The organism is Falseniella ignava (assembly GCF_002847645.1).
GTDB classification, from domain to species: Bacteria; Bacillota; Bacilli; order Lactobacillales; family Aerococcaceae; genus Falseniella; species Falseniella ignava.
This window is the reverse complement of the sequence record NZ_PKHE01000001.1, coordinates 1-57,671: the sequence shown is the minus strand read 5'-3', so window position 1 is coordinate 57,671 and position 57,671 is coordinate 1. Positions and strand designations below refer to the sequence as shown.

Below are 57,671 nucleotides of genomic sequence, written 5' to 3'. Positions count from 1 at the left end.
CTTAATTCATGGACAACTTTTTGCGTATCATGGTACGCTCCACCATCTTTCATACTCAAGAATTCAGCTGAGATGACACGACATCCTTGATCTCGCAAAGCTTGGAAATCATGTTTCACTTGCAATAAATATTCTTCATTGGGCTGGTTCATAATATAGTCTTCGGGAACTTTTGCAGTGTTTACAAGTACGGTATCAATCAGTGGTTTTCCTAGATGATGATTTAATACTTCCACATGATTTGCATCAGTAAAGTTCTCCGTTTCTCCAAGTTGAGTCATAATATTGCAAATATAAACAATCTCCGCAGATGTCTCCATCATCGCATGACGGATTTGCTCAATCATCAAGTTCGGTAAAATACTTGTATAAAGACTTCCTGGACCCAACACCACCATATCAGCTTCTAAAATAGCCTGTACAACTCGTGGCGATGCGTCTACCGCAGGCTCTCCGTTGTGACGCGTTACCGTGACATAATCAATCGGCTTACGATGTAGCGCAATTTTCGATTCACCTTTCGCCATCGTCCCATCTTTAAAGTAAGCATTTAAGATTAAAGCTTCTTGAGCTGCAGGGAGGATTTGGCCTTTCACACTCATCCATTTTGATAAGGTATCAATCGCTTGTTGCAATGAGCCGTTCATTTCTTTAAGGGCTGCAATTAATAAATTTCCAATCGCATGTCCAGCTAAAAAGGCATCATCCGTATTAAAGCGGTATTGAAACATTTCAATGACTTCTTCCGGACTTTCTGATAGCGCACAAATACAGTTACGAATATCGCCTGGTGGCACCACATTCACATAGTCACGAATAATCCCACTACTACCACCATCGTCCGCTACCGTGACCACGGCCGTAATTTGAGCGTTAATGCCCTTAAGTCCTCGTAAAATAACAGGAAGCCCCGTTCCTCCTCCGATGACTGCTACTTTTTTATTAGGTTTTACTTCACTCATAATTTTCCTCGTCTCTATTTCTTCTGGCTATCACGATGAGTTATATTGACTCGATAATCATCGTTGGCCAAATCTTTAGCAATGCGTCGCGCTAAAGAAACCGAGCGGTGTTTCCCACCTGTACATCCAATACCAATCGTAACTACTGCCTTGCCTTCTTTCTTATAACCCGGCATACAATAGCGAATCAACTCCATAAAACGTTTATAAAACTGTTCAGTCTCAGGTTGTTGCATCACATAATCATATACCCGGCTATCTTCCCCCGTTAGCGGACGTAACTCTTCAATGTAATAAGGATTAGGTAAGAATCTTACATCCATAATAATATCCGGATCAATGGGTGCACCATATTTAAAACCAAAAGACATTACTTCAATATGAAATGTTTCTTGATTCAGCGTGTCAAAATGTTCATTAATTTTTGCTCGTAATTGTTTGGGTTTTAATCCAGTTGTATCAATAATAATTTGAGCCCGTGCTTTTAAGGTTTCAAGCAAGGCGCGCTCTCGTTGAATTCCCACCAAAATACGATCATCTTCTGCTAATGGGTGCTTGCGACGGGTTTCTTTGTATCTTGAGACCAGTGTCGTATCTGATGCATCTAAAAATAAAATTCGGGTGGTAACATGTTGTGTATCAATCATATTGGATAATACGCGCTCTAAATCATCAAAAAATTCCCGCGTTCTTAAGTCTACCACGAGCGCGACTCGGTTAATTTTACCTGATTCTTTAATCAATTCCCAAAAAGTTGGCAGAATTGACGGTGGCATGTTATCAATACAATAAAACCCTAGATCTTCAAAGCTTCGCATCGCAACCGTTTTACCTGCTCCACTCATTCCTGTAATGACAACTAATTCCAATGATTCAGCCATGGATACCACTCCTTCTTTATTAATCATCTTATTATACCAATTCCAAGGATAACTGCCAATCTTCACCGAATTAGTTAGGTTATACGTAGCTTTTCCTTAATAAAAAACGTTGAATTGATCGTAAATCATCAATCCAACGCTTTACTATAATTCATAATTAGTAAACAATCACTGGCATGCCAATATCAATCGCTGCATATACCTCGCCCATAATCCATGGTGGTGTATTGACACATCCTAGGGAGCCTCTTTCTAAATAAGTCGTTCCACCAAAGTTCGCTTGCCAATCTGCATCATGAATTCCTTGACCGGTATCATCAAATGGAATCCAGTAGCTTACTGGGACATCATATTCCTTTTCCGTTCGTGGGTTATAGCCTTTCAGATTTTCATTTTCAGCTTTATTCCAAACAGAGTAAGCTCCAGGAATCGTATCTGTTCCTACTTGTCCTGTAACGATTGGGGTTTCTACCACCAACTGTCCATCGCGATAAATCCACATATGTTGATGGGTAATTGATACTTCAACATAGCTATTGCCAATATCATCGGCTTGATTATATCCAGTCCCAACAATAACAGGTTCTCGCGTAACGGATTGCCCCGATTGTAGATCATTGACGATAGCCTGCGTTTCACTTTCACGGTCGATAGACCAACCTAACGTGCCGGGCTGAACCGTTACGGGGCCGTCATAAGTTGAATTGAATTGGCGTGATTTATTATATGTCGCATATTGATCATTTAATTCACCTAAATAATCGTAAATTGCTTCTTCATCAAAGACTAATTGATTGCTTTGGTCAAATTGGATCCAACTTTGAATTTTCTCCTCTGGAATCACAACGTCTTCTCCTGCAATTTGTAAGGTGATTTTTGTTGCGATAACTTGATTGATGCGCTCCATCGCCTTTTCAGCTTTTTCCTTAATTTCGCTGTCATCTTCTACTTCACGATAAGCTTGATTTAATTCTACTGTATGCTCATCGTTCGCTATTGTCTTCCCAATAAGTGTCGCTAGCTTATCGTAATCAATCATATCGCCTTGCGTCGCTTCCGTTAAGTAGTACCCTTGATGATCTGAATAGGCAATACTAACGGGCTGACCTACAGAACGTTGTTCATTATTAATACCCATATCAGCAAGTCGCTGGCGCAACGATTCATCATCAAAAGTGACGCCCTGGTTTGAAGAGTATGCGTGATGATTAGAATTAAAAAAGTTCATAATCCAATAATTCGGATTTTGATTTTGATAAGTATTATTTAACGCTGTTTCAAACTTAAACTCACTCTTTAAATCTTTAAGCTGTAATTGACCCAATTCCTTACCATTTTCCTTGATGTCGACCACTTGTTGATCTAAGTGATTTTGGACTTTCTCTCGAGCTTGAGCTAACGTTAAATTGCTCACATCAACTGAATCGAATGTTGTATTTACTTGAAATCGATCAGCGTAGTAGCCAATACCTGCGCCGTATCCTATCAACAAAATAAGAAACAATGACAATAACCCTATAAGAAATTTCTTCATCGACATACTACCTCTCTTCTTTGTCCATTTCTCTTCACAGTATAGCAAAGAGATGTGAATTTTTTGCTAAATTTGCTTGACCTTTTCGTTTTATAAAACTATTCTTCAATTATTTCTTTACGAATCAACAACAACCCATCCCCTAACGGAATCAAAGAAGCGCGGTGAGGCGATGCATAGACTACTTCAAATAACTCGTTCAATTTTCGATGAATTTTTCGAACTCGTTTTGGAATGGTTGATTCATCATCCAAGACGGTTCCTCCTTGAAGCACATCATCGATTAATAATACGCCTCCAACCTTCAGAAGTCGCATGCATTCTGGGAAAAATTCGACATATTTTGCTTTGGCACTATCCATAAAAATAACATCATACGGCCCATTTAGTGTTGGTAATATGTCAGCCGCATCTCCTTCTAATAAGGTGATCCGCTCCTCCAAGGCTAGGTGTTTGAAATTTTCTTTCGCTCGTTCATACATTAAGGGATAACGGTCAATAGTTGTTAAATGGCCTTGAGAGGTCAAATGTTGCGCCATCAAACTAGCTGAAAAACCGATGGCAGTGCCAATTTCTAATATTTGTTCAGGTTGAATAATACTCATGAATAGATCAATAAACTTTGCGGTTTCATGAGGAATAATTGGAATCCCTCTTTCATTGGCATAAGCTTGAATTTGATTAACACCTTCACTATCAAATCCACCCTGAGCCGTCCGCATAAATTCGACTACTTTCTCCATCACAACAGGACGATGCATCATTTCATTTAACATTCTTTATTTCTCCTTTATTAAAATAAATAACGAACCTACCCCTCATTCGAGGATACTGTAGGCTCGTTCATCATTAATCCTTGAGTGTTTCTAATTCATTTATCTCACGAGTCAACTCTTGATGGACGCGTTCTTGATCCACATCACTATATAAATTATAGTCTGTATCAATCGTGGCAAGCGGATCGAGCTCGACGCGAATGCCACGAATTCGACCATTTTCGATGGTATCGGTAGTAAGAACATATCGATTGGCACGAAATGTCAATTGCTCGTCATTTTCAGGAACATAGCCGAGGTGGTAAATCATTAATCCTGCAATCGTATCTACTTCATCGGATTCTAACGTCTCTTCAAAATAATTATTGAATTTATCTAATGGTACTATTCCATTGATATAAAAGTGCGTCTCATCGATTTGTTCAATATCCCCTAAAGAGATTTCATCCGTTTCATCTTCGATATCTCCCACAATTTCCTCTAAGACATCTTCCATCGTCACAATTCCTTCAACACCACCATACTCATCGCGTAAAATCGCCATATGATTCTCCGCTCGGCGAAACTCTACCAATAAATCATCGATGTAAATCGTTGAGGGAACAAACAACGGTGGGCTCGCCAATTCATGCAACTGAATATGTTCAAACCCATGTTCTGCGGCTGCTTTAAGTACGTGTTTAATATGCAAGACCCCTACCACATTATCTTTATCATCTTCATAAATTGGAATCCGTGAAAAAGGTGAGCTCAAAATTTCCGCAATATTCTCACTGTAGTCATCTTCAATATCGATCATAAAGGTATCTGTTCGAGGCACCATAATCTCCCGTGCCATTTTGTCATCTAATGACAATACACCTTGCAACATGGTAAATTCCTCTAAGTCAATCGAACCTTCATCGCGACTTTCAGAGAGAATGGCTTTCATCTCATCTCGTGTGAAACGTTCATCTCCCTTATGGAAATCGATTGGCGTAATTTTTCGCAAACCACTTGAGGCTGCTTGAATTAACCAAACGAAGGGTTTAAATAAACGATAAGTTCCCATAATAATGAAACTCGTTGACAGTGCTACTTGTTCCGGCGCTTGCAACGCCACTTGCTTAGGATAAACTTCACCTAATACGATAATTAATAAGGCTAATCCTAAAAATCCTAGTCCAATCGCTACATACTGCAAAACATTCCATGTCGCCATGGTTCCATTGGAAGACATATACGATAAATAATACAATGTCATTCGTGATCCGATGACCAACGTGATTAAGGTGGTAATCACTTGCATCGTAGCTAAGAAAGTTTCAGGTAATTCAATCAATTGAAGCACACGACGTGCATTACGTAAGCCGTCATCCGCCATGGCACGAATTTTGGATTGATTCAATGACACATAAGCCGTCTCATTTGCCGCATAAAATGCATTTAGCATAATTAATATTAGTAGTACCAACAACTGCGGCCACAAGGAACCCGGGGAATCCATGTTTATTCTCTCCTTTTTGATAAAAAAAATTTCAGTTTTCTTCTATTTTTTCATAATGTTTTCTCTACAATAATATAAGCAATTTCAGTTAAAAAATCAATCTTTGCCCTAAGTGATACAACGTTAACACGCGACTCAATGGTATTTTATTAAATATTTATGATTTTTATCAGATTAATGTTAAAATACTATGAGAGAAAGATAGCTATTATAATGGGTAAATGATATAATCTAGTAGTTAATACATACGAAAGGCAGGTTAAGCATGCTAGAGCACTTAATGGTACCCGCATCACAAGTTATTACAATTGCAGAATCATTTAATCTTCAATCAGCCTTAGAAGTATTGGAAAAACACCAACTCCGCTGTGCACCAGTGATTGATAACAGCGGGCAATTATATCGCGGGAATATTTATCGATATCATATCTACAAGTATGCATATGAGCATCCTGACACACAACTCGAAACGATTCCAGTAACACATTTATTAAAGAATTCAAGTCATGTCATCCAAGAACCTAATTCTATTTTGCATTTATTTTTCGCCATTCGTGACTTACCCTATATTGCTGTATTAAATGAACAACGTTCTTTTATTGGTATTGTTTACCATAAAACGATGCGTGATTATATCGTACAGGGATGGGATCTAAAAAATGCGAGCTACTTTATACAGATTGATCTTCAACATACTCCCTTTGAAGAAATCAAATTATGGTGGTTAATGAGGCGCCATCTCAATGTTACCGGCCAATTAACTTTTGAGGAAACAACATATGATACACCCAACTGTTTATGCCTCTTAATTCCAAATCATATCTCGGATATTAAAGTTAATCAGTTTATCCATCATTTAACAAAACGAGATTATCGCGTCAATTCTTATCCAATCTAAGACTCAATAAGAAACCTAGTGTAACTGTCTCATTCAGTGCACTAGGATTTTTTGAGCGCATCACTGCCAAACAAAAATTATTGATCGCTAAAGTTATGCATGTCTTTACGACGGAATACTTCAAAGAAAGGATTAGTTTTTAATTCTTCACCAATGGTTGTAGTACCACCATGGCCTGGATATAGCCGGTAATTTTCTGGTAATGGAATAATTTCTTGACCAATATAATAGATGAGATCAAAGTAACTTCCTCCTGGAAGGTCTGTACGACCAATCGTCCCTTTGAAAATCGTATCTCCATTGAATATTAGAGCTTGATCATGGAACACATACACGACATGCGCAGGGCTGTGACCGGGAACAAAGCGGACTTCAAATTCAAAATTCCCAATTTGATACGTTCCCTTATGCTGCCAATAATGTTCAGGTGCTCGGTAATGCCCCATTTGATCTGCAGTATATTCAATAAATAAATCTTCTTCTGCTTCAGGAATATATACTTCAACTTGATAGTGTTCTCTAATGTCATTGACTGCCCCTACATGGTCAAAATGACAGTGGGTAATTAAGATTGCTATAGGGCGTACTTTCAATGAATCAATCCACTCAATCAATCGATCACTTTGAGCACCAGGATCAATAATAATCGCTTCTTTTTGTTCATTGATTAAGAGGTAGGTATTTTCTTGCAAACGACCTACTTCCATTTGCTCTACTTGATACATTTTACATAACTCCTTATTTACTCATTCAAATAAACTCTAGGAACACGTTCCCCGATTGAGGTGACAATTTCGTAACCAATCGTTCCAACTTGTTTCGCAATATTCGACGCACTATTATTCGACTGCGTCTCCGGACTAATCAAAATGACTGACGTGCCTACGGGATAATTTTCTGGGAGTCGAATCATTAATTGATCCATATTGATCACCCCTAATACTGGGCATGGTTGACCCTTAACACTTAAAGTGACCTCCCGATAGTGTCTCAACCAGCCATCAGCATAACCAATCGGAATGGTGCCAATCCACTCGTCACTCTCGGTTGTATAAGTCGCACCATAACTGATAGATTGTCCAGCAGGAACTTGTTTGACGTATACTAACTCCGATACTAGTTCTAACGCGGGTTGCAAAGTGTATTGCGTGCCATTATCTAATTGATCTTTCGGATCAATTCCGTACATTCCAATTCCAAAACGGATAATGTCACTTTTTTGCGTCTGGTGCGCTGCTAACCAAGCTGAATCATTGTGCCAAATTCCCATCGCAGTATTAGCAAAGTGACGTTCTTTTACCGAACTAGGGACCGATTCAAGCAACGAATTCCACTGATTTAATTGATGTTCAATATAATCAGCAGGTCCTCCCCCCGCCGTTGAAAAATGGGTGAAAACCCCTTGCCAATCTACCCAATCTAACTGGGATACCGCTTGATGGAACATCTCAATCTCGTCACACGTGCGAAGTCCAATCCGTCCCATTCCTGTATCAAGCGGGAGATGACAAATTAAACGGTGATGCTTCAACAAGTCTAATTGATCCGTTTGTTCTAATTGGCGGTATGCTTGATCAAACCAACTTGGATGCGCAACTGTAACGGTAATTTGATAATGCAAAATTTCTGCAATCCCTCTTGGGTCGGTGAGACCCAGAACAATAATCGGTACCGAGGTGATGTTAGCTTCTCTCAGTTCAATCGCTTCATCAACTGTTGCTACCAACAATCCCGTTGCTCCTGCTTCAAGAGCTGCCTTGGATACTGGCACACTGCCATGGCCGTACGCATTGGCTTTAACCGTTGCGTATAGCTTCTGATCTGCCGACAACGTCTCAAGTACATGCTGAACATTGTGACGGATCGCTGCTAAATCTACAATAGCCATTGTTGGACGATGATCCGTAAATTGCATAAAATTGCTCCTTTCGTAGAACCTTATTTTAATTATTCTTCAATAATAACTGTAGCCATCGCATAATCTCGACTATGACTAATCGATACAACCACTTCCGGGTACAAGACTGGACCTGCTATCATCCTAGGTTCACCGTCAGCGGTATTTATTACTGATAAACGATGAAATGGAATTCGCTTCGCTTCAGCCGAAGCAAGTGCTTTAATAAAAGCTTCTTTCGCAGCAAATCTTCCAGCTAAATAGGCTAGACGACGGCCTGGGTGTTGGTAGGAAAAAAATTGTGTTTGTTCTTCAACACTTAGGATACGTTCGACAAACTGTGGATGTTTTGCCAAAACATGTTGAATTCGATCGATTTCAATAATATCTGTTCCTAGCCGCATTCCCTCACCTCTTAGAGACCTTATTAACGTTGACGTTGTCGTATTTTAAATCCTTTATTATTCTTTCTCACTTGGCTATTTCTTTTAGTGCTAGAGCGTTTGGATGTTTCCTTAAAATTTCTTGATCTTTTGCCCGAGTATCTTGATTGTTCTTCCTTATTTTTTCGTTCATGTTTTGAACGTTTGGAATATTTTTTCTTTCTTATATCTTTAGTATCATACTGCTTATTTTCTGGTTTAATCCGTTCTGAACGGTTCGATGAGGTGTGCTTCCGGCGCTGTTGATGATGTTTCGACTTTGAATCTCGTTGACGGGAATGACTGTTATGCCGCTTGCTTTTACGCTTTGGTAATGGTTTTTGGGGCGAAATCACAACATCAATTTGCGTCGAATCACTGATGACTTCCGTCAATAAGGCCGTTACTAAGTCATTCACTTCATAGTGTTCTAATAACATCTTCGCTGTATTACGTAATGCATCCGCTTCTTCAGATTGTAATGTTAGATTCATTCGATCAATCAACTGTTGTATTTGACCGTGTTGGGCTTCTTTCGAAGTTGGTGGACGCATTGGCATCATCTGAATACGAGTTAATTGCTCAATCGTCTTTAAATATGCCATCTCGTTATGGGGCACAAAGGTAATAGACATCCCCTCTTTGCCCGCTCTACCCGTTCGCCCGATGCGGTGAACATAGCTTTCAGGGTCTTGAGGAATATCATAGTTATAGACATGAGTTACACCCGATATATCCAGTCCGCGAGCGGCTACATCGGTAGCCACTAATATTTCTAAGACGCCGTCTTTTAATTCTTTGATCACACTCGTTCGTTTCTGTTGGGTAATATCTCCGTGAATCATCTCCGCATTATAGCCACGCAATGCGAGCCCACGACCTACTTCATCCACCCTTTTTTTCGTGCGACAAAAGATAATCGCTTGTTTCGGGTTATGAATATCAATAAAACGTGTTAAAATATCAAATTTTTCACCGTCACTACACTTGGTAAAATATTGATCAATTAAATCCGCCGTCATCTGTTGCGCTTCAATTTGAACATGTTGAGGATGACGTAAAAACTCCTCTGCCAATGCCTTAATTTCTGATGGCATCGTAGCTGAAAATAACAACGTCTGGCGTGAATCGGGAGTAGCTTGAATAATCGCACGAATATCTTCAATAAATCCCATATTCAACATTTCGTCTGCTTCGTCAAGCACCAATTGTCTCAACTGACTAAAATCAAGCACATGACGGTTTATCAAATCTAAAATTCGACCCGGTGTTCCGACAATAATTTGCGGATTATAACGTTTAAGTCGTTCAATTTGTTTACCAATCGGTGTTCCGCCATAGACTGAGTAAACTTTGGCTTTTAATAATTTGCCATAGCGGTATAATTCTTCCTGAACTTGAATTGCTAATTCACGCGTCGGTGCGATAATGAGTCCTTGGATCGTTCGATTCGATAAATCGAGATGTTCTAGCATCGGGATGCCAAAAGCTGCGGTCTTTCCAGTCCCTGTTTGTGCTTGACCGATAAGGTCGTCACCCGTTAAAGCAATAGGAATCGCATCGCGCTGTATCGGTGTTAATTCCTCAAAGCCTAATTCATCAAAAATTTGTATTAATTCTGGTTTTATATTAAGTTGGTTAAATTCCACTCAGTACATTCCTCTTTCTCTATCGGTTATTCTTTTCGTAAAAAATTGTGTGTTTCATGATTGGTTAACGCGGTAACGACTTGTAACAAATCGACACCTAAGCTGGATTTTACGAGCACGATGTCTTCAGGGCGAATCGATGCTTGGATTCGTTCAATCAAACGATCGTGATCTTTGCGAATATAATGAATCTGATCGGAAGGATAATTTGGGTGGGTTTCTTCATATAGCGCACCCATTTCATCACCAAAGAGATAGACTAGATCTATGGTTTCCGGATCAATCACCTCTGCGATACTACGATGATAGGCTTCACTCTTCTCGCCGAGCTCGCGAATATCCCCTAAAACAGCAATCCGTCGGCCACCTTTTGGACGTTGCAGTCGTGCAAAAGCTTGAAGTACCGCCTTCATCGATGTTGGACTCGCATTATACGCATCGTTCAATACTTGCAGACCATTATCAGCTTGAATCCATTCTAGGCGACTCGCGGTCAATTTAAATTGTGCGAGCTGGAAAATCGCTTGTTCGATTGGAACATTTAATCGCTTCGCAACACTTAATGCAACGAGCGCATTATTCACATTATAGGCGCCCATTACTGGAATTTTACATATGACATTTGAATCTAAATTAGTTTTAAAATAAGTTTGGTCTTTTTCCTCAATAATGTCATAAGCATAGACATCGTTGTCCTCTTCCAAACCAAAACTAATACACTCAACCGAAGAAACCCAGTCTTCGAGAAAATCGGTAATTAGCGGTTCCGCCCCAGGATAAATAAAGACTCCCTCTGGATTTAAGCCTGATAGTATCTCTAACTTAGCTTGCGCAATTCCAGCCCGGCTTCCTAAAAACTCCAAATGACTTTCGCCAATTAAAGTAATTACGGCGATATCGGGCTCCGCAATATGACTTAATAATGCTATCTCACCAAAGCCACTCATGCCCATCTCCAACACTGCCACTTCTGTTTCTTTCGGCATCGAAAGAATCGTGTAAGGCAAGCCGATTTCATTATTATAGTTGCCTTCAGTCTTGTGGATATGATATTTGGCGGTTAAGGCATTTGCCATCATATCTTTAGTCGTTGTTTTCCCGTTGCTACCGGTAATCCCAATAACAATCGGATCAATCATATGACGGTAATAATTTGCTAAAGACTGCATCGCCCGCAATGTATCATCCACATAAATTACCGCAAGTTGATCGATCGGAGCGCTATCCGCTTCACGCGACCAAAAAGTTGCGACAGCTCCTTGCTCAATTGCATTTACTACATAATCATGTCCGTCCGAAGCACCACCCGTTAATGGTACAAATAAATCTCCCGGCTTAATTTTTCGTGAGTCAAACTCGACACCTGTTATATTAATTTCATGATCCGGTCCAGGCGCCGTAAATTCACTCGCACCAACCGCCTGAACGATATCAAGGATGTTTATTGTCTCCACAGTACTCTCCTTACATAATGCGCAAAGACACGAATAAGCTCTGTTCAATCCACAGAGTAGATTCGTGCCCAGCATCTTTTTCTAATATTCAACCCGCTTTTGTGCTAATTGCTCGTGGCGGCGTATAGCTAGCTGAAGTAACTCTTCAACTAAATCAACTTGCGATAAGCCTGTTCGTTCCCACAAAACAGGATACATACTAAACTGCGTAAATCCTGGCATGGTATTAATCTCATTAATATACACATCATCATTGGATGTTAAGAAGAAATCGACACGCGCTAAGCCACTACCGTCAATCGCTCGATAAGCTTTCAATGCATACTCACGAATCGTATCTGAAAGAGACTCCTCAATATTCGCCGGAATTTCCATTTCTACTGTATTATTAATGTACTTCTCTTCATAGTCGTAGAAAGAAGCCCCTTTTACTAAACGGCCCACTACGCTTACATGGGCATCATCGTTTCCAAGAACGGCAACTTCAATTTCATCGGCATTAATTCCTTGTTCTACAACAATTCGGTGGTCATACTCTAAAGCTAAATTAATTGCTTGAACGAGTGCTTCACTGTCTTCAACACGTGAAATCCCAACTGATGAACCCATATTTGCTGGTTTGACAAATAACGGATACAACAAACTACCCTCAGCTTTATTAATAAGAGCATCTTGGTCTTCATTCCATTCTCTACGATCAAATGCAATATATGGCACTTGGGGAATTCCAACATGATCGAATAATTGTTTGGTAATAATTTTGTCCATCCCACACGCGCTGGCACAAACACCGGCGCCAACATATGGCAGACCTAATGTTTCTAGAAACCCTTGGATCGTTCCATCTTCGCCATTGGGGCCATGTAACACTGGAAATACAATCGCATCTTCTCGGTAAATCTCACAAGGTGAAATTTCAACACCGTAAGACGTATCTGAGGCATTTTCTCCCCATCTCGCTTCTTCAGATTTTATCAGATGAAGTTGACCTTCATAAGCCGGAGGAGAAGATAGTTTTGGCCCTTGCAACCATCTACCATCACGCGTAATCATCACAGGTTGTACAGAATACACTTCGTAAGTAATCATTTGTGCAATATTGTGCGCGGATAATATTGAAATGTCATGTTCCGCACTTTGTCCACCATATAGTAAAATGATATTCATCTTGATAAGTCCTCCGTATCTGTACTCAACTGCTCTTCATTCAATTCGAACAACCATGTTTTAGTCGCATCATCATAAGTTATAAAACCAACATGTTCTTTCGGAAGTTGATGTTGGGTTAATAAAGTTAATTCATCTTCAATAATATTAATTGGAATACGCCAACTCTCACCAATCGGGACTGCTTGGGAAAAATTAATTTTCAACCCATCTACAAAGAGCGGGGCCATCTGCTCAGCAATTTCCAAAGGCATTTTCGCTACTTCTTTTTTGCGGAACAATGAAAATCGATTGGATTCCTCAACCAACAATTGGGTCTGTTGACATATCATCCGTTGAAATCTCGGTAGAAAATGTGCTACATGTCGATAATAAACCTTTATCAATCCGTTCGGTAAGGTCAAAAACACATAGTTATTTTGTAATTTATAGAAAAAAGCGGATTTTAACGGACGATTCGCATGAAATAAATATAGCATTTCAGATATTTCATTCGGTGTTAGTTGATGCATCGCCTCGACACTCTCAAAGTCAATCCAGGCACACAGACGTGTTTTATAATCTTCAACCGCTCTGAAATAGTTAATCACTTCACCGCGTGTTCGCAAAATTTTAAAGTTTGTTTGCACATCGAAACGCCCAAAATCTAACGTGGCATCCGATAGAATCATCGCTTTCGGAATAAAGCTCGGATCAAAATCTATTAATTTTAAATCCATACCGCGAGTCATCACATGGTTCGTTACCGAATCATAATGGATATATAAATTTTTACGCATCACCGAGCTCCTTTCTACAATGGTTCATACCGAATTATTTTAACATTTTTTGAGATGATTTGAAATCATTCTTTGTCACAAAAATACCCGAATAGTTCGTTGAAGTCAAAGTTCAAGCAACTATTCGGATATACCTAAGCATTTTTAAAGAGTGAGTCCTCTTAGAATTGAACTTCTGGGACTTTTCGATCTTCTTCAGGTGTTTCTAACAAGTTGGAAGGTTCAAAGTTATGAATGCCTGCGATTAAATTCGTTGGAAAACTTTGGATGGCTGTATTGTATTGGGTAGCACTAGAGTTAAATAATTGACGTGCTGTCGCGATTTGTTTTTCCAATTCTTCAAGGGTTGATTGCAATTGTAAGAAATTCGTATTCGCTTTTAAATCTGGATATTGTTCTGCCACTGCTAATAATCTTGATAATGCCCCTGACAATTGGTTGGAAGCCGCATTAATTTGTTCAGGCGTTGCATTCGCTGGCAAATTAATTAATTGTTGACGTGCTTTTGTGACGGACTCAAGCGTTTCTGATTCATGCGTCGCATAACCTTTAACAGTATTGACCAAGTTCGGAATTAAATCATTTCGTCTTTGTAATTGAACATCAATTTGAGAGAACGCTTCTTTGACCCAGTTACGTAACTTGATTAATCGGTTATAAGTACTAACCCATACAAGTCCAACAATAACCACGATTCCTAAAATAATCCATAACATATTAACAACTCCCTTGATTATGATAATTAATTCTTACTAAAGTATAACATATTCAACGTCTGCGCACACGTAATATCCTCGAATTGGTGCAATGACTTTATCATTGTATATGATATAATACCTTTGAATTAATGACGTATGATATGCGTTAAGAACATAAAGATAGGAGATCACTTATGCCCCCTACAAAATCACGTCAATTTAATCCTTATATATTTCTCAGCTTGATGATTTTATCCATCGGCGTACTGATTGGATGGCAAGGTTGGTATATTGGAAATATTGCCCCTGTAACGAGTCAATTGCTCGCATTATTTTTAGCAAGTCTTATTTTATGGCTCAAGGTAGCCATTGACTGGCCGAGCTTAATTACACTTATCGGTCTAGGTTTGCTACCGGGACTGACATATAGCGAAGTCTTTACATTATCCTTTGGCAATACGACCTTTGTTTTCTTATTCTTTACGTTTATTGTGACCTATGCCCTCGAACAAACTTATGCCCTGAAACGCGTGATTGCGTGGGCGATGAATAGCCGTTTTGCACAAGTATCTGCTGAGCGATTTATCTTCGCGTTTTTGTCTGTTATTTTGCTATTAGCATCCTTTATTTCTCCAACCATTTTATTTATGATTATCTTTCCACTTTACGAAGAAATCATGCATCAATTTGACTTAAAAAAGGGAGATCGACGAGCATCTCAACTGTTAATTGCCCTATTTTCAACGATTGCGATTGGGACAGCGATGACACCCATTAATCATGTGTTTGCGATTACTGCAATGGGAATCTATTCGAGTGCATCAGGCGTCACCATTAGTAACGCGCAATATATGTCTTTCGCGGTCCCTGCGGGGTTGATTATTTTTCTATTACTACTCTTTTCACTCAAATATTTATGGCGTTTTGATTTGTCAGACATTCAAATTCAAACCGTCCATTCTCTGAAAGATTTGCCTCCGGTAGACACTCAGGAGCGGTGGACGATTGCAGTTTTTATCGCAATGGTATTAATGTGGATTGTTCCGGAACTGCTGGGGGGGCTCTGGCCGAATGTGGCACTCTTTTTCAAAACCGCGGGCATTGCCTTTCCCCCAATGCTCTGCTGCTTACTACTTGCCGGCATCCATCTTCAAGGCAAACCTTTAATCCATTTGCCTGAAGCCATTCAGCGTGGTGTCTACTGGCCGAGCCTACTGATTGTTGCAGCCACATTAAGTTTAGGAAATGTGCTAACAAATCCGGAATTTGGCGTGACTCAATTGATTGAGTCTCATCTCGGGACCGTTCTTGTTGGTTTAACACCCCTTATGATGTGCTTATTATTTATCACTTGGGCTGGAGTGCAAACCAACTTTGCTTCCAACCTCGTCACCACGACAATGGTCACAACCATTTTAACAACGGTTGCTGCTACTCAAATGACACAGAACTTTAACGTCGGTGTGGTCGCGTGCTTAATTGGTTTTATTGCCTCCATCGCATTAATGACCCCGCCAGCCATGCCATATGTCGCCCTATCTATCGGTTCTAATTGGACCTCTTCCCGCGACTGCCTTAAATATGGAGGATGGATTCTCGTCATTAGCATTTTAATCGCTACATTTATAGGCTATCCATTAGGCCATTATCTGATTCCTCTTCCATAGAAATAGAAAGGATGATTCAAATGTTAGAACAACAACGTCAGCAAATTGATCAAATCGACCGTGAACTCGTCCGACTTTTTGAAGCGCGCATGCATGTCGTTGAAGAAGTTGCTCAAATAAAATTAAAACATCAACTGCCGATTTTAGATGCTCAACGCGAAAAACAAGTCATTATGAAAGTGCAAGGATACCTTGCCAATTCAGAATTTGAAGATGCACTGGCTGATTTTTATACAGAGCTTATGCGCATTTCGCGCCAACACCAACAACAGTGGATCGATCAAAATTAAGTTTATAGAATCTCTACGCTAAAAAGACAGCGCTATGGCTGTCTTTTCTCTCTTCTAATCTAAATCTGCTTTTCGAATCATATCATGTGGTTTAAGTGGGTGTTTTACCCGAATTTTAAAGATGTCCATTGGATTTGGTGCTTCCGTAACAAGCACACCCTCTTCATCCCATATCTCATCAATCACATCATATTGATGACGTAAGCCAGGTCCGTAAAATTCAACTTCGTCCCCTTTTTCAAACTTATAACGTTGTTGGACGGTCGCAATTTGTGTGGCTTCATCATAATCTAGAACTTCTGCTACAAATCGATATTGACGTATTTCACGGGGTTGTCCAAAAATTTGTTCCTTCTCTGTCGGTTGACCGTAGAAGAAACCTGTCGCTAACTCACGGTGAGCGGTCTTCCATAATTCATCCACCCACTCTTGCTTGAGCTCGTAATTCTCTGGGTCTTCTAAGTAAGAATCGATTGCTTTACGATAAACGTTGCAAACCGTAGAGACATAGTGAATCGACTTCATGCGACCTTCAATTTTTAATGAGTCTACCCCCGAATTTACAATATCCGGAATGTGCTCAATCATCGATAGGTCAACCGCACTCATTGCAAAGGCTGACTCTAACTCTTCATGCTCACTCTCTACGGTTAAGCGTTCATCTAACGTAATCATATCGGACAGCCCATATTTCCAGCGGCAAGATTGACAACAGCCACCACGGTTCGCATCACGATGTGCCATATGGTTTGATAAAGTACAACGACCTGAATAAGAAATACACATCGCACCATGAATAAAGACTTCGATTTCTACATCGGTATTAGCTCGAATTTCTTCAATTTCTTGCATTGAAACTTCACGACCTAATACACAGCGAGTTAATCCTGCATCTTGCCAGAAGTTCAATGTTTCATAGTTTACCGCAGATTGTTGTGTAGAAAGATGCATCTCTAAACCAGGCGCTTCAGTTGCGCAAATGTGCATTAAGGCAGGGTCTGATATAATAACCGCATCAATCCCAATATCTCGAATTGTCCGGAAAAATTCTCCCGCTCCTTTTTCGTCCCCCATATGGGTGACCATATTAGTCGCACAATAGACTTTAGCACCTCGGGCGTGTGCGAATTCTACTCCTTCACGCATCTGATCGTAGTCAAAGTTACGTGCACGGCTTCTTAAGCCATACGCAGGAGCACCAATATAGACCGCATCGGCTCCATAATGAATCGCGATTTTTAATTTTTCTAAGCTACCTGCAGGCGCTAATAATTCTGGACGTTTTAACCCATTCTCCATCGCAGGTCTTGGTTGTTTTACTATTTCTGTCATCATTTACTCCTTATTATTTAACAGTTCCTGGTTCATGTAAGAAGAATCCAGTATCTAAATCTCGATAAGCCGGTTGAAATTGATGCAATTGTTCATCAAGAGCTTGCATCACTTCTTCGTTCCACTGATTACTTTCAATCCGTCGTTTTGCCTCTAAATATACACTGATAATGCGATTATAATGTTCCTTAGGGCATAAAATACCATCTAAAAACCAGTGATTCACGCCACATTCTACCAAATCATTTAAGTAAGGTAGTAGATCTAAGTCATTATCTGCAAAAATATGGGTACCATGCGAATCTTCAAAGATTGCATAATGCGAGTCCGGATTATTTGGGGTCGATAACGCTAAGTGTCGATCTTCAAATCGACTGGGTTCCGCTTGAATATAGTTAAAATAATTCTCCAATAATTGACGGCGGCTATGATGAATACACGTCGCTCCATATACTTGATAGTACAATGGAATTACCGCTTCTTTTGCCATCTCAACTAATTCATAATAAGGAACTTCTCTAGCTACAAACGAAGCTACCGCACCATATCGACTCCAAAAATTCACTTGCCCCGCACTAGCAACTAAGGTTGCCGCATCATAAATATAAGGCATCGAACAATCCGGCTCTTTTAAGATTTGAATCAGACCGGTATCACCAACTAATAATTTATCCGCGCCTAACGCTTTAATCCGTCTTAAAAAAGGACGTGCCTGCTCTATCTTATCATTATGCAAGATGGCATTGGCTGCCACAATTACTTCGACATTATGTTGATGCGCATAGTCAATCATCTCCGCCATCGCTTCTTCCGAAAAATGTCCTGGAATGCGCAAACCGAAAACAGCTTCTCCAATCAGTAATTGATCAACGCCAAGGTCGACCAATTCGCGTCCTTGCTCTAAGGATTCTGCTGTTGCTAGAACTTTTATCATATTTATTTCCTCTTTCATTATGCACACTTCATTTAGTACGTAATAATTCGCATGTCATATCATATCATAGCGACTCTATTTGTAAAAGTCATCTTACTTTAATTTCTCAATCGACAGACGATTAAAGCGATTACTTGAAATAATTATGTTATAATAAAATCATTAAAAAGCAAAGGAGTTTTGGGATGAAATTTTTCTTAGACACAGCAAATATCGAAGAGATTAAACGCATCAACGCACTCGGCTTAGTCGATGGAGTCACCACTAACCCTACGTTGATTGCTAAGGAGAACTTACCATTCAAAGAAGTGATCGTAGACATCTGTCGTGAAGTTAAAGGTCCTGTCAGCGCAGAAGTTGTCGGGTTAACTTACGAAGAGATGGTTAATGAAGCTCGCGAAGTCGCGGCTTGGGCTGATAATGTTGTCGTTAAAATTCCGATGACCGAAGCAGGTCTAAAAGCCGTCCATACACTTTCACAAGAAGGTATTAAGACCAATGTAACCTTAATCTTCACCGTCGCCCAAGGACTGATGGCAGCAAAAGCTGGTGCTACTTATATTAGTCCATTTTTAGGTCGCCTTGATGATATTGGTGCAGACGGTCTCCAACTCGTTGCAGATTTAAAAGAAGTGATGGATATTTATGGCTTCTCAACCGAAATTATTGCAGCAAGTATCCGCCACTTACCTCACTTAGAAGGTTCCGCTTTAGCAGGTGCTGATATTGCGACTGTACCTGGATCCATTTTCCCTAAATTATGGTCTCACCCATTAACCGATCGCGGGATTGATTCATTCTTAGCAGACTGGGAAAAATACCAATCCGAACAAAAATAAATAATAATCTTTAACACAAAAGACTGCCATTATGAGGTGTCCCTCAATAATGGCAGTCTTTATTAACAATTATGCGCGTTTTTGGTACGATCCGTCAGTTGTATTAATAATTAATTTTTCGCCAACTTCAATAAAGTCTGGAACGTTAACCACTAATCCCGTTTCCATTGTCGCAGGTTTTCCTGATCCTGTTACCGTCGCACCTTTAATTGACGGTTGTGTTTCAGTTACCGTTAGAACTACTGTTTGTGGTAAAGATACCCCAATCACTTCTGAGCCGTAAAATTGGATGCTAGTTTGTTCATTTTCCAATAAGTATTTTAACTCATCTTCGATCGTATTCATTGGAATTTCATATTGTTCAAATGTTTCCATATCCATAAAGACCGCATTATTGTCTGCGTTATATAGATATTGAACATCTTTATCTTCTAAATAAGCACGCTCAAATTTTTCATCTGGGCGGAAAGTCGTCTCAACCGTTGATCCCGCTCTAACATCACGTAATTTCATACGCATTACGGTATTTCCTTTACCTGGTTTGTGGTGACTTGCTTCCAATACTTTAATTAATTTACCATCAACAATAATGGTCATTCCCGCTTTTAAATCTACTGCAGAAATCATCTTCTCATCTCCTTTTTGAATCAAATCCGTTCACATTATAGCATAATTCAGTCTACTTACGCTATGAAACTTTTTATTCTACCGGCATCATTACTGCCAATGCATTCAAGCCAAATTGTGGTGAATCTCTCCGGCAAGAATGAAGTGATGGTGTCGTGTAGGTTGATTGGCTCGCAACTTCAATTTGCTCTTGCGAGAAGCCTAATTCCGTCAAAATCGATTGATTCGCATCGATCATACTGAGCCGATAACGTCCTTCATCATCCGGAACGATAAAAGTGTCACGTTCTGAAAAAACATCAAATGCTTCATAGACTTCACGACCAACTTGGTAATTCGCTTGATCAATTGAAGGTCCAATATAGGCAATCATATCTTTCAACTGACATCCAAATTCATTCACCATCTGGTCATATGCTTGCTGGGCAATTCGTTGTACCGTCCCTCGCCAACCTGAATGAACAATGGACAATACTTTGCGCTGCGTATCATATAACACTACCGGTGTACAGTCGGCAAATTTTACCAGTAAGGCAATGCCAGGTCGGTCCGTGATCAATCCATCGGCATCTCCTGCCAATCTTCCCCAAGGCATTTGCTCCCCATTATTGCCATCGCAATAGATGACCCGATTTCCGTGAACTTGCCGTGCGGTATAAAGCGCCTGCGGGGTTGATTCAAGTTGCTTTTCAATCCATTGATAAGATGGGATAAGCTGGTCCCCTGCCGTCTCAGCCTTAAAGTTCGCTTCGCCTCGACCTGCCAAATAATGACTAATGCCATTGGCTGTTAATAACTTCGACTTCACTTTATTCTCCTTTAAAGACAACACCATTTTTTCGAAGACACTTGATCGTCCCCTCAGCAATTCCAGGCTGACTCACTAATTCCTCTACGGTCACATTCCGGTAGGACTCAACGGTTGTCAGTCCCATTTCCGTTAGCTTAGAATGAGCTCGTCCTCGGACCCCTTTAAGTGGCGAATCAACTTCTGTCTTAGAGGAATTATTTTTCGCTTGAGTTTTCACTGAAGTATTTGCCGATGCTTTTTTGGACACTGCTTTTATTTTAGGCTTTGCTTTTGATTTGTTTTTTGTCTTACTCTTTGGAAAAGCTACAATCGTTGCCTTTTCCTGTTTCGCCGTATTGCCTTGTCTTTCTTCACGGATTAGCGACGCATCGATTAATTGGGCTACTTCATCCCATGGTTTCATATGAACGAAATATTCAAACAATCTTTCCAACTCTTGATCTGTCACTCTAAACTGTTGTATGAACCCTTCAATAATTTGATCGAATGCAACATACGGTCCGCGATGATTTCGCAAAAACATTAAAAATTTGTGAATTACATCTGGTTTTATATTACCCATATGCTCCCTCCTCTGATACACTAAGTATACCGATTATTTTGTGATTTGAATAGTAGATTGGAGATATTCTTAATGGATTCATGGATGAAACGATTAAAATCATATCAACCTCAGCCCCTAGGCGTCCAGCGCATCTATGCGATTTTAATGCCGCTCGTCCAAATTCAGGACGAATGGCACCTTCTTTTTGAAATACGCAGCGCAACCATCTCCCAACCTGGGGAGACCTCATTCCCTGGCGGACGCGTTGACAACGATGAAACTCCAGGGCAAGCCGCAATTCGCGAGACTTGCGAAGAGCTGCTAATCGAGCCTGAAACCATCAAAATCCTTGGGGAATTGGATTCAATCATCGATTTTGGAAGATGGATTCACTGCTTTGTCGGTGTATTAACCGAATTTGATATCGAAAATTTTACAGCAAATTCAGAAGTGGAACGAATCTTTACCGTACCCATCGAATTCTTTAAAACCCATCCCCCTGAAATACACGCTTTAACAAGAACTTACGACGTCAAACGTGATCGCTTTCCATTCGACCTTATCCCCGAAGGACAGCGTTATCCTTTTGATGCATTGAGTGATTATCCGATCCTATTTTATTCGCTACCCGATGAACGTCTGTGGGGAATCACCGCAACGTTTGTTAATCGTTTGATTCAATTTATTTACGAAAATTAATTATATTAAAGGAGATTAAATCTCATGAAAATGGCCATCGTTGGCGCTGGATTAAGCGGTGCGACATTAGTCAATGAATTCGTCCACCATCCAACTATCAATAAACTACAAATAGATGTTTGTGAACCCCGTAACTTACTATGTGTGGGACAAGCCTATCAACCTGATACTGACGAAGCAATTCTTAACTTACATGCCCAAGACGTATCTGTTAAACCCGGTGATCCTTCCGATACGCTCAAATGGTTAGACGAACATTACCCAAGTTACGCTGATCCCCATGCTTTTTTACCTCGGTCGATTTATGGTGAATATTTAATTGATCGCTTGGGAGGGGCTTTTGAACACCCTCACGTCCACGTAATTCAGCGTGGTATTAAAGATTTGAAAATCGATAGCGCCAAATATTATCTTCAGTCTGATAATGAGCTCTGGAGTGATGCTTATGACGCTGTATTCTTAAGTATCGGACATCCTCCATATGCCGATTATTATGATTTAGCTGGGCAACCAAACTTTATTCAAAATCCATTTCCGATTCAGGAAAAGCTCCAACATATTCACCCAACCCAGCGTGTTGGAATTATCGGTACGTCGCTTTCGGCAATGGACGCTTTAAAGTTTCTCGTTCATCACATCCAATTCGATGAACCCATTCAATTACTCAGCCACATTGATACCCCCTTTAACTCTGTAAAAAAATCAAGAGATTTAGGAAAGATTTATAGTGCCATTAATCATAACTGGATTGATTCACAAGTTAAGAAATGGGGCCACTTACCGCTTAATCAATTCATCAAAACCCTAAAAAGTGATTTAAAAGAAAATCAAATTGATCTCGAGCAACTCAAAATATCCGAGTCAATGGGGTCTCTTAAATCCGTTGAAGCTGCGCTTAAGCATGATGAACCAGAAATCAACAAATTACAATCCTATATTGTTTATTTAAACCAATTTTTCCCTGATCTCTATCAAGCTCTGACACCAAGCGACCGAGACCGCTATGAACAAGATTACGCACCGAAATTTAATCGCTATCTCAGTCAAATTCCAGCTGAATCTTTTGATGTATTTTTTAAAGCGTACCATCAAGGCCAAGTTGATCTTGTCTCTAATATTCAGTCCATTGATATTCAAGATGATGAAAGCTTTCTCGTTACAACGCAAGAAAATAAACAAATTGCAGTAGATCTATTAATTAATACTGCAGGATTTGAATTCGATGTGACTCGAGCCGCCCACCATGATCCTTTCGTCAAAAATCTTTATGATCGCGAAATCATTACCCCTTACTACCGAGGTGGAATCCATGTCAGTTGGCCTAATTGTGAAGTTATCCGGCCGAGAAGTGGTCACCAACCAAATCTTTATCTATTAGGACATTGGATTTCAAAGATTCAATATGCCAATAATAATATTTTATTGATCCAACAAAAAGCGCGTGAATTGGCCCGAAACTTGATCAATCAACTATAAGTATTATTAAAAATACGTGCGGAAGATGCTTTATCGATACATCTCTCGCACGTATTTATATCTATAGATAATGTTGAATTTGTTGAAGCGCCTGACTGGCTTTTTGATGAAGAACAACATCTGCATAAGAGTCTAACGGCGTGGGTTCTAAATTGATAATAATCAAATGTTTGACCAGGCTAGGCAAATATGCCACCGGCATGACTTCTAAGGATGATCCGATAACAATCATCGTATCCGCACGTGCAACGGCAGTCATCGCTTGATCAAACGCTGTCGGCATTGAATCGCCAAATAAAACGACATTGGTTCGCAATATTCCGCCGCACTCAGGGCAGCGCGGAGGAATCTCTCCGCGTTGAATCCGTTGATCAAAAGTCATCGCACCTTCTGAATACCCGCAATCTTCACAATGATTCTTTGAGGCATCGCCGTGTACTTGCAATACCGATTGGCTTCCTGCTTTTTGATGCAAATCATCGATATTTTGCGTAATAATCTCCTGCAAATAACCTCTTTGTTGCCAATCTACTAATATTTGATGTGACACGTTCGGTTCTTTATCGAGCACATCTTGAATAATGGTATAGCCCTCTCGATAATATCGTTCAGGATTTTGATACAAAATACTCACAGATAAAGCTTCCTGCGGCAGGATCGTTTGATAATACCCTCCGGTCCCTCTAAAATCTGGAATTCCCGATTCGGTCGATATCCCTGCGCCTGTCAAAGCGACCAAATGCTTGGCATCCTTAATTAATTGAGCTGCTTTTTGATAATGATCCACGTTTTAACCTCTCCTTTACGAATATTATTCCCCCAATGAATCTCTGCTCTAAGTGTAGCGTTGATACATAAAAAAAGCTACTCCCCGAAGAGAGTAGCTTTCACCTTGGAAATATTCCAGTGGCATATCAAAATGATTATTCTGCGTTTTCGTCTTTGAAGCCGTATTTCTTGTTGAAACGGTCCACACGACCATCGGCTTGCGTGAATTTCTGACGTCCAGTGTAGAATGGATGAGAGTCTGATGAAATTTCAACACGAATTAATGGATACGTATTGCCATCTTCCCATTCAACTGTCTCGTTAGAAGTTCTTGTAGAACCAGATAGAAATTCATAACCTGTCGTAGTATCACGGAATACGACTGGATGGTATTCTGGATGGATATCTTTCTTCATTCTATTACTTCCTTTCTGCCGTGATCTATAGGCTAGACCACAGTTATTCGTACCTATATTGTGTAACATACGAATTGTAACACATACCATTATAGAACTCAATCAGAATTCGATTTAAAATCGATTAAATTTCGTAATATTCTCGAATATAATCTAAACGAGCTTGTCCTAAGGAAGTTAATTGATAAATTTTCCGGTCTGCATCAACATAAATTAAATCCGCTTTAAATAACTCTTTCAAAGTCGTGTTAATGATATTTTGATTCCACTTAAAGTGTTCTGACAGCGTATCGACTGCCAATTCTTCTTGTTCTTGATTTTGCTGAGTATGACTTTGAATATGTAATAAAATCAAATCTTGCTTCAATTGATGTTTACGACGTCTTTGAATAATTAGCGAAGTAATTAAGCCTTGACGATGGAATAAAAATACTAGGATAAATGTTAAGCCTGTAATGACGGAAGCCATCCCCCCAATCGATACATTCAGAACAATGCCGATAATATAACCCAAAGTGGCATTCCAAAAAGCGTAACAAGCCGATAACGTGAGCATACCACTTAAGGTTTTGCTCGTTAAATAAGCTGTTGCTCCAGGCCCCACTAAAAAAGCAACCACTAAAATCGCCCCTACAGCATCGAAGGATACGACCGTCGTAATTGAGACCAATGTCATCAATAAGTAAAAGAGCACGGTCATATTATAACCTGCCATGTAACCAAAATCACGGTCAAAGGTAGTAACTTTTAATTCTTTAAAGCATAGCGTAATAAATAAAAGGTTAACCCCGAATAAAACAACCATCTCAACCACCGCGCGTGGTAAATCCCACCCGAATAATTCGATTCGAGCAAATGGAGCGAATAATACTTCCCCAGTTAACACCACATCCATATCCAAATGAACATTGCTAGCAAAGCGTGTAATTAAAATGACTGCTAGCGCAAAGAAAAATGGGTAAACAATTCCAACCGCATCATCATTTTCTACCAGACCCGTTTGAGTCAATCCTTCAGTCGCCCAAACCGTTAAAATACCAAAAGTTGCTGCACCAATAATCAGCAAAGGCGAGTCTAAATTTCCTGCTAAAAAGAAACCTAAGACAATCCCAAGCAAAACAGAATGTGAAATGGCATCGGCAATCATTGATAATTTACGTAGTACCAAAAAGGCGCCAATCAAAGCACAGGTCACCGCAGTTAAAATTAACAAGACATAAGATTCAAATGACGTTATAAATAACTTTAATATTTCATCCCATACTAACACTTTGATGACCTCCTTTGTCGCCAACGATGGATGACACCACGCCGTCCGATGACTAGAGAGATTAGGGCTAAGGTTGTCATTACGACAATAATGGTGGGGCCTGTACTAAATCCGAGATGGACAGTTGAAATATAAGTTCCAATCACTGCCGAGATACCTCCAACACCTGCAGCAATAAAACAGACTTTATGATATTGATTACTCCATTGTAAGGCTGTAACCGCTGGAACGATTAACAATGAAGCAATAAGGATTGTTCCGACTAATTTAAGACCTACCCCAATGATAAACATTGTCATTAAGACGAGTAAGGTATACATTGTTTTTGCATGAAATCCTGTAGCTTGACTATACCCTTCATCAAAAATAAAAATTTTAAATTCTTTAAAGAACAGAGCGAAAATGGATAATGAAATAATCGAAACAATCAATATCAAACGGACATCTTGTTCCATAATATACGCTGCTTGACCAAAGATATAATTATTTAATCCTGCTTGCGATTGTTGTGAATAAATGGGGTGTCCTTGAATCCAAGTTTTTAATACCATCCCCATCCCAAAGAACATCGATAACACAATGGCTAGAATCGCATCTAACTCAACTTTTGAATAATGATTGATTAACTGAATTAAGCCAAAAGCTAACGTCCCAGTAAATAGAGCTCCCAATAATAAATAAGTTGGATTTTTTGTTAACGTCAGCATAAAAGCAATAATAATCCCTGGATAAGCCGCATGCCCTATCGCATCTCCAATCAGCGATTGTCCTTTTAACACACTTATCGTCCCAATCACACCTGCAGAACTAGCGAGAAGGAAGGTCCCTACCGCAATTAATATGAAGGAATAGCTGGTTAAGATTTGCCAATCGAGCATGGTGATTCCTCCTCCGGAAGTATCGTCTGTAAGGATAACATCTGGGCCTGTTCAAGATTTTGTTTTGTAAAGACTTGGTCAAGCGGACCTGCAGCAATTAATTCTTTATTCAAGATCACTAAATAATCAAAATAGCTCGATAATGTGTTCAAATCATGGTGAACAACAATCGATGTTTTTCCTTCAGATTGAGAACGTTCAAGAAAATCAATAATAATTGCTTCCGTTCGCTTATCCACTCCAGCAAGCGGCTCGTCCATCATATAAATATCTGCTTGTTGAGCGATAGCTCTTGCAATAAACGTACGTTGGCGTTGACCGCCTGATAATTGTGAAATTTGACGGTGGCGCAATTCGTATAAACCGATCTCTTCTAATGCCGCATCAGCAATCTCTCGATCGAGCTTCGTAGGGCGTTTAAGCCATCCTAAGTGGACATAACGGCCCATTAAAACCACATCTTCAACGGTTGTCGGAAAATTCCAATTCACCGAAGAAGTTTGCGGAATATAGGCGATTTCTTTCAGTAAATCTTTCGCTTTTTTACCTTGAATCAAGACTTCACCTGCTAAAAGGGACTCTAAGCCTAGAATCCCTTTCAGTAGAGTGGATTTACCCGCGCCATTGGGACCAATGATCGCCGTTCGCGATCCTTGTGGAATATCTAAGTCCACATCCCAGATGACCGGTTTGTCATGATAAGCCATTGTCAAATCGCGAACTTGAATCAATGGTTGACTCATCATCAACACTCCTTTATTTAATTATTTTAAGTGACTTGTAATTAAATCAATATTATGTCGATACATTGTTAAGTATGTATCTCCAGGTTGTCCTTCCGGTGCCAGAGAGTCTGAGAATAATTCTTGACCTTCACCGTGAACGACTTCCACATCAAACCCTTTTGCTTTGCAAGCTTCTTTTAATTTTTCCATTCGAGCAGGGTCTGTCGTAGATTCTGCAAAAATTGCTTTAATCTTGTTCTCGACAATCGCATTAACCGTTTCATCAATATCGGCATTCGCCACCTCTGTATCCGTTGATACACCTTGTGGTGCAATTACAGGAATTGCATAGCGTCTTGATAAGTAATTAAATGCATCATGCGGAGTGACTAAAAAACGATTTTCTTCTGGAATTGCTTGGAATTGTTCTTGCGCGTACTGGTCGAGTTCATCGAGTTCTGCTAAATAAGCTTCTTTATTCGCTTCAATGCTATCTTTCGCTTCTGGAACTAATTCAGATAATTTTGCCGCCGCATTATTAACTGCTTCTTTGTACAAATCGATATCAAACCAGAAGTGAGGGTCAATGACTATCTCACCGTCCTGTTCCATCCGACCAACCTGATCTTCAGTAAAAGTCTCTGAAACTGCGTATCCTATTTCTTCTAAAACATCAATCATTCGACCTTCAAAGTGCAAACCGTGATATAATACCAAATCTGCTTCCTTTAACTTTACTAAATCTTGTGGCTTCGGCGTATAAACGTGCGGATCTTCTCCCGCCGGAATAATTAACTCATTATTCACTGCATCCCCAGCTAAAACATTCACCATATCATACAAAAACGAAGTAGTGGCGGTTACAGTTTTCTTCTCTTCAGCATGACCTACAAGACCAACTTGACCTAAACATAACATTCCTAAAACGAATGCAACAATTATTTTTTTAAATTTTGACATCTTTACATCTCCTTTAATATTTTCTAATTTAAGGCTACCCTAAAATAATTTTTAGGTCAACCTAAAATTGATACAGGATTAATTTTTCATGTTATACTAACCTTAAAGGAGGCGACCTATGACACCGAGTAAAGAAAACTACCTGAAGGCGATTTTTGAAATGGGTGGTGGCACACGGCATGTGTCAAATAAAGAAATTACCCAATTACTTAACATCTCTGGAGCTTCCGCAACGGAAATGAATATTCGCCTGGAACAGCAAGGATTACTCCACTATATTCCCTATAAAGGTGCTAAATTAACTCAGTCTGGATTAGATTTATCCATTGAATTAATTCGTAAACATCGAATTTGGGAAGTTTTTCTCGTCGACGTATTACATTATGATTGGTCTGAAGTACATGAAGAAGCCGATCGCCTCGAACACGCTTCGAGCGACCGACTGATTGAACGTCTCTATCAATTTTTAGGACAGCCAACGCAGGATCCTCATGGCGGGACCATTCCGGTGCTCGGCAGTGGTTGGACGAGCGATAATTATTTGCCATTATCATCCCTTGAAGAACCTGTTAAATTCGTGATTCGAGCATTTAATGACCAGCGTGAGGTGTTAGATTACGCTGATCGATTAGGCATCTCTCTCAATGGATCCTATCAATTTATTCAACAAGAGCCCATTGACCAAGCCTATCGTATTATTAATTCGCAAGGTGATGAGTTGATAATTAGTCTTGATTTAGCTCAATCAATCTATATTGAATTAAACTAATAATACCGTGGAGCCGAATTTTTCGGTCTTCCACGGTATTTATGTTAAGCCTTGTTTTCAAAGGGGGTTAAAGCTTCAATCAAACGATTGAGTGCTTCTTCTAAAGTTGCTCTCGGACAAGCGAGATTGATTCGCATCAATCCCTCACCCGCTTCTCCAAACCAAATTCCTGCATTCAATGCTACCCCAGCTTTTCGATAAATTAAATCTTCGAGCGTGGCCTCATCGAGCAGATAATTCGAGAAGTCTAAAATAGAAAGGTAGGTAGCTTGTAATTCTAGTATTTCAAGTGACGGCAGTGATTGAGCCAAACGCTCTTTCATATAATGATAATTATCATTGAGATAGACAATTAACGTGTCTAACCAGCTATCTCCATACTGATAAGCCGCTTCCACTCCAACAAAGCTGAGAGGATTACAGAGTCGAATTCCCATTTGTTCTAAGTGACGACTGAATTTTTGACGAATTCCTTCATCTGGAATGACCATCGCCGACCACTGTAATCCCGCAATATTAAATGATTTACTCGGAGCCATACAAGTAATAATTCGTTGATAATAGGCTTCGCCTAATTGTCCTATCGTTGTGAACTCATACCCTGGCATAATAATATCGTTATGGATTTCATCCACAATGACTTGAACATCATATTTGAAGCAAATATCAAACATCCGTTTCAATTCATCAGGTGTATAAATTCGACCTAATGGATTATGCGGTGAGCATAAAATAAATAAGCGAGTCAGTGGATCTTTGGCTAGCGTTTCGAAGTGTTCAAAATCGATTTGATATTGATCTCCCTGACGAATTAATGGGTTATTAGCTACTTGTCTTCCATTATTGATAATACTGTGATAGAAAGGTGGATAGACGGGTTGTTGGATTAGTACTTGGTCCCCGGGTTGGGTAAAAACTTGAATCGCATTATTTAAACCTACGACGACCCCTGGTGTATTTACAATCCATTCGGATTTGATTGTCCAATGGTGACGGCGTTCGACCCAACTTGCAAAAGCTTGATTTGCTTGTTCCCCCATTGAGTATCCATAAATTCCATGTTCTACTGCTTGTTTTAAATGGTTGATTACTTCGGGTGGTACTCGAAAATCCATGTCTGCTACCCATAGTGGTAGCGCTTCTTGATTACCAAACATCTCTTCTAAGGTCTGTGGATCCCACTTTTTACTTAAAGTGCCTCGCCGTTCCACAACTTCATCAAATTGATACATTTTTCGCTCCTTCTTTTGTATCGCTAGTTAAACAATTCTTCTAACAAATTATGTAAACTTCGTAATTCTTCTTCAGTAAAGGTAACTCCCTTACCCATTTTTGAATAATCTGAACTCCAGTCCCGAATATCATACTTTGCTTCGCGCCCATTCCAAGAAACGCGAGTTAATTCTTTAGACCAACCGTTCGGTTTTTCCGATAATACACCGACGTGCTCTTGAATTTCAAAACTAAATTCTGCCATCTCTTCTATCCTTTCAATGCTCTGAAGCTACATTGCCATATTGTCCGTTTACAAGTTCTAGTAATTGGTCTGGTTTCATCCCAACTGAAAATTTAACTCTTCCACCACTAAAAATTATTTTATCAAGTGTCTTCGCCGAATCATCAAGAATTGTCACGAAGTGTTTTTTCATCCCGATTGGCGAGCACCCTCCGTGCACATAGCCAGTTAAAGGTAATAATTCTTTCTCTTTAATCATATGGATACTCTTCTCACCCACGACTTGGGCTGCTTTCTTGAGATCCAACTCACAATCGAGTGGAATTACAAAGACATAGTGTTCCTTTGACTTCCCAACGGTTACCAACGTTTTATAGATTGGGGCATCGGAGATAGAAGGAGTATCACCTTCAAATTGATATGCATCATAGTCCAGACGTTGTTGATCTAATATTCGCATTACATTTGTTTTATCTTTTTTTGCCATTTTATTCATCACCTAATACGAACGCAACTCAAATTGATCGATATCTTCTTGAGTTAACCCTCTCAATGTCGCTAACATGAGTTGACGTGCATCCTCAAAATCTTGATAACAAATATAGCTTGCATGACTGTGAACATATCTTGCAGGCACACTGATCACACCACATGGAATACCCTGTTGCGCTAAATGAATCGAACCAGCATTCGTACCGCCACCTTCCCTTACAGCATGTTGAAGCGAGATGTTCTTTGCCTCAGCTGCGGATTGCAGCCATTGAATAATTCGTGAATTTGATATATAGCTTACATCGCGGTGACGTATTTGCGGTCCAAAACCTAATTTTCCTTGTTCGAGTGCATCGCTCGATGTAAAGTCATCACTTGGGCAACCTTCAAATACAAAAGCCATTTGTGGCTTGACCCGTTGTGCTGTCACTTGAGCACCACGAAGTCCAACTTCTTCCTGAGTAGAGAATGCAGCCACTAGATTATACGGTAGCTGATCTAATTCATCCGCCAGCTCATTCATAATCGCTACCGACAATGCAACGCCAATCCGATCGTCAAAAGCTTTGCCTAAAACAAAGCCTGTTTCACTTTTTACTTCCGCTTGCGTGGCTGGAACGATTGGCTGTCCTACTTCAATTCCATAGACTTCAATGGCTTCTTCGCGTGATCTTACGCCCACATCAATTTTCAAGTCTTGAAGTTCTATCTTGCGTTCACGTTCAGCTGGGGTTAGGAAGTGAATGGGTTTGGAAGTACAAATACCTCGAATATATTCTCCCCAACGATTACGGACAAAGTACGTCTGTCCGGCAATATGTTCATTCATCCACCCTCCCAATGTCTGGAGCGTAATTAAGCCGTGCGCATCAATGCCTTTAACCATTAAGGCTACTTCATCTAAGTGCGCATCTAACATCACAGTTGGTTTACTTGAATCGATAGACTGGAGATTAAAGTAAGTGTTATGCATGGAATCTACCTGCATCGAGTAAGAACCCCTAAATTGTTGCAACACTTCAACAACTTCCTCTTCGAATCCAGGAGCTCCTTTCGCGTTCGATAGTGCCGTAATTAAGTCAATATATTTCATCGCCTGCCTCACTTTCTATATATCTAATTATAGAAGAAACACCCTTTATCGCCAAGCGCTTCCAAGAATATTTCATGATACTTCTATAGATCAAAAAAGACGACGGTACCGTCGCCTTATTATTTCATTTGAGTTAGTTGATTCATTTGTGCAAAGAAATCTTCATTATTCGCTGTATTCCGCAACATATTAACAAATTGATCGGTATAATCTAGCGAATCACCGGTCATCATTCGACGGAAATTCCAAATCGATTCTAGCTGTTCCGGCATCATTAATAGTTCTTCTTTTCGCGTACCTGAACGTTGAATATCAATCGCAGGGAAAATACGTCGCTGCGCTAACTGACGTGACAGGTGCAACTCCATATTCCCGGTCCCTTTAAATTCTTCATAAATGATATCGTCCATCCGGCTTCCCGTATCAACTAAAGCAGTCGCTAAAATAGTCAGTGAGCCACCGTCTTCAATATTGCGAGCCGCTCCAAAGAAGCGTTTTGGGAAATAAAACGAAGCCGGGTCTAAACCACCACTTAATGTTCGCCCACTCGGTTTGACTACTAAGTTGTATGCTCGAGCTAAGCGAGTAATACTATCCATTAGAATTACAACATCTCGTCCATCTTCTACCAGTCGCATTGCCCGATCTAAAACGAGTTCCGCAATTCGAATATGATTTTCAGGTTTTTGGTCAAAGGTTGACGAAATAACTTCGCCTCTTACTGAACGTTCAATATCGGTCACTTCTTCGGGACGTTCGTCGATTAAAAGTACTAATAACTCGACATCCGAGTAATTGGCCGCAATTCCATTCGCGATTTCTTTTAAAGTCGATGTCTTACCGGCCTTCGGTGGCGATACAATCAACCCACGTTGTCCAAATCCAACGGGTGATACAATATCAATCATCCGATTGGTTAACGCATTGGCTTGATACTCTAATTTAATTTGCTCATCAGGATACAGTGGTGTCAGGCTCGGGAAGTGATCTCGTTCCTTCGCTAATTCTGGATCTTTCCCATTAACCGTTGAGACTTGCATTAAGCCATAATAACGTTCGTTTGATTTGGCAGGACGAGCTGGCCCTGCCACTTTATCACCATTTCTCAAATCAAAACGACGAATTTGAGAGTTAGAAATATAAATATCTTCTTGACTTGGTGAATAGTTAATCGGACGTAGAAAACCGAAATTATCACCAGGGATAATATCTAGGACTCCTTCAACATTGAAAAAGCCTTGTTTTTCTTCTTGCGTACGCATTACTGCGAGTGCTAATTCTTTTTTATTTAATTCACTATAATTAGGAATTTCCAACTCTTTCGCATAATTATAGAGTTCTTTCACTTCTTTATTGAGTAACGTTTCTAAGGAGAATTCATCGCTCATTGATTGCCTCTTTCTAATACGTTCATTCCAATTATTCGTCCTCTTCAATCATCTCAATATCCGCGCCGATTGCTTTCAATTTATCAACAATATGCGCATAGCCTCTTAAAATATGGTCAACTCCAGTAATCACCGTCTCTCCCTCAGCCATGAGACCTGCGATGACAAGACAAGCTCCTGCTCGTAAGTCACTTGCAACAACCGGAGCTCCGGTCAGCTTGCAAGGGCCTTTTAGGCGAATAATATCGCCATCGACACGAATATCTGCTCCCATTCGATTTAGTTCTGGAATATGCTTCACGCGTTGTGGGTAAATTGTATCCATAATGGTCCCTTCTCCGCGCGTCTTCAGCAATAATGCAGTTAAAGGTTGTTGTAAATCAGTTGCAAAACCAGGATATGGTAAGGTCTTAATGTTAACCATATTGAGTTCATCTGTGCGCTCGATATCGATGGTGTCTTCACCAATTGTCATTCGTGCGCCCATCTCATCTAATTTCGCAATAAAACTTTCAATATGTTCATAAATCACGTTATTAATCCGGACTTTCTCTCCCATGGCTACTGCTAAGGAAATATACGTCCCGGCTTCGATACGGTCAGGGATAATCGTATGATTGGTACCTGTTAATTCTTTCACACCTTCAATCCGGATTACGTTGGTTCCAGCACCACGAATGTTGGCTCCCATTTTATTCAGTAATGTGACAACATCAATAATTTCAGGTTCTCTTGCCGCATTCTCGATGATAGTCTTACCTTCTGCTTTGACAGCAGCTAAAATAGCATTAATCGTCGCTCCAACAGACACGACGTCCATATAAATTCGGTTGCCTTTTAGTCCATTTGGCGATGTCAAGGTAATGACACCGTACTGATCATCAACTTGTGCGCCTAAAGAGCGAAAAGCTTTCAAATGTTGGTCAATCGGGCGAGGCCCAATCACACAACCTCCAGGTAATCCAATGACTCCTTCGCCGAATTTAGATAAAAGTGACCCCATAAAGTAATATGACGCTCTTAAACTTTGAATTTTACCTGTTGGCATCGGAATGGATTGAATTTCTGTCGGGTCGATTCGTAATACGTTATCTTTGAATTCTGTTTTAACGTGAAAATCATTCAATATTTCAATCAATGAGTGCACGTCTTGAATATCTGGTACACCCTCTAAGACAACTTCAGAATCAGCCAAAATAGCTGCTGGAATTAAAGCCACAGTACTATTTTTGGCACCGTTAATTGTAATTTCTCCATTCAGTGGATTTCCACCGCGTATAATCAACTTTTTCATAGTTTACTCCCTTAGTTTAAAAATCTTGATGTATCGACGTGCGCAATTCTTCGTCAATATTACTTAAAATACCTATCTGTCTTGGATCATTCAATTGAGCTTGCTGACATAAATGATGCAACAGTTGGTGAATCTCTTCCGCTGTCATTAAGCTCCGGTGATAAATCCGCTCTGGCGACAAGTAAATGGCTTCGTGCGCAACGATATTACGTATATCTTTTTCAATTCGACGCAATGTTTGTGCAGGGGTTACAAAGGACGGATCCATTGTATCTTGCATCAATTTAATTAAATGGCTCGAAGACACATAATGGCCATAGTTAAAATAATCACCATAATAATTTTGCCATGTTTTGCGGATTACATTATCATCCGCTTCGATCTTTTCTTGGATCCAATGAAGCCCTTTATAAATCTGGCGCCCATCATCCGTTGGTTTAATAACAGGTTCCATATAATGACTCAACTCGGGAATGGCATGCCGTTCAATTAATAATGCAAAGAGATCTACCATAACTGGTGAGATTGCTCTGAAATAGTCTGTCCAAGCTTGACGCTCATAGAGTTGATTCATATGGTGAATATAGCTGTAGATTCTTAATTCTAATTGCGAAGGTGCTAGCAAGTAATTTCGTTCTAACACCACGGCTAATTCACGGATTGACTCTAAATCATTGGTGAGATATGCTTGCGCAAGTTGCGTTAAGGTGATTTGCTTTTGCCACTTCTTGGCATCTGCTTGGTGAAGGGTTTCTTGAAGGATTGAATACTGACGATGCTCAATCATATGCTCTGTTAATGCAGCAAATACGTGATGCTCACATTCTTTGTATTGTACTTCCATTTTGCGCTCCCCTCCATTTCATTCATATCGCTCATCGATTTTAACACATTTGGCTATAAATATAAAGTTGATATACCTATTCAATCATTGCTATAATAAAGCTCACTTATTAATACGATGTAATTTAAAAGAAAGGATCACTTAGATGAATTCATCGCACTTAACAGATCGCTCTCCAATCAGCGGTACTACCCTTAAAATTGTCGGAATGCTGTCAATGTTGATTGATCATGTGGGGGCTTTTTTATTGTTGCCATGGATCAATTTTCAATTGATGGGCATAACATCTGCGGGCGCTCAATCTGCTGCCACTTGGCAACAGATTTACTATGCTACGCGTGCTATTGGCCGGTTGGCCTTCCCTATTTTTTGCTTTCTAATTGTTCAAGGTGCTATTCATACCCGTGATATCCAACGTTACCTACTTCGTTTAGGGATATTTGCTTTATTATCTGAGATTCCCTTTGATCTTGCCAGATCGCAAGTGCCTTTTGATTTTTCTGCCCAAAATGTATACTTTACGCTCTTTCTAGGATTACTTACATTAGCTGGTATAAAACATTTTAAAGCCAACACACTAGTTCAAGTCGCCATTATTTCTTCCACTTGCGTACTCAGTTACTTTTTAAACACAGATTATGATATTTTTGGTGTTTTATTGATTGTTGTATTGTATCTTTTTAAAGCGGAACGTCTTTATCAAGTGCTAGCTGGAAGCTTCATTTACTTAGGCTATAATTTTTACGCTTTACCAAGCTTTATTTTGATTTACTTTTATAATGGACAGCGGGGTAAATTCAACTCAAAACTATTTTACTTATTTTACCCGATTCATTTAATCATTTTAGCAGGGTTGGCTCGCTACTTAATTTACCCATAACTTTTGTTGTTGTTCTCGTTTTGCTTGGTAATGTAAGTATAATAAATTAAAATCATTATTTGTTTTAGCATCCCATGGCTTATCTTTGCCGCAATAGTGCAAGAAGACCGTTTCTTGCATCACGCGCTGAGTAGTCATGGGATGTTCGCTAAATAGTTCATACACTTTTGGATAGCGAACGTCATAGTTATAAATTTCATCTGGAATTAAATGAATATGGGCTCCGTACAGACCATTTAAGACGTCTTGATCTGGTAAAAGTAATAGGCGCCGATTGGCCTTAATATAATCAAAAATCACCTGATCTGACACATTCTGCCGGCAAGCTTCCAAATTAATTAATAATACGCCTGTATTAATATATTCTTCAAGCTGAGGATTTTGTAGACGTAATCGATTAAATTTTTCCCTCGTCTCATTAATTAATCGCCCATGGCTCGCTCCCGCGTAATAGTTAGCTCCCATTTCTAAATCATACAATGAATCGAGCGCATTAATACATAATATATCAGCATCTAAATATAAGACTCGCTCTAAATGATGAGGTAAATAATCGTGCGCCAACAGTCGATAGTAGATTGTCTCATTCCAGTGTTTTAGGACCGGGGCATGTTGAAAGGCTTCCGCATCAATTAAAATAGGGTGGTACATCATCTGATAAGCTTCACACCATTGGCTGATCCGTTGATTTTGCGCTAAAGGTTGTTTTTGTAAAACAAAAATATCGAAATGTGGTTGTGGATTATTTATGCGAATAGAATATAATGTCGTCAGCATCGGTTCGACAAATCGTTCATCAATAGAAAATAATATATTCATCGGCTTCTCCTTCGTCTCTTTAAGTCTCATTATAACATGATTTACAGATAACGCTGGTAATGAAACCCACAAAAAAAGCTGTGACTTCCGTCACAGCTTTCTTGAATTTTATGCTTTACCTGTTGATCCAAACATATCCATTATTTCTTTGGTAATTTTAATAATCGCTTCTTTACCAGGCCCAATGATTTTACGTGGGTCATAGACTTTGTCATCGGTTGCTAATTTTTCACGAACCGCTTTCGTCCATTGTTGTTGCAATTCCGTGTTCACGTTAATTTTAGCATGACCACGTTCAATTGCTTTTTTAATTTGATGTTCTGGAATTCCAGATCCACCGTGTAATACTAGCGGTGTTTGAGTCGCTTCAGAAATAGCTAACATTTCATCAAAACCTAAAACAGGTTCTCCTTGGTAAGGTCCGTGAACAGAACCGAGTGCCGCTGCTAACGCATCCACTCCAGCCTCTTTTACCATACGTTCACATTCATGAAGGTCTGCATACTGGATACCACCAATTACGCCATCTTCTTCTCCACCAACCGTACCTACTTCTCCTTCGACCGATACGCCTTTAGGATGCGCGTAGTCAACAACTTCTTTCGTCATACGAATATTGTCTTCAATTGGATGATGAGATCCATCGAACATAACAGATGAATAACCTGCATCAATCATTGCTTTACATGTTTCAACACTTGAACCGTGGTCTAAGTGTAAAGCAACTGGAACCGTAATATCCATTGTTTCTAATAAAGCATTGACCATCGCTACAACAACTTCTGGCCCTCCCATATATTTTGTCGCTCCTTCAGAAGCTCCTAAAATAATTGGAGATTTATTTTCTTGCGCTGCTTGCAATACAGCTTGGGTCCATTCAAGGTTATTAATATTGAATTGACCAACCGCATAATGCTCCTCTTTTGCTTTATTTAACATTTCTGTCATACTGACTAATCGACTCATTTATAATCTCCTCTCAGATATTCTGATTCTATTATACCTTATTGTTTTCGATGACAACAGTATTTTTATGAAAACTTTTTGTTTTAATTTACATTGTGATTTTCGCTATGTTCAATACTTGCTTGGATTAATCCTGCAAAGAGTGGATTTGGTCGGTTTGGTCGTGAAGTGAATTCTGGATGTGCTTGTGTTGCAATAAAGAATGGATGATTTGGCAGCTCAATCACTTCAACTAATTTGCCATCTGGGCTCACACCGGAGAAGTGTAAGCCGTGTTTTTTTAACATTTCACGATATTCATTGTTAAATTCATAACGGTGACGGTGTCGTTCATTCATTTGGTCCGCATTACCATAAAGGCGTTTTGCTAATGAACCTTCTTCTAAGACCGCTGGATATAAACCTAAACGCAAGGTACCTCCCACTTGATCGACGTCCGTTTGATCGGTCATTAAATCGATAATACGGTATGGCGTATTCGGGTCGATTTCAACAGAATGCGCATCTGTCAAATTCGCAACATAACGCGCAAACTCTACGGCAGCGAGTTGCATCCCTAGACAAATTCCTAAAAACGGTACGTTATGCGTGCGTGCATAATTAATTGCTAAAATCTTACCATCGATACCACGTTTCCCAAATCCGCCAGGAACAACAATTCCATCAACATCTTGCAATGCTTCTTGAACATTTTTTTCATTAATTTGGTCAGACGCAACCCATTTAATATCGATATCTGCATCATATTGATAGCCCGCATGTTTCAATGCTTCAACGACTGAAAGATAAGCATCCGGTAACTCAATATATTTCCCTACAATCGCAATTTTAACGCTCTTAGATAGATTTAAAACACGTTGTTCCAATTCTTCCCAAGCGGTCATATCAGCCGGCGGAACATCAAAACCAAAATAATCAACTACAAATTGGTCCATCCCTTGCTCTTGAATGGATAAAGGAATCGTGTAAAGTGTTTCAACATCGCGAGATTCAAAGACTGCCTTATAGGGTACGTCGCAAAATAGCGCCAATTTTTCTTTTGTAGAAGAAGGGATTGGCTCTTCGGTTCGAACGACTAGCATATTAGGCTGAATACCGAGTGAACGAAGTTCTTTTACACTATGCTGGGTCGGTTTTGTTTTTAATTCACTCGATGCTTTCAAGTATGGGATTAATGTTGTATGAATATAGAGAACATTCTCAGGCCCAACATTTGCCCGCATTTGACGTAGCGCCTCTAAGAAAGGAAGACCTTCAATATCCCCTACGGTTCCTCCTACTTCCGTAATCACAATATCTGCATCCGTTGTTTCAGCCGCTCGCATGATTTTCTCTTTGATTTCATTCGTGACATGAGGGATTACTTGAACGGTACGACCATCGTAGGCACCTTGACGCTCTTTGCGTAAAATCGTGTCATAGACTTTACCAGCAGTCACGCTAGAGTATTGGTTTAAGTTAATATCAATAAACCGTTCATAGTGCCCTAGGTCTAAGTCGGTTTCAGCGCCATCTTCTGTCACATAGACTTCCCCATGTTGATAAGGACTCATCGTCCCTGGGTCGATATTTAAATACGGATCAAATTTTTGGATATTAATTTTTAATCCACGATTTTTTAAAAGTCTTCCAAGTGAGGCTGCGATAATTCCTTTTCCGATGGATGAAACGACGCCACCTGTTACAAATATATATTTAGTCATATTACTCCTCCTCATTAATTTGGCGATTAAGATCTGCTGACTGGTTGCTTCTTAAAATAAAAAAACTCCTCATCCAGCATGGGATAAGGAGGCTCAGTTTGTTTTGATTCGACTTCTCGCTATGAGAAGTGCCCAAGATAAATAATAATTGATTTTCACACGAGAGTCAACAGTGAGTTCTGCTCTATTCTGTCAACTATTCGTGATCCTCATCATATTCTTCGTCTTCATCTAAACTATCTTCATCTTCATCGTACTCTTCACCGATATCTCCGATCTCATCATCATAATCTTCGAGATCATCGTCCAGTTCATCGGGATCATCTTCAAAGTCATCAAGTTCACGATCATATTCGATATCGTCATCATCTTCATCTTCATCGCTATCTTCATCGAGATCATCATCTTCAAATTCTTCGTCGTAATGATCTGAATCTTCTGGGTCATCCGAATCATAGTCGACCACATCATCTCCGTAAACACTTCGTTTCGATTTACGACGGCGGCGTGGCGCGCTTTCCTCATCAGAGGTGGCTGTCTCTTCATCAATCTCATCAATTGCGAACCATAATCTTAATCCCCAACGGTTATCTCCAACAGAGATAAAACGACCATCAATATTTAAATCGGTATAAAAACGGGCCATAAAACGATTCAACTCATCATCATTTAATTCTAAATATTCTTGTAACTTCATTAAAAGGTCATTAAAGTGATGGATTTCTCCACTTTCTTCAAGAATAGCATAAGCAACTTCAATCCAAGACAATTCATTTTTTTGTTGACCTGCTAAGGTTTTTAATTCCATTATGGGCACTTCCTTCCTGACTTTATTATCTTACCGACTTAGTGATTAAATTGCAATTGAAATTGATATTCTCCCAAAGGTCCTTGGGGTACAGAGAGCTGATAAGCGATATCCAAGCTGACATAATCTGAAGATGCTTGATAAGCTAATTGATTGGTATGTACATCAAGTAACCACAATCCCTGGGGGGTCATATACGGTGTTTGCGTTGTTAATTGATGCTTGAATTGTAAGGTATATTCTGGCATTCGAATCTCCAAGTGATCTATTTGCGCATCGTTCGCCCATTTTAAACTCACATTACGTTGCATCGCATCTTGATATTCAATTTTTCGGTATGACTTCAATTCCGTATAGATTCCTTCACAAGACAATTCTTCGACTTCCCATTCATCGCAGTGACTATATCGAATTAATTGCTTTACTTTAACCTCTACGCTTTGACGCTTCATTCAATTTCTCCTCCTGTACACATTCCTATTATAATCAAATTTCTGCTATAATGAAACTATCGTTACAGATAACTTTATAAATCGATAACAATGAAGTTTAAGATTGGAGTTTTTATGACACAATTAAATGATTTTCTAGCAACTTTCCAATGGCAGACATTAAATGAAGCGAACAACCCAGATGATCAAGATGTAAACAGTGCCTTAGCTTATCAGGACGCTTTAGTACGCTATATCGTACAGCAAAATCAAACTCAGCATGACAAACCCTATGGCGTTCTCCACTTCTATTCAACAAAAATCGACAGCATCTACCTTGGAGCAAAAGATACCCGCGTTGAAAGATTCAATCAAGGAATCGCTTATTTAAAGGATAATGACTATCGAATTGCGGTTCGACCTCATGGTGGATTATGCGTCATTAGTGATCCTGGAATTTGTAATATCAGTTTCGTAGTGGATTCAGATTATTTCGCCTTATCAATTGATGAAGGCTATCAATTGATGGTCGATCTAATAGAAACACTACTCAACCCATACCATCTTCAAGTAGAAAGCTACGAGATTGTTGATTCCTATTGCCCAGGGAGCTATGACATTGTTGTAAATGGTTTAAAATTAGGGGGCATTGCCCAAAGACGTTTCAAATCAGGCGTGGCCATTGCGGCTTATCTAAGTATTGAAGGTAATCAAGAAGAACGTGGTCGATTAGTTCAAACTTTCTACCGGATTAGCGAGGCCGATCCGACCTATCCGCTTGTCAATCCAGCAAGTATGACGACACTCAGTCAATTGCTCGACCAACCCATTACGGTAGAGCAATTCGAGCAAATGATTATGACATATTTTGAGTCGCACACCGAAATTCAACCACTAAGCTATCAAGATTCTACCCTTGATTCAATCTATCAAGAGATGCTATTAAAGCAACACCAACGCAGTTCTAAATATCAGTTATAACACTATAAAGGAGCAGACGATGACTACATATCAAGCCCGATACGAGCAACAAATTTTACCTCGTGAAAAAGTTTTTCGCGACCCTGTTCATGGTTATATACATATTCGAGATAACTTAATTTTACAGTTAATTGATACGAAAGAGTTTCAACGTCTGCGCCGAATTCGCCAACTAGGTACTTCAGCTTATATCTTTCATGGTGCTGAGCACAGTCGCTTCAATCATTCGTTAGGCGTTTACGAAATCACACGCCGTATTATAAATAATTTCCAGCGGAATTATCCTTCGGTAGAGGCTGGAGATGGGCTATGGGATGACAACGAGCGCTTAGTGACACTTTGCGCCGCTTTATTGCACGATATTGGACACGGCCCGTTCTCGCATACTTTTGAGTCAATTTTTCAAACAAATCACGAAGCAGTGACACAACAAATTATCACCTCACCTGAAACCGAAGTGCACCAAGTGCTGCTTCAAATGGGAACTGATTTCCCGGATAAAGTCGCCAGTGTAATTAATAAAAGTTATCCGAACCGTCAAGTCGTTCACATTATTTCAAGTCAAATTGATGCTGACCGTATGGACTATTTAGTTCGAGATGCTTATTACTCTGGAGTAACTTATGGCAAATTCGATACAACACGTATCTTACGCGTCATCCGCCCTTACCAAGGCCAGATTGTCTTTGATTTTACTGGGATGCATGCGGTTGAAGATTATGTGATTAGCCGCTATCAAATGTATATGCAAGTATACTTTCACCCAGTTGCACGAGGTATGGAGGAAGTCTTAAAAAATCTCCTCGCTCGAGCCCGAGATTATTTCCAACAATATCCAAGTCGGATCGCCTCCTGCAGTGAATATTTGGCGCCATTTCTAGAAAATCATTGGACACTCGCGGACTATCTCAAGTTAGACGATTATGTATTAACAAGCTATATCTCAGCATGGATTGAGGAAGAAGATACCATCTTATCCGACTTAGCTTATCGCTTTATCAATCGCAAACCTTTCAAATCCTTACTCACCACAGAAGCAACCATTACGGAATTAACTTTAGCCATTCAAGAAGAATTAGTTCAAATGAATTTAGACCCTGAGTATTATTTCGGTTCTAATTCTTCATTTGATTTACCATATGACTTCTATCGACCGAATGCTACAAGTCAAAGAACTCAAATTGATTTAATTACCAAAATGGGCCAAATTGTTGAGCTCAGCCAAGTTAGCCCGCTAGTCCAATCCTTTGCTGGAGAGCAACGCGGAGACCACCGGCTCTATTATCCACGTGAGCTAATTCATCAACTGCTAGAAACAGATCCGGAATTATTGACAGAAAATCAAACGAAAGTACTATTGGCTTATCAAGCCGAAATCAATGACGTGACCTTTAATATTCAAGAAAGACTCTTTTAATAAATAAACACCTCACAACGCTTTTTGTGAGGTGTTTTGATTTAGAATTAAATTAAATTCTTATAGGTCATCTTGATCTGACCAAGCGGGCACATCGCCACCGTCTGAGACTTCAGCTAATTTCTCTTTGACTTCATCTGTTTGGTATAGAGAAACGATAAAGCGATATACTTCGTTATCTTTGTCGTCTTTACGTGTTGCAATAACATTTTTGTAGTCATCACTTAATTCTGCTGGATTATCCGTATCTAAGAAAATAGCACTTTCTTGATTTAAACCAGCATCCAGTGCAAAAGTATTATTAATTACTGCGGCTGCAACGTCCGGTAACACACGAGCTAATTGACCGGCTTCTAATTCTTCAAATTGAATATTCTTTGGATTTGAAGTAATATCTTTCACTTCTGGTAAGATGCCTGCGGCATCATCAACTTCAATGACGCCCGCTAATTCTAAAGCAAGCAACGCGCGACCACCGTTAGTAGGGTCATTAGGAATTGCAACCGTATCGCCATCCTTTAATTCATCTAATGATTCGATTTTATCAGAGTAAACTCCGATTGGTGTTACATATGTATAACCAATTGGAACTAAATCTCCTTCGTTTGAGTCGTTCCAATCATTTAAGAATGCGACATGTTGGAATGCATTTAAATCAACTGAGCCATCTTGCAGTGAAATATTTGGTTGTACGTAGTCTGTGAATAAGACAATCTCAATTTCGATGCCTTCATCCTTCGCTCTCTCCGCTACAACTTTCCAAACTTCTTCTTCAGCCTCACTACATACGCCAACCGTTACTTTTTCATCTTCATATTTAGGCTCTGCGGATACTTCGGTACCTAGACCAATGAATGACCCCGCTAAAACAGCCGCTGCAGATAAAGCTTTTAAAAATTTTTTCATTTTATATTCTCCTTTTTATAAAATCTAGTACGACAACAACTTGACTCACCAATCGTTTCGGATTGGTTATGCGACAAACCCTCTCAGATTAACCACAATCCAAAATAAAAACTCCCGTCCTTCATAATTGAAAGGACGAGAGTTATACTTCGTGTTACCACCTTTATTTGTTGTTATATTACTATAACAACCTCTACCAGTGCGGAAGGATACTAAACTACGATACCTTCGATACTGTGGCATGGATAACGGGTGCTTCCGTTCATTCTTATTGCTTAAGCATTCAGAATGACCGCTCAGTGACCATTTTCAATTAAGTTTTTCTTACTTACTCTCACCACACGTAAGCTCTCTGAGAAGAATTGCTCAATTTACTTTTCACATCATTGCGTTTCTTAATCTGTGACATTATCTTACCCTCTCATAAAATAAATGTCAACACTTTTTTGAAAACTTTTTTGAAATTTTTTCAGGAATTAATTTTCTAGATGTTTACTGGCACGTCGTGTTAAATAATTGAAAATTAATTGAGAAATAAAAACAATCAATAAAATCAATAGGGTAGAAACAATAATAACATCGTAGCGACTGCGATTATAACCTCGGGCAATCGCAATTGTTCCTAAGCCACCCCCACCAACATAGCCCGCCATCGCCGTTAAACCAATTACATTAATCACGGTTGAGGCTGTTACGCGTAAGAGCGAGGTCAGTCCTTCTCTTAAATAGACTCGCGTAATAATATCAAAGTTTGATGAGCCCATCGCTTGAGCCGCCTCAACAACGCCAGGGTTTACTTCCAGCAAAGCAATCTCAACTTGACGGGCAAAAAATGGAATCGTACTAATAATCGTCGGAATAGTTGCAGCGGTAGGTCCGGTTGTTTTACCGACAATCCAACGTGTCACCCCTACTAATAATGCGAGTAAAATAATAAAAGGAATCGAACGGAAAATATTAACAAAGATATCTAAGATACGGTAAATAATCCGATTCTCCAGAATACCGCCTTTACCGGTGATGGTCATAATGACTCCCATAACGAGGCCGATTAAGCCCCCGATGACCATCGATACGAGTAACATATAGATTGTTTCCCATGTTGCTGTTACAAATTCATCACGTAAATCCCAAGCATATGGGAAGTGCTGCTGAATAAAATCGAGCATTTGGACAGAAATGTCTTCCCAAGTTAATACAGGTTGCATTAATAATCGCCCCCTTCTACATTTACATATTCACGTAATAGTTCGTTATAGCGTTGAACCATAATGCCTTGGTCTGTCATTCCTTGCACGGCATGTTCAATTTGTTGTCGATTTCCCTCTAATCCAATAAGTAAATTACCGACAGGCGTATTATCTAAAATTTCAATATGCCCGTATAAAATATTCGCCGTTAAATCATACTCTTGCACTAAATGCGTAATAAAAGGTTCCAACGTTTGGTCACCAATATAGCGAATACTAATGATTTCGCCACGTTCATTCAAGGCTTGTGTGGATGGATGCTTCAAAACAATTTCCATTTCTTGGTCGAAGTGAGTTGCCGTATTAATAAACTCACGCGTTAAAGGACGTTTTGGTGCGGTAAAGATCTCCACAATTGAGCCTTGTTCGAGTACACTCCCGTCTTCCATCACCGCAACGCGATGACATAGGTCTTTGACCACAGACATTTCATGTGTGATCATCACAATGGTAAGATTTAACTGTTGATTTAACTTCGCTAATAATTCTAAAATCGAACTCGTTGTTTTCGGGTCTAAAGCACTGGTCGCCTCATCACATAGCAAGATATCTGGTTCATTAGCTAAAGCACGGGCAATCGCAACCCGTTGCTTTTGACCACCCGATAATTGGGTTGGATAGCTATCAACCTTATCAGCAAGACCTACTAAATCCAAGAGTTCCGCAACACGTCGCCCTTTTTCTTCTCGGCTAAGCCCGCTCCCTTTCAACGGGAATGCCACATTATCAAAGATGGTTCGTGACTCCATTAAATTAAAATGTTGAAAAATCATCCCGATTTTTTTACGAGCTTGACGTAATTCTTTAGGAGTTAACGCCATCATGTTCTGTCCCTTTACCCAAATCGTTCCTTCCGTTGGCGGCTGTAAAAGATTAATCGTACGAACTAAGGTACTTTTACCCGCGCCACTATAACCTACAATTCCAAAAATTTCTCCCGGTTGAATATGGATATTCACATCTTTAACGGCTTGGACCACTGAGTTTTTATTTTGGAATACGACACTGACATTGTCTAATTTAATCATGATTTTATCACTCCCTTTTCACTCAATGTATCATAGTCTAGTCTCTCGCTTCGAAAATGTCAATCTATCATATGAATATTTTTTCATTTGTTTTTCAATTTCAGCAAAAAAACACCTCTTATCTTTCGATAAGAAGTGTCTTAATTTTACGTTAAGATTAGTCTAATTCTGCTGTCTCGATTAAGCCATAGCGGCCATCGTTTCGACGATAAACAATCGCAATTTCCATCGTTTCAGCATCCGTAAAGATAAAGAAGTCGTGCCCTAACATATTCATTTGTAAGACCGCTTCTTCACTATCCATCGGTTTAAGATTAATACGTTTACTACGGACAATCTTCAATTCATTTTCAGGGTGTTCCTCTGGTTCAGAAGACTCAACGAAGATGGCTGCTTCTTCCAAGCCTTTTTCACGTGATTTACGATTAATACGTGTTTTATATTTGCGAACTTGACGCTCTAACTTATCGACGACAAAGTCGATACTCTTATATAGATCGTCCGTTGTTTCTTCCGCTCGTAACACTAAAAATGAGAGTGGAATTGTCACTTCAGCTTTCGCTGTTTTATCATGATAAACTTTTAAATTCACATAGGCGGTTGCTTCTGCGACATCATCAAAGTACTTTTCTAATTTACTGACGCGTTTTTCTGCATATGCACGAATAGCTTCAGTGACTTCAATATTTTCTCCGCGTACGTTGTAGTTAAACATATCTATCCCTCTTTTCCAAATATTCTAAATAAGTTTTCAAAGAAAGAGACTTATTTAGCGAAAAAGTAGTATCAACCACTTTTATTAATTATAACATAAAAAGGTATTTTAGAAAACGCAAACAATCAAAAAAGTAAATCTTAAGATATGAACTGGTCTGTAAAGTCATCTTCTTGTGAAATCGCAATTAGCGCATCCCCGTCTTTCAAAATATAATCCGGTGAGAATTCCATCGTATGGCGCTGGTCACTGCCGGTCTTAATGGCTAAAATATTAATTCCATAAGTTGACCTTAAATCTAACTCTCTAAGCGTATGCCCAATCCAATCTGGCTGAACTTGAATTAAGCCCATCGCATACTCTTTGTTCAACTCTGCTAACTGACCAAAAGATGGGTTAGCTAATTCACGACCGATTCTCACACCCATTTCCGTCTCAGGCAAAATAACTTGATCTGCCCCTAGCTTTAATAAGACTTCGCGATAAGTCATATTTTTTGTTTTAACAATAATATGTGGCACACCCATTTTCTTCAAATGTAGTAACGCAACAATTGTATCTTCAAGCTGACTTGAGGTCGCAATAATCACTATATCGCACGTATCGATACCTGCTTCTTTTAAATTCTCAATTTTTGTAAAATCTCCTTGGACTGCTTGCTCAACGATATCCATCATTTCCTCAACGTGATCCATTAATTTGTCCATAATAATGACATCATGACCTTCTTGAGTCAATGTTCGAGCTAAGGCTGCCCCAAATAGGCCTAATCCTAATACACCGAATGTTTTTTGTTCCATACTGTCTCTCCTAACCTATCATCATATTCATTTCTGGATAGTGAATTTGCCAATTTTTTTCATGACTACCCAATGACCATAAAAATGTTACCAAGCCACAACGCCCCATAAACATTAACCAAATTAAGACAAGCTTACCGACTGCAGATAATTGTGGCGTTATTCCCATTGTTAATCCTACTGTACTAAAGCACGATACAACTTCCATTAATATTACTTCAATCCCTGTACCATGGGGAAAAGGTTCAGTAATTAATAAAATTAAAGTTGCAAACAGTATGAAAGTAAAGCCCATTGTTAAAATGAAAAAGGCACGTCGCAATGTTTCTTCACGTAATTCTCGACGATACAACGTCATCGGATGCCCTCGGAATGTATTAACTAGGAACAAGCCGGCCACAATTACAGTCGATACTTTAACCCCACCTGCTGTTGACCCTGAAGTCCCGCCAATAAACATTAATACGAGTGTTAAAAATAAACTCCCTGGCATTAGAAAATTATAATCAACATTAGCATATCCAGCCGTACGAGGAGTTACCGCTAAGAAGAATGAATTAATCACCCGATTCACAGGCGATAAATGTTGCCAAGTTTGATTATTCCATTCAAAGCAAATAAATAGTAACGTACTGGACAACAGGAGCGCTAAAGTTCCAATAATAATTAACTTCGTATAGCGCATTAACTTACGGTTACGATACACTGTCAATAAGTCGCGCCAAACAATGAAACCTAAGCCACCCGCAATAATCAACACACTAATCGTCAACATTACCAATGGATTCGCTTGATAATTAATCAAACTATTACCAAATAAATCGAATCCTGCATTGTTGAAAGCAGAAATACTGTGGAATACAGAATATAACGTCCCTTTAACCCAACCGAATTGAGGAATGAAGACTAACGAAAGAACTAATGCTCCCAACGATTGGACTGCAAGTGTAAATTTAATGATATACTTCACAATGTCGATGGAACCACTCATCGTCTCAATATTTAACGTTTCAAGTAAAACACGACGTTGTCGCAAATTCGTTCGCCGACCACTTTGAGTAAAGAAAACCACCCACAAAGTCATAAAACCAATTCCACCAATTTCAATCAGTGTAATAATCACTAACTTGCCAAACGGACTCCAATGTAGTGCCGTATTTAGCGTTGTCTGCCCCGTCACACACACAGCACTAGTTGCTGTAAACATCGCATCTAATAAGTTTGTCCATTGATGGGCATTCGATGCAAAAGGTAATGCGAGTAAGATACCTCCGATTAAGATAATTGCTATGTAATTTACCACAATGTATTGTGGAATCGTTAATTGTTTTATTTTATATTTTACCATGTTGCATTCTCTCCTGACACTTTCTATTCAAGTAGTATATACTCTTTTGCTTAGAATGCAATCAATCAGATAAAATATCTCGCGCTAAACTTAAACTCAACACTTTACTTCCTTTTGGAAGAGCAAATATCAGTAGCGATTTAGCACAATGCATGGTCGCCCCAGTTGTATAAATATCATCAAAAATTACCCACGGTTTATCCGAAGGAAGTTGCCGAGATGTAGTAATTCTGAAAGGTTGTGACAACGACATACGTTGCATTCGATTCTTTTTAGCCTGCTTTGTACCATCGCCAATATAACTAAAAATGGATTCGACCGGAATCTGCGCCACCCGAAGTAATTCTAACGTGGCTGGAAAACCACGCTCTTCAATTGACTGAGGCGAATTGGGTAAGTAAGTCCAGTAACATGATTGATATTTTCGATACATCTCACGGAGTGGAAGACGCATCACATGAGCCATTCGCACATCCCCCACATACTTATATTGAGTGATCCATTCGCGAAATACTTGATTATAGTGGAAAATAGCTTGATGATACAATTGTTCTTGAGGATAGACTGATAACCAACGATAACAGTCATAGCACCAGCTTTCTCCTTCTGAATGATAACATTGAGTGTATGGAGATGAGGCTTTCGTATCCAGAGGACGCTGGCAACCCGAACAAGATAACTCATGATTTTTGGAACCATACCGTTTCCAACGTTTTTCACATTTCTGACAGATTACCGGTTGAATTACTGGCTGAAACGATAATATTTGTTGGATGGTTAAGTCATTATTTAAAGGTTGTTCACACATTAAACACTCTGAAATATTATTCATTCGCTAACATCCCCTTTTCTATTGCAAGCTGATTCATCTGCTGAATCTCTTCTCGAGCTTGCACCATCGATTTGGAACGACCGAAATGACCAAAAATCAGTGTCCCCGTCGGATAATCAGGTCGCCTACCTACCCGCCCACTTATTTGAACCAAAGAAGACATATTAAATTGAGGATGTTCAGCCCCAACGACAAAAACATGACATTGCGGAAAGGTTACCCCTCTTTCCAAAATCGTTGTCGTTATCAAACCGTCCAACTCCCCTTCCCTCAACTGCAATACTTTCTCTTTTCGATCAACATCTTGTGCATGAACACAAGCTAAGCGTACGGACGTATCCAGTTCCCTTAGCCAATCAAATAAGGCTTCTGCCATCGGAATACTTGGTAGAAAAATTAATTTTACCCCCGATAAATGCAAAAAAGATTGCAAATGATTCGCTAAATGACTCCATCGATCTCGCCGTTGAATGGCACGTCGCCAATCACCCAACCATACAAATTGTGGTTCTGGTAAGCGATGACGATGGTAACGTGCAGGAATTAAAATCGAATTCACCTCATGGTTAGCAATTTGTTGCTGTAACTTCGCATCCGGTGTTGCCGTTAAAAAGACGCATTTACCCTGAGGCCGATTCGCTTTTTGAACGGCATAATGCAGCATTTCGCTATTAACGTATGGGAACGCATCGACTTCGTCCACAATGATTAAATCAAACGCATGTTTAAATCGAAGCAATTGATGCGTTGTACTAATTACCAAAGGAGCGTAACGATAAGTTTCCTCGCTACCACCATACATTAATTGAATCTCAACTTGTGGAAAGGCTTGGGCCAAGCGAGGTGCCAATTCCAACACAACATCAATACGGGGCGACGCTAGCGCAGTACGCTTACCTTGTTGTAGTTGATGCTCGATCAGAGGATATATAATTTCAGTTTTCCCAGATCCTGTTACTGCATGCACCAAATCAGCGCGTGTTACATCGGATAATTGATCAATCAGCTGGTGTGCAGCTTGGTGTTGTGCGGGAGAATAGTGCCCCTGCCAAGCGCAACGAATCGTTGGATTGGGGTCCGATGGTAGAGAAGGCCAATAATAAAGCTGCGTGGACAAAGACATCCGACCTAAAGTTAAACACTCCAGACAATAGATTAGCCTTGAATAAACTTCATGTTGGAAAAACCTGGCAGAATCCGTATTCGAACATCGTAAGCAACGATAGCCTCCGGACGTTGTTGCCTCGACGGCAGGGTACTTTATCACCACTTGACTACTCTCTAATTCGGGTATTTCTGACTTTTGTTGCTTTGGTAAATTTAAAAACCGAACAATTTCATCCATTGTTAACTCACAGCCTTGTAATTCATAATCAATCGATAACATTCATCAATTCCCTCCTTATGAATAGATACGCATAAAATTTAAAAATTTTGATTAAAATAAAAAAACGCTAAACAAATTTGTTTAGCGATTAAATAATAAATTGAATAAGTTCATAGTGATCATTTTAGCGATTATCAATCTTTGGAATCAGTGCGATGCCGCGTCCCCCATGTCCTAAGTGAGTTGAAATCACGGATCCAAGTGGGCGAATTTGAATCGGGATATTCGGGTGTTTTGATTGAATAGACTCTTTAATAGACTGAATAGTTGGTTCAATATCTCCATGAGCTAACCAAATCTCAATGCCTGCTGGATATTGTTCTAATCGGTCTGCAGCGAGTTCACACCACCGTTGAATCACTTTTTTATCAGTACGTAACTTCTCAAATAAAACAATCTGTCCGGCCTCATCAAAGACCATCAAAGGTTTAATCTTTAAAAGATTTCCAATCAAAGCACTTCCGCTTGATAATCTTCCCCCTTTGCTCAAGTTATCGAGATTTTCTACCGTTAAATAAATCTCGCTCTGCTCAGCTAACCACAACGCTTCTTGATAGACTTGTTCAAAGTCTATCCCTAAAGCGACTCGGTCCATAATATGGCGAACAAGAACCTCTTCAACAACGGAAGCTCCTTTAGAGTCAACCAAGTAGATTGGCAACTGATCTTCATAATCTTCTAAGATCATCGAAGCAGTTTGGAAAGTCCCGCTAATACCCGATGACATAAATACACCAAAGACCGCGTCATACCCTTCATTAGTAATCTTTTCCATCACTTCAATATAAGCGCCAGCGGGAGGTTGTGACGTTGTGGGAAGCGGATTACTCTTGGCTAACTTTTGATAAAAATCGGTTTGATCAACAGCTGAGTCAACCATATCAATACCGTCTGAAAAATGAACATTCAAATTCACAATATAAATGTTTGCTAGTGCTTGAAGTTCCGACGGTAAATAAGCCGAAGAATCTGTTATAATTGCAACTTTCATGCTCTATCCTTTCTTATAAATGTTGTTTATTCCCTTTTTGTTAAGATTGTCTATTCTGATTTCACATGATACAGTAAAGAAAGAATAAACAAAGGAGTTCATTAGATGATTAATTTACTCACGATCCAGCAGCCGATCGAAGATGAAATTGAAATTCGTAAATCAAGATTTATCACTTACCTGATCCCCATCGAAAATGAAGATGAATTTCATCAAGCTTATGATGAGATTAAAAAACAACACCCCAAAGCCACCCACCACTGTTATGCTTATATCTTAGAAGGTGAACAAATTATCCAGCGGATGAGTGATGATGGTGAACCTTCTGGTACAGCAGGGGTTCCAATGCTTGAAGTTTTGCAAAAAAATAATTTAAATCATATTATGGCTGTCTGTGTACGATATTTTGGTGGCGTTAAATTAGGGGCTGGTGGATTAATTCGTGCGTATAGTAGCAGTGTTAGTTCGGCGTTAGACCATGCTACGATTGTAGCTCAAGTTGATCAGCAAATTATCGAATTATCGATTGCTTATGAACATAACGATACGGTCTTTCACTACTTAAGCGTTGATGCTCTTCAACCCATTCAAATCATCAATACTGAATATACTGAACAAGTGCGCTATCAACTTGCACTCTTTCCACATAATTTAGCAGATTTTACGCAACAAATTAATAATCTAACTCATGGACAAGGTATTATTAATCCCATCCATATCCAACAAGTCCGTATTCCTGCGGCCCAGCTTGAAGAAATTAATTCTTAGGTAAGATAGGCAAAATACCTAACCCCATACAATCTTTACCTCCATGTGTTCCGATTACAGGTGATAAATAGCCTGTTCGAATCGAAATATGGGGGTATTTTTGTTTGATTTGTTGGCTGAGCCATTCCGTATCAGCCAAGTTATCCCCATGCGCCAGACCTACTTCAATACCTGATTCGTATTTCTCAACGGCGTCATCAACAATTTGTAAATAGCGTTGATATACGCGTTTGAGTGTCCGCTGCTTTTCAAAAATATCCACCTTCGAGTCAGAAGTAAAGTAGACAATCGGATGAATTTGTAATAGGCCACCAATAAAAGCGCCCGCCTTACTTAAACGTCCGCCTTTAACTAAATTTTCAAGATGTGGAATCACGACATACACTTCAGATTGCGCTGCAAACCACTCGAGTTGTTCGACGATGGCATCAAGTTCCCATCCCTTCGCTTCTAATTCAATCGCATCCATTAACATCCGTTCCATGACAAAAGATACGCGCTTTGAATCTACCACCCGAATGGTCAACTTCGACTGGTATTCTGAAGCAATCATTTGCATTGTTTGATAGGTTCCACTTAATCCTTTGGCCATTGAAATCATTAAGACTTGCTGATAGCCTTGTTCTACAATCTCATCAAGACAAGCGGCCCATTGGGAGGGCTCTGGTTGAGATGTCGTTGGTAACGTATCCGAATCAGCTAAACGTTGGTAAAATAATTGAAGCGCTGAAGGATCCGATGTATCTTGAATCACTTCATCATCCCAAATAAGTGAGAGCGGCACTTCATAGACGTCAGGCCGCGCTCTTAAGGTATCTGATATGGTGGCAGTGCTATCAATAATATAAGCCGTTTTTGGCATTTTTAATTCACCTCCTCGATTACACCCCCATCATATCACCGTTAAATTAACTCAATATGAACTAGAGCATCGATTTAGCTATTATTTCCAAAAATCATCAAAAATTGTAATCGGCATATGTCGCTTATGTTGATTCGCTAGATATAAACTTTCAATCCGTTCTGCCGCTTTTTCCGCAATGGCTTCTCCATGTAAATACGCATCAATTTCACGATAAGTTACTCCAAGTGCTTCCTCATCCGATTGTAGCGGTTGGAGATCTTCTAAATCTGCGGTCGGAACTTTAGTATAGAGGCGCTCATTAGCATTTAAATATTGCAACATCTGGGCACCTTGCGATTTCGTTAAGCGCCACAATGGCATTAAATCCGCTGCACCATCGCCAAATTTGGTAAAGAATCCGGTCACATTTTCAGCTGCATGATCACACCCAAGTACAACCCCTTGACGCGCTCCCGCAATCGCATATTGTACAATCATCCGTTGACGCGCTTTAATATTCCCTTTATTAAAGTCCGTCATCACGACTTCATTTTGTGTTAATTCTTCAACCAATTGATCCGTAGCGGACTTAATATTAATCGTTAATACTTCATCGGCTTGAATAAAATCAAGCGCTAATTGTGCGTCTTCCTCATCCAGTTGTACGCCGTAGGGTAAGCGAACTGCAATAAATCGGTATGCCGTATCTAGGGTCTCTTGGCGCAATTCTTCCACTGCTAATTGTGCTAATTTCGCTACCAAAGTGGAGTCTTGGCCACCACTGACACCTAAGACATACGTCTTCAGCCCGGGGAGACGTTTGAGGTATTGTTTTAAGAAATCAATTGTCCGACGAACTTCGTTAGCTGGATCAATTATAGGTTGAACTTGAAGTTGTTGGATAATTTCTTGTTGTAATGGTCTCATGTTTACTCCTACTCCTTAGCTTGTTGCATCGCTTGGACACGTTGGTTGACTTCTGCTTGAATTTTTCGAATGCTATTCATTTTTTCATCGTATAATTCTTGGGACAAGTCTACTGGATATGGCGTTGGATTTAAAACACGCTTATGTTCGTCATCCAACCATTCTAAGTTAGCTTGCGCATAAGAACGAATTGTATCTAAATCAGGTTGGTCATATACCAACTTCCCATTATCAAATATTTGATGAAGCATCGGCTTCGCTTCAAAATTCTCAACTGTTTTATTAATGTATGTATACGTTGGATGGAACATAAAGAGCGAATCTTGTTCATTTGGATCCGCATCTTCAAAGGTAATATAATCACCTTCACCTTTTCCTGTTTCTTTACTAATAATCCGCCAAACTTGTTTAACACCTGGGGTTGTAATTTTTTCGGCATTACTTGAGATTTTCATGGTTGGGACTAGTTGACCAGTTTCGTCTTCGATACTTACTAATTTATAGACTGCACCTAGAGCGGGTTGATCATAGGCAGTAATTAGCTTGGTGCCAATTCCCCAATCATCTACCCTGGCTCCTTGCATATTTAAGTTTAGAATCGTCAATTCATCCAAATCATTCGATGCAATGATATGCGCATCTGGATAACCTGCCTCATCTAACATCTCGCGAATATGTTTTGATTGATAAGTAATATCTCCGGAGTCAATCCGAACACCGATAAAGTTGATACGGTCTCCCATTTCATCAGCCACACGGATTGCATTTGGCACGCCAGATCTTAGTGTGTCATAGGTATCAACTAAAAAGACGACATTTTTATGTGTTTCAGCATAGGCTTTAAACGCTTCGTACTCATCGCGATAAGCTTGAACTAAAGAGTGGGCGTGTGTTCCGGAAATTGGCATACCAAATAACTTACCCGCTCGAACATTACTTGTAGAGTTAAAACCACCGATATAAGCTGCACGCGTTCCCCAGATTGCTGCATCAAATTCATGTGCTCGACGACTTCCGAATTCCGCAATCCCTGCTTTCGGGCCGGATACATATCGGATTCTAGCTGCTTTCGTCGCAATTAATGTTTGGTAGTTGATAATATTCAACAACGCCGTCTCAACTAATTGGCACTGAAGTAGCGGTCCTTGTACTTGAATGAGGGGCTCATTGGCAAAGCACAACTCGCCTTCAACAAAACTTCGGACGGATAGCTTGAACTCTAACTCCCCTAAATATTGAATATATTCTTCTGGGAATAGTTCGGTGCTTCTTAAATAATCTAAATCACTTTCGGTGAACTTTAAATTAGATAAATAGCGAATCATTTTCTCTAAGCCAACAAAAATAGCATACCCACTCTCGAATGGGTTAGAACGAAAATAACCTTCAAAAACAGCTTCCTTATCTTGAATCCCTTCCGCCCAGTAGGTCATCGCCATATTGATTTGATATAAGTCTGTATGCAGCATAAAGCTGTCATCGCATGGATAATATGTCGTCATAGTTCTACCTCTTATCTATATTATATTACGGTCATTGTATCACATTCTAATACGGTTTGACTAAATTAGTATCGTAAGACAATCGAGTAGGAGACTAATCATTAGTTGATTAGTCGTCCTCTCACACCACCGTACGTACGGTTCTCGTATACGGCGGTTCAATAATGTAAGTACACTTGCTCTGCCAACTGGG

59 protein-coding genes and 1 other annotated feature (1 of these 60 running past the window's edge) are annotated in these 57,671 nt (G+C 39.6%); of the genes, 11 read left to right on the top strand and 48 right to left on the bottom strand.

Going from position 1 to position 57,671, the window contains the following annotated elements:
* The 5 genes from CYJ57_RS00295 to CYJ57_RS00275 all read right to left on the bottom strand — a co-directional run.
* A protein-coding gene (locus tag CYJ57_RS00295; protein WP_101953628.1) for a gluconeogenesis factor YvcK family protein crosses the window boundary here: on the bottom strand, positions 1–962 show its 5' portion. It extends 34 nt beyond the left edge of the window; only the first 962 of its 996 coding nucleotides appear in the window; it begins with the start codon at positions 960–962; the stop codon falls past the left edge of the window.
* A 14-nt stretch (positions 963–976) separates the two neighbouring features.
* Positions 977–1,843: an RNase adapter RapZ gene (gene rapZ / locus CYJ57_RS00290; RefSeq protein WP_006700789.1), complete on the bottom strand. Its 867-nt coding sequence runs from the start codon at positions 1,841–1,843 to the stop codon at positions 977–979.
* A gap of 157 nt (positions 1,844–2,000) precedes the next feature.
* Positions 2,001–3,377: a L,D-transpeptidase family protein gene (locus tag CYJ57_RS00285; protein ID WP_180764338.1), complete on the bottom strand. Its 1,377-nt coding sequence runs from the start codon at positions 3,375–3,377 to the stop codon at positions 2,001–2,003.
* A 98-nt stretch (positions 3,378–3,475) separates the two neighbouring features.
* Positions 3,476–4,153: an O-methyltransferase gene (locus tag CYJ57_RS00280; protein WP_101953626.1), complete on the bottom strand. Its 678-nt coding sequence runs from the start codon at positions 4,151–4,153 to the stop codon at positions 3,476–3,478.
* A gap of 73 nt (positions 4,154–4,226) precedes the next feature.
* Positions 4,227–5,639, bottom strand: a complete 1,413-nt coding sequence (locus CYJ57_RS00275) for a hemolysin family protein (protein WP_101953625.1) — start codon at positions 5,637–5,639, stop codon at positions 4,227–4,229.
* Positions 5,640–5,904: 265 nt separating this feature from the next.
* On the opposite strand from CYJ57_RS00275, the gene cbpA reads away from it, so the two are divergent.
* Positions 5,905–6,537 (top strand): cyclic di-AMP binding protein CbpA, encoded by a 633-nt coding sequence (gene cbpA / locus CYJ57_RS00270; protein ID WP_101953624.1) that lies wholly within the window; start codon positions 5,905–5,907, stop codon positions 6,535–6,537.
* A gap of 77 nt (positions 6,538–6,614) precedes the next feature.
* Here the strand turns inward: cbpA and CYJ57_RS00265 are convergent, their stop codons facing one another.
* The 8 genes from CYJ57_RS00265 to CYJ57_RS00230 form a co-directional block, all read right to left on the bottom strand.
* Entirely contained in the window at positions 6,615–7,262 is a 648-nt protein-coding gene (locus CYJ57_RS00265; RefSeq protein WP_101953623.1) for an MBL fold metallo-hydrolase, read from the bottom strand.
* A gap of 17 nt (positions 7,263–7,279) precedes the next feature.
* Positions 7,280–8,452: an alanine racemase gene (gene alr, locus CYJ57_RS00260; RefSeq protein WP_101953622.1), complete on the bottom strand. Its 1,173-nt coding sequence runs from the start codon at positions 8,450–8,452 to the stop codon at positions 7,280–7,282.
* Positions 8,453–8,484: 32 nt separating this feature from the next.
* The gene (gene acpS / locus CYJ57_RS00255) at positions 8,485–8,838 is read right to left on the bottom strand and encodes a holo-ACP synthase (RefSeq protein WP_101953621.1); all 354 of its coding nucleotides are present in this window, start codon (positions 8,836–8,838) and stop codon (positions 8,485–8,487) included.
* Positions 8,839–8,861: 23 nt separating this feature from the next.
* On the bottom strand, positions 8,862–10,505 hold the full coding sequence (gene cshA / locus CYJ57_RS00250; RefSeq protein ID WP_101953620.1) for a degradosome RNA helicase CshA: 1,644 nt from the start codon (positions 10,503–10,505) through the stop codon (positions 8,862–8,864).
* A 26-nt stretch (positions 10,506–10,531) separates the two neighbouring features.
* Complete coding sequence (locus CYJ57_RS00245) at positions 10,532–11,959, bottom strand: UDP-N-acetylmuramoyl-tripeptide--D-alanyl-D-alanine ligase (protein WP_101953619.1); 1,428 nt, start codon at positions 11,957–11,959, stop codon at positions 10,532–10,534.
* Positions 11,960–12,040: 81 nt separating this feature from the next.
* A complete protein-coding gene (locus CYJ57_RS00240; RefSeq protein WP_101953618.1) occupies positions 12,041–13,126 on the bottom strand; it encodes a D-alanine--D-alanine ligase in 1,086 nt (361 codons plus the stop codon).
* Entirely contained in the window at positions 13,123–13,905 is a 783-nt protein-coding gene (locus CYJ57_RS00235) for a hypothetical protein (protein ID WP_101953617.1), read from the bottom strand. Before CYJ57_RS00235 ends, CYJ57_RS00240 begins: the two co-directional genes overlap by 4 nt.
* A 161-nt stretch (positions 13,906–14,066) precedes the next feature.
* Entirely contained in the window at positions 14,067–14,621 is a 555-nt protein-coding gene (locus CYJ57_RS00230; RefSeq protein WP_101953616.1) for a LemA family protein, read from the bottom strand.
* A gap of 176 nt (positions 14,622–14,797) precedes the next feature.
* Here CYJ57_RS00230 and CYJ57_RS00225 point away from each other — a divergent pair, with 176 nt between their 5' ends.
* On the top strand, positions 14,798–16,270 hold the full coding sequence (locus CYJ57_RS00225; RefSeq protein WP_101953615.1) for an SLC13 family permease: 1,473 nt from the start codon (positions 14,798–14,800) through the stop codon (positions 16,268–16,270).
* 20 nt (positions 16,271–16,290) lie between these two features.
* Positions 16,291–16,560 (top strand): chorismate mutase, encoded by a 270-nt coding sequence (locus CYJ57_RS00220; RefSeq protein ID WP_101953614.1) that lies wholly within the window; start codon positions 16,291–16,293, stop codon positions 16,558–16,560.
* Between the two features lie 54 nt (positions 16,561–16,614).
* Here the strand turns inward: CYJ57_RS00220 and CYJ57_RS00215 are convergent, their stop codons facing one another.
* Together CYJ57_RS00215 and CYJ57_RS00210 are read right to left on the bottom strand one after the other, a co-directional pair.
* Positions 16,615–17,892: a peptidase U32 family protein gene (locus CYJ57_RS00215; RefSeq protein WP_244896554.1), complete on the bottom strand. Its 1,278-nt coding sequence runs from the start codon at positions 17,890–17,892 to the stop codon at positions 16,615–16,617.
* Positions 17,893–17,905: 13 nt separating this feature from the next.
* Positions 17,906–18,826, bottom strand: a complete 921-nt coding sequence (locus CYJ57_RS00210) for a peptidase U32 family protein (RefSeq protein WP_101953613.1) — start codon at positions 18,824–18,826, stop codon at positions 17,906–17,908.
* Positions 18,827–19,011: 185 nt separating this feature from the next.
* Between CYJ57_RS00210 and fsa the strand changes: the two genes are divergently transcribed.
* A complete protein-coding gene (gene fsa, locus CYJ57_RS00205) occupies positions 19,012–19,665 on the top strand; it encodes a fructose-6-phosphate aldolase (RefSeq protein ID WP_101953612.1) in 654 nt (217 codons plus the stop codon).
* A gap of 69 nt (positions 19,666–19,734) precedes the next feature.
* Here fsa and efp read toward each other — a convergent pair whose 3' ends face one another.
* The 3 genes from efp to CYJ57_RS00190 all read right to left on the bottom strand — a co-directional run bounded on the left by efp (position 19,735) and on the right by CYJ57_RS00190 (position 21,665).
* Entirely contained in the window at positions 19,735–20,292 is a 558-nt protein-coding gene (efp, locus tag CYJ57_RS00200) for an elongation factor P (RefSeq protein ID WP_101953611.1), read from the bottom strand.
* A 73-nt stretch (positions 20,293–20,365) separates the two neighbouring features.
* Entirely contained in the window at positions 20,366–21,100 is a 735-nt protein-coding gene (pgeF, locus tag CYJ57_RS00195; protein WP_180764337.1) for a peptidoglycan editing factor PgeF, read from the bottom strand.
* Between the two features lies 1 nt (position 21,101).
* Positions 21,102–21,665 (bottom strand): hypothetical protein, encoded by a 564-nt coding sequence (locus CYJ57_RS00190; RefSeq protein WP_101953609.1) that lies wholly within the window; start codon positions 21,663–21,665, stop codon positions 21,102–21,104.
* 84 nt (positions 21,666–21,749) lie between these two features.
* On the opposite strand from CYJ57_RS00190, the gene CYJ57_RS00185 reads away from it, so the two are divergent.
* On the top strand, positions 21,750–22,346 hold the full coding sequence (locus CYJ57_RS00185) for an NUDIX hydrolase (RefSeq protein WP_219525529.1): 597 nt from the start codon (positions 21,750–21,752) through the stop codon (positions 22,344–22,346).
* 24 nt (positions 22,347–22,370) lie between these two features.
* A complete protein-coding gene (locus CYJ57_RS00180; protein WP_101953607.1) occupies positions 22,371–23,822 on the top strand; it encodes an FAD/NAD(P)-binding protein in 1,452 nt (483 codons plus the stop codon).
* 61 nt (positions 23,823–23,883) lie between these two features.
* Here CYJ57_RS00180 and CYJ57_RS00175 read toward each other — a convergent pair whose 3' ends face one another.
* The 6 genes from CYJ57_RS00175 to CYJ57_RS00150 all read right to left on the bottom strand — a co-directional run bounded on the left by CYJ57_RS00175 (position 23,884) and on the right by CYJ57_RS00150 (position 28,839).
* Positions 23,884–24,609: an SIR2 family NAD-dependent protein deacylase gene (locus tag CYJ57_RS00175; protein ID WP_101953606.1), complete on the bottom strand. Its 726-nt coding sequence runs from the start codon at positions 24,607–24,609 to the stop codon at positions 23,884–23,886.
* Between the two features lie 136 nt (positions 24,610–24,745).
* Positions 24,746–25,006, bottom strand: a complete 261-nt coding sequence (locus CYJ57_RS00170; RefSeq protein WP_006700765.1) for a type B 50S ribosomal protein L31 — start codon at positions 25,004–25,006, stop codon at positions 24,746–24,748.
* A 124-nt stretch (positions 25,007–25,130) separates the two neighbouring features.
* Positions 25,131–26,276: a metal ABC transporter permease gene (locus tag CYJ57_RS00165; RefSeq protein WP_101953605.1), complete on the bottom strand. Its 1,146-nt coding sequence runs from the start codon at positions 26,274–26,276 to the stop codon at positions 25,131–25,133.
* The gene (locus CYJ57_RS00160) at positions 26,270–27,154 is read right to left on the bottom strand and encodes a metal ABC transporter permease (RefSeq protein WP_006700763.1); all 885 of its coding nucleotides are present in this window, start codon (positions 27,152–27,154) and stop codon (positions 26,270–26,272) included. The genes CYJ57_RS00165 and CYJ57_RS00160 overlap by 7 nt, the downstream gene beginning before the upstream one ends.
* Positions 27,133–27,900, bottom strand: a complete 768-nt coding sequence (locus tag CYJ57_RS00155; RefSeq protein ID WP_425319849.1) for a metal ABC transporter ATP-binding protein — start codon at positions 27,898–27,900, stop codon at positions 27,133–27,135. Before CYJ57_RS00155 ends, CYJ57_RS00160 begins: the two co-directional genes overlap by 22 nt.
* 18 nt (positions 27,901–27,918) lie before the next feature.
* Positions 27,919–28,839 (bottom strand): metal ABC transporter solute-binding protein, Zn/Mn family, encoded by a 921-nt coding sequence (locus tag CYJ57_RS00150; protein ID WP_006700761.1) that lies wholly within the window; start codon positions 28,837–28,839, stop codon positions 27,919–27,921.
* Positions 28,840–28,957: 118 nt separating this feature from the next.
* Here CYJ57_RS00150 and CYJ57_RS00145 point away from each other — a divergent pair, with 118 nt between their 5' ends.
* The gene (locus CYJ57_RS00145) at positions 28,958–29,608 is read left to right on the top strand and encodes a metal-dependent transcriptional regulator (RefSeq protein WP_101953602.1); all 651 of its coding nucleotides are present in this window, start codon (positions 28,958–28,960) and stop codon (positions 29,606–29,608) included.
* A 44-nt stretch (positions 29,609–29,652) separates the two neighbouring features.
* Here CYJ57_RS00145 and CYJ57_RS00140 read toward each other — a convergent pair whose 3' ends face one another.
* The 7 genes from CYJ57_RS00140 to CYJ57_RS00110 form a co-directional block, all read right to left on the bottom strand.
* A complete protein-coding gene (locus tag CYJ57_RS00140) occupies positions 29,653–30,840 on the bottom strand; it encodes a MalY/PatB family protein (RefSeq protein WP_101953601.1) in 1,188 nt (395 codons plus the stop codon).
* Positions 30,841–30,863: 23 nt separating this feature from the next.
* Positions 30,864–31,085 carry a YdbC family protein gene (locus tag CYJ57_RS00135; protein ID WP_101953600.1) on the bottom strand — a complete coding sequence of 74 codons (222 nt, stop codon included), beginning with the start codon at positions 31,083–31,085 and terminating at the stop codon, positions 30,864–30,866.
* 13 nt (positions 31,086–31,098) lie between these two features.
* Positions 31,099–31,551, bottom strand: coding sequence for an aminoacyl-tRNA deacylase (locus tag CYJ57_RS00130; protein WP_101953599.1), 453 nt, complete (start codon positions 31,549–31,551; stop codon positions 31,099–31,101).
* A gap of 12 nt (positions 31,552–31,563) precedes the next feature.
* Positions 31,564–32,649, bottom strand: coding sequence for a M42 family metallopeptidase (locus CYJ57_RS00125; protein ID WP_101953598.1), 1,086 nt, complete (start codon positions 32,647–32,649; stop codon positions 31,564–31,566).
* Between the two features lie 119 nt (positions 32,650–32,768).
* Entirely contained in the window at positions 32,769–34,037 is a 1,269-nt protein-coding gene (rho, locus tag CYJ57_RS00120; RefSeq protein ID WP_101953597.1) for a transcription termination factor Rho, read from the bottom strand.
* Positions 34,038–34,068: 31 nt separating this feature from the next.
* Entirely contained in the window at positions 34,069–35,331 is a 1,263-nt protein-coding gene (locus CYJ57_RS00115; protein ID WP_101953596.1) for a UDP-N-acetylglucosamine 1-carboxyvinyltransferase, read from the bottom strand.
* A 16-nt stretch (positions 35,332–35,347) separates the two neighbouring features.
* Positions 35,348–36,175, bottom strand: coding sequence for a hypothetical protein (locus CYJ57_RS00110; RefSeq protein ID WP_006700753.1), 828 nt, complete (start codon positions 36,173–36,175; stop codon positions 35,348–35,350).
* Positions 36,176–36,320: 145 nt separating this feature from the next.
* Here CYJ57_RS00110 and CYJ57_RS00105 point away from each other — a divergent pair, with 145 nt between their 5' ends.
* Positions 36,321–37,055: a TraX family protein gene (locus CYJ57_RS00105; RefSeq protein WP_101953595.1), complete on the top strand. Its 735-nt coding sequence runs from the start codon at positions 36,321–36,323 to the stop codon at positions 37,053–37,055.
* Here CYJ57_RS00105 and CYJ57_RS00100 read toward each other — a convergent pair.
* The 5 genes from CYJ57_RS00100 to CYJ57_RS00080 form a co-directional block, all read right to left on the bottom strand.
* Positions 37,041–37,874 carry a glycosyltransferase family 8 protein gene (locus tag CYJ57_RS00100; protein ID WP_101953594.1) on the bottom strand — a complete coding sequence of 278 codons (834 nt, stop codon included), beginning with the start codon at positions 37,872–37,874 and terminating at the stop codon, positions 37,041–37,043. The genes CYJ57_RS00105 and CYJ57_RS00100 overlap by 15 nt on opposite strands.
* 108 nt (positions 37,875–37,982) lie before the next feature.
* The gene (gene fba / locus CYJ57_RS00095; RefSeq protein WP_101953593.1) at positions 37,983–38,840 is read right to left on the bottom strand and encodes a class II fructose-1,6-bisphosphate aldolase; all 858 of its coding nucleotides are present in this window, start codon (positions 38,838–38,840) and stop codon (positions 37,983–37,985) included.
* Positions 38,841–38,923: 83 nt separating this feature from the next.
* The gene (locus CYJ57_RS00090; protein WP_101953592.1) at positions 38,924–40,543 is read right to left on the bottom strand and encodes a CTP synthase; all 1,620 of its coding nucleotides are present in this window, start codon (positions 40,541–40,543) and stop codon (positions 38,924–38,926) included.
* Positions 40,544–40,739: 196 nt separating this feature from the next.
* Positions 40,740–41,351, bottom strand: coding sequence for a DNA-directed RNA polymerase subunit delta (rpoE, locus tag CYJ57_RS00085; RefSeq protein ID WP_006700748.1), 612 nt, complete (start codon positions 41,349–41,351; stop codon positions 40,740–40,742).
* A gap of 38 nt (positions 41,352–41,389) precedes the next feature.
* Positions 41,390–41,803, bottom strand: coding sequence for a DUF1934 family protein (locus CYJ57_RS00080; RefSeq protein ID WP_006700747.1), 414 nt, complete (start codon positions 41,801–41,803; stop codon positions 41,390–41,392).
* 114 nt (positions 41,804–41,917) lie between these two features.
* Between CYJ57_RS00080 and CYJ57_RS00075 the strand changes: the two genes are divergently transcribed.
* A complete protein-coding gene (locus CYJ57_RS00075; RefSeq protein ID WP_180764336.1) occupies positions 41,918–42,763 on the top strand; it encodes a lipoate--protein ligase family protein in 846 nt (281 codons plus the stop codon).
* A gap of 19 nt (positions 42,764–42,782) precedes the next feature.
* Positions 42,783–44,180, top strand: a complete 1,398-nt coding sequence (locus CYJ57_RS00070) for an HD domain-containing protein (RefSeq protein WP_006700745.1) — start codon at positions 42,783–42,785, stop codon at positions 44,178–44,180.
* Between the two features lie 60 nt (positions 44,181–44,240).
* Here CYJ57_RS00070 and CYJ57_RS00065 read toward each other — a convergent pair whose 3' ends face one another.
* The 9 genes from CYJ57_RS00065 to CYJ57_RS00025 all read right to left on the bottom strand — a co-directional run bounded on the left by CYJ57_RS00065 (position 44,241) and on the right by CYJ57_RS00025 (position 53,437).
* A complete protein-coding gene (locus CYJ57_RS00065; protein WP_101953590.1) occupies positions 44,241–45,086 on the bottom strand; it encodes a MetQ/NlpA family ABC transporter substrate-binding protein in 846 nt (281 codons plus the stop codon).
* Positions 45,087–45,214: 128 nt separating this feature from the next.
* Positions 45,215–45,482: a binding site (T-box leader), on the bottom strand.
* A gap of 80 nt (positions 45,483–45,562) precedes the next feature.
* The gene (locus CYJ57_RS00060; protein WP_101953698.1) at positions 45,563–46,255 is read right to left on the bottom strand and encodes a methionine ABC transporter permease; all 693 of its coding nucleotides are present in this window, start codon (positions 46,253–46,255) and stop codon (positions 45,563–45,565) included.
* Positions 46,256–46,293: 38 nt separating this feature from the next.
* A complete protein-coding gene (locus tag CYJ57_RS00055) occupies positions 46,294–47,364 on the bottom strand; it encodes a methionine ABC transporter ATP-binding protein (protein WP_101953589.1) in 1,071 nt (356 codons plus the stop codon).
* Between the two features lie 157 nt (positions 47,365–47,521).
* Positions 47,522–48,079: a ribosome hibernation-promoting factor, HPF/YfiA family gene (hpf, locus tag CYJ57_RS00050; RefSeq protein ID WP_006700739.1), complete on the bottom strand. Its 558-nt coding sequence runs from the start codon at positions 48,077–48,079 to the stop codon at positions 47,522–47,524.
* A gap of 140 nt (positions 48,080–48,219) precedes the next feature.
* Complete coding sequence (locus tag CYJ57_RS00045; protein ID WP_006700738.1) at positions 48,220–48,879, bottom strand: potassium channel family protein; 660 nt, start codon at positions 48,877–48,879, stop codon at positions 48,220–48,222.
* A 10-nt stretch (positions 48,880–48,889) separates the two neighbouring features.
* Entirely contained in the window at positions 48,890–50,227 is a 1,338-nt protein-coding gene (locus CYJ57_RS00040; protein ID WP_101953588.1) for a TrkH family potassium uptake protein, read from the bottom strand.
* Between the two features lie 61 nt (positions 50,228–50,288).
* The gene (locus tag CYJ57_RS00035) at positions 50,289–51,059 is read right to left on the bottom strand and encodes a ComF family protein (protein WP_101953587.1); all 771 of its coding nucleotides are present in this window, start codon (positions 51,057–51,059) and stop codon (positions 50,289–50,291) included.
* Positions 51,052–52,446 (bottom strand): ATP-dependent helicase ComFA, encoded by a 1,395-nt coding sequence (locus CYJ57_RS00030; protein WP_101953586.1) that lies wholly within the window; start codon positions 52,444–52,446, stop codon positions 51,052–51,054. The genes CYJ57_RS00035 and CYJ57_RS00030 overlap by 8 nt, the downstream gene beginning before the upstream one ends.
* Positions 52,447–52,570: 124 nt before the next feature.
* Positions 52,571–53,437 carry a DegV family protein gene (locus CYJ57_RS00025; protein ID WP_101953585.1) on the bottom strand — a complete coding sequence of 289 codons (867 nt, stop codon included), beginning with the start codon at positions 53,435–53,437 and terminating at the stop codon, positions 52,571–52,573.
* Positions 53,438–53,542: 105 nt separating this feature from the next.
* On the opposite strand from CYJ57_RS00025, the gene CYJ57_RS00020 reads away from it, so the two are divergent.
* Positions 53,543–54,205: a YigZ family protein gene (locus tag CYJ57_RS00020; protein WP_101953584.1), complete on the top strand. Its 663-nt coding sequence runs from the start codon at positions 53,543–53,545 to the stop codon at positions 54,203–54,205.
* On the opposite strand, the gene CYJ57_RS00015 is transcribed toward CYJ57_RS00020, so the two are convergent.
* From CYJ57_RS00015 to CYJ57_RS00005, 3 genes are all read right to left on the bottom strand, one after another.
* Entirely contained in the window at positions 54,195–55,067 is an 873-nt protein-coding gene (locus CYJ57_RS00015) for a DegV family protein (RefSeq protein ID WP_101953583.1), read from the bottom strand. The two genes, CYJ57_RS00020 and CYJ57_RS00015, sit on opposite strands and share 11 nt — an antisense overlap.
* Positions 55,068–55,148: 81 nt before the next feature.
* Positions 55,149–55,976, bottom strand: a complete 828-nt coding sequence (nadE, locus tag CYJ57_RS00010; protein WP_006700731.1) for an ammonia-dependent NAD(+) synthetase — start codon at positions 55,974–55,976, stop codon at positions 55,149–55,151.
* A gap of 8 nt (positions 55,977–55,984) precedes the next feature.
* Positions 55,985–57,478 (bottom strand): nicotinate phosphoribosyltransferase, encoded by a 1,494-nt coding sequence (locus tag CYJ57_RS00005; protein ID WP_006700730.1) that lies wholly within the window; start codon positions 57,476–57,478, stop codon positions 55,985–55,987.
* Positions 57,479–57,671: the final 193 nt, after the last annotated feature.

What these genes read in the sequence shown, in the direction of transcription:
- rapZ (WP_006700789.1), bottom strand. Translation starts at nt 1,843, where the DNA reads ATGGCTGAATCATTGGAATTAGTTGTCATTACAGGAATGAGTGGAGCA.
- CYJ57_RS00285 (WP_180764338.1), bottom strand. Translation starts at nt 3,377, where the DNA reads ATGAAGAAATTTCTTATAGGGTTATTGTCATTGTTTCTTATTTTGTTG.
- CYJ57_RS00280 (WP_101953626.1), bottom strand. Translation starts at nt 4,153, where the DNA reads ATGTTAAATGAAATGATGCATCGTCCTGTTGTGATGGAGAAAGTAGTC.
- CYJ57_RS00275 (WP_101953625.1), bottom strand. Translation starts at nt 5,639, where the DNA reads ATGGATTCCCCGGGTTCCTTGTGGCCGCAGTTGTTGGTACTACTAATA.
- cbpA (WP_101953624.1), top strand. Translation starts at nt 5,905, where the DNA reads ATGCTAGAGCACTTAATGGTACCCGCATCACAAGTTATTACAATTGCA.
- CYJ57_RS00265 (WP_101953623.1), bottom strand. Translation starts at nt 7,262, where the DNA reads ATGTATCAAGTAGAGCAAATGGAAGTAGGTCGTTTGCAAGAAAATACC.
- alr (WP_101953622.1), bottom strand. Translation starts at nt 8,452, where the DNA reads ATGCAATTTACGGATCATCGTCCAACAATGGCTATTGTAGATTTAGCA.
- acpS (WP_101953621.1), bottom strand. Translation starts at nt 8,838, where the DNA reads ATGCGGCTAGGAACAGATATTATTGAAATCGATCGAATTCAACATGTT.
- CYJ57_RS00240 (WP_101953618.1), bottom strand. Translation starts at nt 13,126, where the DNA reads ATGAATATCATTTTACTATATGGTGGACAAAGTGCGGAACATGACATT.
- CYJ57_RS00235 (WP_101953617.1), bottom strand. Translation starts at nt 13,905, where the DNA reads ATGCGTAAAAATTTATATATCCATTATGATTCGGTAACGAACCATGTG.
- CYJ57_RS00230 (WP_101953616.1), bottom strand. Translation starts at nt 14,621, where the DNA reads ATGTTATGGATTATTTTAGGAATCGTGGTTATTGTTGGACTTGTATGG.
- CYJ57_RS00225 (WP_101953615.1), top strand. Translation starts at nt 14,798, where the DNA reads ATGCCCCCTACAAAATCACGTCAATTTAATCCTTATATATTTCTCAGC.
- CYJ57_RS00220 (WP_101953614.1), top strand. Translation starts at nt 16,291, where the DNA reads ATGTTAGAACAACAACGTCAGCAAATTGATCAAATCGACCGTGAACTC.
- CYJ57_RS00215 (WP_244896554.1), bottom strand. Translation starts at nt 17,892, where the DNA reads ATGACAGAAATAGTAAAACAACCAAGACCTGCGATGGAGAATGGGTTA.
- CYJ57_RS00210 (WP_101953613.1), bottom strand. Translation starts at nt 18,826, where the DNA reads ATGATAAAAGTTCTAGCAACAGCAGAATCCTTAGAGCAAGGACGCGAA.
- fsa (WP_101953612.1), top strand. Translation starts at nt 19,012, where the DNA reads ATGAAATTTTTCTTAGACACAGCAAATATCGAAGAGATTAAACGCATC.
- efp (WP_101953611.1), bottom strand. Translation starts at nt 20,292, where the DNA reads ATGATTTCTGCAGTAGATTTAAAAGCGGGAATGACCATTATTGTTGAT.
- CYJ57_RS00190 (WP_101953609.1), bottom strand. Translation starts at nt 21,665, where the DNA reads ATGGGTAATATAAAACCAGATGTAATTCACAAATTTTTAATGTTTTTG.
- CYJ57_RS00185 (WP_219525529.1), top strand. Translation starts at nt 21,750, where the DNA reads ATGAAACGATTAAAATCATATCAACCTCAGCCCCTAGGCGTCCAGCGC.
- CYJ57_RS00180 (WP_101953607.1), top strand. Translation starts at nt 22,371, where the DNA reads ATGAAAATGGCCATCGTTGGCGCTGGATTAAGCGGTGCGACATTAGTC.
- CYJ57_RS00170 (WP_006700765.1), bottom strand. Translation starts at nt 25,006, where the DNA reads ATGAAGAAAGATATCCATCCAGAATACCATCCAGTCGTATTCCGTGAT.
- CYJ57_RS00160 (WP_006700763.1), bottom strand. Translation starts at nt 27,154, where the DNA reads ATGCTCGATTGGCAAATCTTAACCAGCTATTCCTTCATATTAATTGCG.
- CYJ57_RS00155 (WP_425319849.1), bottom strand. Translation starts at nt 27,900, where the DNA reads ATGATGAGTCAACCATTGATTCAAGTTCGCGATTTGACAATGGCTTAT.
- CYJ57_RS00150 (WP_006700761.1), bottom strand. Translation starts at nt 28,839, where the DNA reads ATGTCAAAATTTAAAAAAATAATTGTTGCATTCGTTTTAGGAATGTTA.
- CYJ57_RS00145 (WP_101953602.1), top strand. Translation starts at nt 28,958, where the DNA reads ATGACACCGAGTAAAGAAAACTACCTGAAGGCGATTTTTGAAATGGGT.
- CYJ57_RS00140 (WP_101953601.1), bottom strand. Translation starts at nt 30,840, where the DNA reads ATGTATCAATTTGATGAAGTTGTGGAACGGCGAGGCACTTTAAGTAAA.
- CYJ57_RS00135 (WP_101953600.1), bottom strand. Translation starts at nt 31,085, where the DNA reads ATGGCAGAATTTAGTTTTGAAATTCAAGAGCACGTCGGTGTATTATCG.
- CYJ57_RS00130 (WP_101953599.1), bottom strand. Translation starts at nt 31,551, where the DNA reads ATGGCAAAAAAAGATAAAACAAATGTAATGCGAATATTAGATCAACAA.
- CYJ57_RS00125 (WP_101953598.1), bottom strand. Translation starts at nt 32,649, where the DNA reads ATGAAATATATTGACTTAATTACGGCACTATCGAACGCGAAAGGAGCT.
- rho (WP_101953597.1), bottom strand. Translation starts at nt 34,037, where the DNA reads ATGAGCGATGAATTCTCCTTAGAAACGTTACTCAATAAAGAAGTGAAA.
- CYJ57_RS00115 (WP_101953596.1), bottom strand. Translation starts at nt 35,331, where the DNA reads ATGAAAAAGTTGATTATACGCGGTGGAAATCCACTGAATGGAGAAATT.
- CYJ57_RS00110 (WP_006700753.1), bottom strand. Translation starts at nt 36,175, where the DNA reads ATGGAAGTACAATACAAAGAATGTGAGCATCACGTATTTGCTGCATTA.
- CYJ57_RS00105 (WP_101953595.1), top strand. Translation starts at nt 36,321, where the DNA reads ATGAATTCATCGCACTTAACAGATCGCTCTCCAATCAGCGGTACTACC.
- CYJ57_RS00100 (WP_101953594.1), bottom strand. Translation starts at nt 37,874, where the DNA reads ATGAATATATTATTTTCTATTGATGAACGATTTGTCGAACCGATGCTG.
- fba (WP_101953593.1), bottom strand. Translation starts at nt 38,840, where the DNA reads ATGAGTCGATTAGTCAGTATGACAGAAATGTTAAATAAAGCAAAAGAG.
- CYJ57_RS00090 (WP_101953592.1), bottom strand. Translation starts at nt 40,543, where the DNA reads ATGACTAAATATATATTTGTAACAGGTGGCGTCGTTTCATCCATCGGA.
- rpoE (WP_006700748.1), bottom strand. Translation starts at nt 41,351, where the DNA reads ATGGAATTAAAAACCTTAGCAGGTCAACAAAAAAATGAATTGTCTTGG.
- CYJ57_RS00080 (WP_006700747.1), bottom strand. Translation starts at nt 41,803, where the DNA reads ATGAAGCGTCAAAGCGTAGAGGTTAAAGTAAAGCAATTAATTCGATAT.
- CYJ57_RS00075 (WP_180764336.1), top strand. Translation starts at nt 41,918, where the DNA reads ATGACACAATTAAATGATTTTCTAGCAACTTTCCAATGGCAGACATTA.
- CYJ57_RS00070 (WP_006700745.1), top strand. Translation starts at nt 42,783, where the DNA reads ATGACTACATATCAAGCCCGATACGAGCAACAAATTTTACCTCGTGAA.
- CYJ57_RS00065 (WP_101953590.1), bottom strand. Translation starts at nt 45,086, where the DNA reads ATGAAAAAATTTTTAAAAGCTTTATCTGCAGCGGCTGTTTTAGCGGGG.
- CYJ57_RS00060 (WP_101953698.1), bottom strand. Translation starts at nt 46,255, where the DNA reads ATGCTCGATTTTATTCAGCAGCACTTCCCATATGCTTGGGATTTACGT.
- CYJ57_RS00055 (WP_101953589.1), bottom strand. Translation starts at nt 47,364, where the DNA reads ATGATTAAATTAGACAATGTCAGTGTCGTATTCCAAAATAAAAACTCA.
- hpf (WP_006700739.1), bottom strand. Translation starts at nt 48,079, where the DNA reads ATGTTTAACTACAACGTACGCGGAGAAAATATTGAAGTCACTGAAGCT.
- CYJ57_RS00045 (WP_006700738.1), bottom strand. Translation starts at nt 48,879, where the DNA reads ATGGAACAAAAAACATTCGGTGTATTAGGATTAGGCCTATTTGGGGCA.
- CYJ57_RS00040 (WP_101953588.1), bottom strand. Translation starts at nt 50,227, where the DNA reads ATGGTAAAATATAAAATAAAACAATTAACGATTCCACAATACATTGTG.
- CYJ57_RS00035 (WP_101953587.1), bottom strand. Translation starts at nt 51,059, where the DNA reads ATGAATAATATTTCAGAGTGTTTAATGTGTGAACAACCTTTAAATAAT.
- CYJ57_RS00030 (WP_101953586.1), bottom strand. Translation starts at nt 52,446, where the DNA reads ATGTTATCGATTGATTATGAATTACAAGGCTGTGAGTTAACAATGGAT.
- CYJ57_RS00025 (WP_101953585.1), bottom strand. Translation starts at nt 53,437, where the DNA reads ATGAAAGTTGCAATTATAACAGATTCTTCGGCTTATTTACCGTCGGAA.
- CYJ57_RS00020 (WP_101953584.1), top strand. Translation starts at nt 53,543, where the DNA reads ATGATTAATTTACTCACGATCCAGCAGCCGATCGAAGATGAAATTGAA.
- CYJ57_RS00015 (WP_101953583.1), bottom strand. Translation starts at nt 55,067, where the DNA reads ATGCCAAAAACGGCTTATATTATTGATAGCACTGCCACCATATCAGAT.
- nadE (WP_006700731.1), bottom strand. Translation starts at nt 55,976, where the DNA reads ATGAGACCATTACAACAAGAAATTATCCAACAACTTCAAGTTCAACCT.
- CYJ57_RS00005 (WP_006700730.1), bottom strand. Translation starts at nt 57,478, where the DNA reads ATGACGACATATTATCCATGCGATGACAGCTTTATGCTGCATACAGAC.